Annotated in this window: 60 protein-coding genes (1 of these 60 cut by a window edge); 38 read left to right on the top strand and 22 right to left on the bottom strand. The window is 68.1% G+C overall.

Features of this window, described 5'->3' with window-relative positions; all coding sequences use genetic code 11:
* Positions 1–563, top strand: the 3' portion of a protein-coding gene (locus tag PMI14_RS01765) for a LysR family transcriptional regulator (protein ID WP_007848696.1). It extends 382 nt beyond the left edge of the window; only the last 563 of its 945 coding nucleotides appear in the window; the start codon falls outside the window, past its left edge; the stop codon is at positions 561–563.
* 10 nt (positions 564–573) lie between these two features.
* On the opposite strand, the gene PMI14_RS01760 is transcribed toward PMI14_RS01765, so the two are convergent.
* The 5 genes from PMI14_RS01760 to PMI14_RS01740 all read right to left on the bottom strand — a co-directional run bounded on the left by PMI14_RS01760 (position 574) and on the right by PMI14_RS01740 (position 3,751).
* Entirely contained in the window at positions 574–1,113 is a 540-nt protein-coding gene (locus PMI14_RS01760) for a M48 family metallopeptidase (protein WP_007848695.1), read from the bottom strand.
* Positions 1,114–1,239: 126 nt separating this feature from the next.
* Entirely contained in the window at positions 1,240–1,995 is a 756-nt protein-coding gene (locus PMI14_RS01755; RefSeq protein ID WP_007848692.1) for an anti-sigma factor domain-containing protein, read from the bottom strand.
* A complete protein-coding gene (locus PMI14_RS01750; RefSeq protein ID WP_007848691.1) occupies positions 1,992–2,579 on the bottom strand; it encodes a sigma-70 family RNA polymerase sigma factor in 588 nt (195 codons plus the stop codon). The genes PMI14_RS01755 and PMI14_RS01750 overlap by 4 nt, the downstream gene beginning before the upstream one ends.
* A gap of 129 nt (positions 2,580–2,708) precedes the next feature.
* On the bottom strand, positions 2,709–3,275 hold the full coding sequence (locus PMI14_RS01745) for a hypothetical protein (protein ID WP_007848688.1): 567 nt from the start codon (positions 3,273–3,275) through the stop codon (positions 2,709–2,711).
* Positions 3,276–3,358: 83 nt separating this feature from the next.
* Positions 3,359–3,751, bottom strand: coding sequence for a RidA family protein (locus PMI14_RS01740; RefSeq protein WP_007848685.1), 393 nt, complete (start codon positions 3,749–3,751; stop codon positions 3,359–3,361).
* Positions 3,752–3,866: 115 nt separating this feature from the next.
* Between PMI14_RS01740 and PMI14_RS01735 the strand changes: the two genes are divergently transcribed.
* Complete coding sequence (locus PMI14_RS01735; protein ID WP_007848682.1) at positions 3,867–4,784, top strand: LysR family transcriptional regulator; 918 nt, start codon at positions 3,867–3,869, stop codon at positions 4,782–4,784.
* A gap of 129 nt (positions 4,785–4,913) precedes the next feature.
* On the opposite strand, the gene PMI14_RS01730 is transcribed toward PMI14_RS01735, so the two are convergent.
* Both PMI14_RS01730 and PMI14_RS01720 read right to left on the bottom strand, forming a co-directional pair.
* Positions 4,914–7,037: a prolyl oligopeptidase family protein gene (locus tag PMI14_RS01730; RefSeq protein ID WP_007848678.1), complete on the bottom strand. Its 2,124-nt coding sequence runs from the start codon at positions 7,035–7,037 to the stop codon at positions 4,914–4,916.
* A 660-nt stretch (positions 7,038–7,697) separates the two neighbouring features.
* Positions 7,698–8,156, bottom strand: coding sequence for an Rrf2 family transcriptional regulator (locus PMI14_RS01720; protein WP_007848673.1), 459 nt, complete (start codon positions 8,154–8,156; stop codon positions 7,698–7,700).
* Positions 8,157–8,263: 107 nt separating this feature from the next.
* Here PMI14_RS01720 and PMI14_RS01715 point away from each other — a divergent pair, with 107 nt between their 5' ends.
* From PMI14_RS01715 to PMI14_RS01690, 7 genes are all read left to right on the top strand, one after another.
* Positions 8,264–9,157 (top strand): NAD(P)/FAD-dependent oxidoreductase, encoded by an 894-nt coding sequence (locus PMI14_RS01715; RefSeq protein ID WP_007848670.1) that lies wholly within the window; start codon positions 8,264–8,266, stop codon positions 9,155–9,157.
* A gap of 137 nt (positions 9,158–9,294) precedes the next feature.
* Positions 9,295–9,750, top strand: a complete 456-nt coding sequence (locus PMI14_RS01710; RefSeq protein WP_007848666.1) for a fasciclin domain-containing protein — start codon at positions 9,295–9,297, stop codon at positions 9,748–9,750.
* A gap of 121 nt (positions 9,751–9,871) precedes the next feature.
* Positions 9,872–10,810, top strand: a complete 939-nt coding sequence (locus PMI14_RS01705) for a fasciclin domain-containing protein (RefSeq protein ID WP_007848663.1) — start codon at positions 9,872–9,874, stop codon at positions 10,808–10,810.
* Between the two features lie 85 nt (positions 10,811–10,895).
* Positions 10,896–11,477 carry a lipocalin family protein gene (locus PMI14_RS01700; protein ID WP_007848661.1) on the top strand — a complete coding sequence of 194 codons (582 nt, stop codon included), beginning with the start codon at positions 10,896–10,898 and terminating at the stop codon, positions 11,475–11,477.
* A 49-nt stretch (positions 11,478–11,526) separates the two neighbouring features.
* Complete coding sequence (locus tag PMI14_RS33950) at positions 11,527–11,685, top strand: DUF2256 domain-containing protein (protein ID WP_007848658.1); 159 nt, start codon at positions 11,527–11,529, stop codon at positions 11,683–11,685.
* The gene (locus PMI14_RS01695) at positions 11,682–13,040 is read left to right on the top strand and encodes a DASH family cryptochrome (RefSeq protein WP_007848655.1); all 1,359 of its coding nucleotides are present in this window, start codon (positions 11,682–11,684) and stop codon (positions 13,038–13,040) included. The genes PMI14_RS33950 and PMI14_RS01695 overlap by 4 nt, the downstream gene beginning before the upstream one ends.
* Positions 13,037–14,590: a cryptochrome/photolyase family protein gene (locus PMI14_RS01690; protein WP_007848653.1), complete on the top strand. Its 1,554-nt coding sequence runs from the start codon at positions 13,037–13,039 to the stop codon at positions 14,588–14,590. Before PMI14_RS01695 ends, PMI14_RS01690 begins: the two co-directional genes overlap by 4 nt.
* An 11-nt stretch (positions 14,591–14,601) precedes the next feature.
* On the opposite strand, the gene PMI14_RS01685 is transcribed toward PMI14_RS01690, so the two are convergent.
* A complete protein-coding gene (locus PMI14_RS01685) occupies positions 14,602–15,504 on the bottom strand; it encodes a LysR family transcriptional regulator (RefSeq protein ID WP_035201984.1) in 903 nt (300 codons plus the stop codon).
* Positions 15,505–15,626: 122 nt separating this feature from the next.
* Between PMI14_RS01685 and PMI14_RS01680 the strand changes: the two genes are divergently transcribed.
* The 8 genes from PMI14_RS01680 (at position 15,627) to PMI14_RS01645 (ending at position 22,809) form a co-directional block, all read left to right on the top strand.
* On the top strand, positions 15,627–17,096 hold the full coding sequence (locus PMI14_RS01680) for an MFS transporter (protein WP_007848651.1): 1,470 nt from the start codon (positions 15,627–15,629) through the stop codon (positions 17,094–17,096).
* A 33-nt stretch (positions 17,097–17,129) separates the two neighbouring features.
* Positions 17,130–17,462: a hypothetical protein gene (locus PMI14_RS01675; protein WP_007848650.1), complete on the top strand. Its 333-nt coding sequence runs from the start codon at positions 17,130–17,132 to the stop codon at positions 17,460–17,462.
* Positions 17,463–17,536: 74 nt separating this feature from the next.
* Complete coding sequence (locus PMI14_RS01670; protein ID WP_157405876.1) at positions 17,537–17,893, top strand: copper-binding protein; 357 nt, start codon at positions 17,537–17,539, stop codon at positions 17,891–17,893.
* A complete protein-coding gene (locus tag PMI14_RS01665) occupies positions 17,893–18,372 on the top strand; it encodes a hypothetical protein (RefSeq protein WP_007848647.1) in 480 nt (159 codons plus the stop codon). Before PMI14_RS01670 ends, PMI14_RS01665 begins: the two co-directional genes overlap by 1 nt.
* A gap of 78 nt (positions 18,373–18,450) precedes the next feature.
* A complete protein-coding gene (locus PMI14_RS01660; RefSeq protein ID WP_007848645.1) occupies positions 18,451–19,545 on the top strand; it encodes a sensor domain-containing diguanylate cyclase in 1,095 nt (364 codons plus the stop codon).
* 188 nt (positions 19,546–19,733) lie between these two features.
* Entirely contained in the window at positions 19,734–20,297 is a 564-nt protein-coding gene (locus tag PMI14_RS01655; protein WP_007848642.1) for a hypothetical protein, read from the top strand.
* A gap of 113 nt (positions 20,298–20,410) precedes the next feature.
* The gene (locus PMI14_RS01650) at positions 20,411–22,114 is read left to right on the top strand and encodes a cell wall metabolism sensor histidine kinase WalK (RefSeq protein WP_007848639.1); all 1,704 of its coding nucleotides are present in this window, start codon (positions 20,411–20,413) and stop codon (positions 22,112–22,114) included.
* Between the two features lie 2 nt (positions 22,115–22,116).
* Positions 22,117–22,809 (top strand): response regulator transcription factor, encoded by a 693-nt coding sequence (locus PMI14_RS01645; RefSeq protein ID WP_035201983.1) that lies wholly within the window; start codon positions 22,117–22,119, stop codon positions 22,807–22,809.
* On the opposite strand, the gene PMI14_RS01640 is transcribed toward PMI14_RS01645, so the two are convergent.
* Positions 22,760–23,260, bottom strand: coding sequence for a hypothetical protein (locus PMI14_RS01640; RefSeq protein ID WP_007848634.1), 501 nt, complete (start codon positions 23,258–23,260; stop codon positions 22,760–22,762). The two genes, PMI14_RS01645 and PMI14_RS01640, sit on opposite strands and share 50 nt — an antisense overlap.
* 149 nt (positions 23,261–23,409) lie before the next feature.
* On the opposite strand from PMI14_RS01640, the gene PMI14_RS01635 reads away from it, so the two are divergent.
* On the top strand, positions 23,410–24,168 hold the full coding sequence (locus tag PMI14_RS01635) for a CPBP family intramembrane glutamic endopeptidase (protein WP_007848631.1): 759 nt from the start codon (positions 23,410–23,412) through the stop codon (positions 24,166–24,168).
* 13 nt (positions 24,169–24,181) lie between these two features.
* On the opposite strand, the gene PMI14_RS01630 is transcribed toward PMI14_RS01635, so the two are convergent.
* Positions 24,182–24,628, bottom strand: a complete 447-nt coding sequence (locus tag PMI14_RS01630) for a hypothetical protein (RefSeq protein ID WP_007848628.1) — start codon at positions 24,626–24,628, stop codon at positions 24,182–24,184.
* A 178-nt stretch (positions 24,629–24,806) separates the two neighbouring features.
* Here PMI14_RS01630 and PMI14_RS01625 point away from each other — a divergent pair, with 178 nt between their 5' ends.
* The 3 genes from PMI14_RS01625 to PMI14_RS01615 all read left to right on the top strand — a co-directional run bounded on the left by PMI14_RS01625 (position 24,807) and on the right by PMI14_RS01615 (position 28,281).
* Positions 24,807–25,568: a CPBP family intramembrane glutamic endopeptidase gene (locus PMI14_RS01625; RefSeq protein ID WP_007848625.1), complete on the top strand. Its 762-nt coding sequence runs from the start codon at positions 24,807–24,809 to the stop codon at positions 25,566–25,568.
* 157 nt (positions 25,569–25,725) lie between these two features.
* A complete protein-coding gene (gor, locus tag PMI14_RS01620; RefSeq protein WP_007848623.1) occupies positions 25,726–27,120 on the top strand; it encodes a glutathione-disulfide reductase in 1,395 nt (464 codons plus the stop codon).
* A 543-nt stretch (positions 27,121–27,663) separates the two neighbouring features.
* Positions 27,664–28,281, top strand: a complete 618-nt coding sequence (locus PMI14_RS01615; protein ID WP_007848621.1) for a hypothetical protein — start codon at positions 27,664–27,666, stop codon at positions 28,279–28,281.
* A 132-nt stretch (positions 28,282–28,413) separates the two neighbouring features.
* On the opposite strand, the gene PMI14_RS01610 is transcribed toward PMI14_RS01615, so the two are convergent.
* The gene (locus PMI14_RS01610; RefSeq protein WP_007848618.1) at positions 28,414–28,794 is read right to left on the bottom strand and encodes a tautomerase family protein; all 381 of its coding nucleotides are present in this window, start codon (positions 28,792–28,794) and stop codon (positions 28,414–28,416) included.
* 86 nt (positions 28,795–28,880) lie between these two features.
* Between PMI14_RS01610 and PMI14_RS01605 the strand changes: the two genes are divergently transcribed.
* The 3 genes from PMI14_RS01605 to PMI14_RS01595 all read left to right on the top strand — a co-directional run bounded on the left by PMI14_RS01605 (position 28,881) and on the right by PMI14_RS01595 (position 30,895).
* The gene (locus PMI14_RS01605; RefSeq protein WP_007848616.1) at positions 28,881–29,771 is read left to right on the top strand and encodes a LysR family transcriptional regulator; all 891 of its coding nucleotides are present in this window, start codon (positions 28,881–28,883) and stop codon (positions 29,769–29,771) included.
* Between the two features lie 125 nt (positions 29,772–29,896).
* Positions 29,897–30,397 (top strand): hypothetical protein, encoded by a 501-nt coding sequence (locus PMI14_RS01600; protein ID WP_007848615.1) that lies wholly within the window; start codon positions 29,897–29,899, stop codon positions 30,395–30,397.
* Between the two features lie 126 nt (positions 30,398–30,523).
* Entirely contained in the window at positions 30,524–30,895 is a 372-nt protein-coding gene (locus PMI14_RS01595; protein ID WP_007848613.1) for a hypothetical protein, read from the top strand.
* 14 nt (positions 30,896–30,909) lie between these two features.
* On the opposite strand, the gene PMI14_RS01590 is transcribed toward PMI14_RS01595, so the two are convergent.
* Positions 30,910–31,326: a hypothetical protein gene (locus PMI14_RS01590; RefSeq protein ID WP_007848612.1), complete on the bottom strand. Its 417-nt coding sequence runs from the start codon at positions 31,324–31,326 to the stop codon at positions 30,910–30,912.
* Between the two features lie 3 nt (positions 31,327–31,329).
* Entirely contained in the window at positions 31,330–32,268 is a 939-nt protein-coding gene (locus PMI14_RS01585) for a hypothetical protein (protein WP_035201980.1), read from the bottom strand.
* Positions 32,269–32,401: 133 nt separating this feature from the next.
* On the opposite strand from PMI14_RS01585, the gene PMI14_RS33310 reads away from it, so the two are divergent.
* From PMI14_RS33310 to PMI14_RS01565, 5 genes are all read left to right on the top strand, one after another.
* On the top strand, positions 32,402–32,608 hold the full coding sequence (locus PMI14_RS33310; protein ID WP_007848609.1) for a hypothetical protein: 207 nt from the start codon (positions 32,402–32,404) through the stop codon (positions 32,606–32,608).
* Between the two features lie 14 nt (positions 32,609–32,622).
* Complete coding sequence (locus PMI14_RS33305) at positions 32,623–32,853, top strand: hypothetical protein (RefSeq protein WP_007848607.1); 231 nt, start codon at positions 32,623–32,625, stop codon at positions 32,851–32,853.
* A gap of 35 nt (positions 32,854–32,888) precedes the next feature.
* Complete coding sequence (locus PMI14_RS01575) at positions 32,889–33,656, top strand: hypothetical protein (protein ID WP_007848601.1); 768 nt, start codon at positions 32,889–32,891, stop codon at positions 33,654–33,656.
* Between the two features lie 149 nt (positions 33,657–33,805).
* On the top strand, positions 33,806–36,043 hold the full coding sequence (locus tag PMI14_RS01570) for an ATP-binding protein (RefSeq protein WP_007848596.1): 2,238 nt from the start codon (positions 33,806–33,808) through the stop codon (positions 36,041–36,043).
* A complete protein-coding gene (locus PMI14_RS01565) occupies positions 36,040–38,319 on the top strand; it encodes a bifunctional diguanylate cyclase/phosphodiesterase (protein ID WP_007848595.1) in 2,280 nt (759 codons plus the stop codon). The genes PMI14_RS01570 and PMI14_RS01565 overlap by 4 nt, the downstream gene beginning before the upstream one ends.
* A gap of 114 nt (positions 38,320–38,433) precedes the next feature.
* Here the strand turns inward: PMI14_RS01565 and PMI14_RS01560 are convergent, their stop codons facing one another.
* Together PMI14_RS01560 and PMI14_RS35750 are read right to left on the bottom strand one after the other, a co-directional pair.
* Positions 38,434–38,721: a hypothetical protein gene (locus PMI14_RS01560; protein ID WP_145697908.1), complete on the bottom strand. Its 288-nt coding sequence runs from the start codon at positions 38,719–38,721 to the stop codon at positions 38,434–38,436.
* A gap of 43 nt (positions 38,722–38,764) precedes the next feature.
* Positions 38,765–38,893, bottom strand: a complete 129-nt coding sequence (locus PMI14_RS35750; RefSeq protein WP_007848592.1) for a hypothetical protein — start codon at positions 38,891–38,893, stop codon at positions 38,765–38,767.
* A 168-nt stretch (positions 38,894–39,061) separates the two neighbouring features.
* Between PMI14_RS35750 and PMI14_RS01555 the strand changes: the two genes are divergently transcribed.
* The gene (locus tag PMI14_RS01555; protein WP_007848591.1) at positions 39,062–40,480 is read left to right on the top strand and encodes a PLP-dependent aminotransferase family protein; all 1,419 of its coding nucleotides are present in this window, start codon (positions 39,062–39,064) and stop codon (positions 40,478–40,480) included.
* A gap of 54 nt (positions 40,481–40,534) precedes the next feature.
* Here PMI14_RS01555 and PMI14_RS01550 read toward each other — a convergent pair whose 3' ends face one another.
* Entirely contained in the window at positions 40,535–41,452 is a 918-nt protein-coding gene (locus tag PMI14_RS01550) for a LysR family transcriptional regulator (RefSeq protein WP_007848589.1), read from the bottom strand.
* A 256-nt stretch (positions 41,453–41,708) separates the two neighbouring features.
* Between PMI14_RS01550 and PMI14_RS01545 the strand changes: the two genes are divergently transcribed.
* From PMI14_RS01545 to PMI14_RS01525, 4 genes are all read left to right on the top strand, one after another.
* A complete protein-coding gene (locus PMI14_RS01545; RefSeq protein ID WP_007848587.1) occupies positions 41,709–42,836 on the top strand; it encodes an alkene reductase in 1,128 nt (375 codons plus the stop codon).
* 53 nt (positions 42,837–42,889) lie between these two features.
* Positions 42,890–43,909, top strand: a complete 1,020-nt coding sequence (locus PMI14_RS01540; RefSeq protein WP_007848585.1) for a zinc-binding alcohol dehydrogenase family protein — start codon at positions 42,890–42,892, stop codon at positions 43,907–43,909.
* The gene (locus PMI14_RS01535) at positions 43,909–44,223 is read left to right on the top strand and encodes a putative quinol monooxygenase (protein ID WP_035201988.1); all 315 of its coding nucleotides are present in this window, start codon (positions 43,909–43,911) and stop codon (positions 44,221–44,223) included. Before PMI14_RS01540 ends, PMI14_RS01535 begins: the two co-directional genes overlap by 1 nt.
* 261 nt (positions 44,224–44,484) lie before the next feature.
* Complete coding sequence (locus PMI14_RS01525; protein WP_369751420.1) at positions 44,485–45,048, top strand: DUF1801 domain-containing protein; 564 nt, start codon at positions 44,485–44,487, stop codon at positions 45,046–45,048.
* 130 nt (positions 45,049–45,178) lie between these two features.
* Here PMI14_RS01525 and PMI14_RS01520 read toward each other — a convergent pair whose 3' ends face one another.
* From PMI14_RS01520 to PMI14_RS01505, 4 genes are read right to left on the bottom strand one after another with little or no spacing between them, the layout of a single operon-like run.
* Complete coding sequence (locus PMI14_RS01520; RefSeq protein ID WP_007848579.1) at positions 45,179–45,829, bottom strand: DUF599 domain-containing protein; 651 nt, start codon at positions 45,827–45,829, stop codon at positions 45,179–45,181.
* Positions 45,830–45,844: 15 nt separating this feature from the next.
* Positions 45,845–46,291: a YeeE/YedE family protein gene (locus tag PMI14_RS01515; protein ID WP_007848576.1), complete on the bottom strand. Its 447-nt coding sequence runs from the start codon at positions 46,289–46,291 to the stop codon at positions 45,845–45,847.
* Between the two features lie 18 nt (positions 46,292–46,309).
* The gene (locus PMI14_RS01510) at positions 46,310–46,741 is read right to left on the bottom strand and encodes a YeeE/YedE family protein (protein ID WP_007848570.1); all 432 of its coding nucleotides are present in this window, start codon (positions 46,739–46,741) and stop codon (positions 46,310–46,312) included.
* Positions 46,731–47,072, bottom strand: coding sequence for a helix-turn-helix transcriptional regulator (locus PMI14_RS01505; RefSeq protein WP_007848567.1), 342 nt, complete (start codon positions 47,070–47,072; stop codon positions 46,731–46,733). The genes PMI14_RS01510 and PMI14_RS01505 overlap by 11 nt, the downstream gene beginning before the upstream one ends.
* Before the next feature lie 123 nt (positions 47,073–47,195).
* On the opposite strand from PMI14_RS01505, the gene PMI14_RS01500 reads away from it, so the two are divergent.
* Complete coding sequence (locus PMI14_RS01500) at positions 47,196–48,074, top strand: MBL fold metallo-hydrolase (RefSeq protein ID WP_007848565.1); 879 nt, start codon at positions 47,196–47,198, stop codon at positions 48,072–48,074.
* A gap of 181 nt (positions 48,075–48,255) precedes the next feature.
* Positions 48,256–49,077 (top strand): universal stress protein, encoded by an 822-nt coding sequence (locus PMI14_RS33945; RefSeq protein ID WP_007848563.1) that lies wholly within the window; start codon positions 48,256–48,258, stop codon positions 49,075–49,077.
* Positions 49,078–49,267: 190 nt separating this feature from the next.
* On the opposite strand, the gene PMI14_RS01490 is transcribed toward PMI14_RS33945, so the two are convergent.
* Positions 49,268–49,705, bottom strand: coding sequence for a universal stress protein (locus PMI14_RS01490; protein WP_007848561.1), 438 nt, complete (start codon positions 49,703–49,705; stop codon positions 49,268–49,270).
* Between the two features lie 279 nt (positions 49,706–49,984).
* Between PMI14_RS01490 and PMI14_RS01485 the strand changes: the two genes are divergently transcribed.
* On the top strand, positions 49,985–51,256 hold the full coding sequence (locus tag PMI14_RS01485) for an MgtC/SapB family protein (protein ID WP_007848557.1): 1,272 nt from the start codon (positions 49,985–49,987) through the stop codon (positions 51,254–51,256).
* Positions 51,257–51,410: 154 nt separating this feature from the next.
* On the opposite strand, the gene PMI14_RS01480 is transcribed toward PMI14_RS01485, so the two are convergent.
* Positions 51,411–51,614 carry a DUF2892 domain-containing protein gene (locus PMI14_RS01480; RefSeq protein WP_007848550.1) on the bottom strand — a complete coding sequence of 68 codons (204 nt, stop codon included), beginning with the start codon at positions 51,612–51,614 and terminating at the stop codon, positions 51,411–51,413.
* Positions 51,615–51,820: 206 nt separating this feature from the next.
* On the opposite strand from PMI14_RS01480, the gene PMI14_RS01475 reads away from it, so the two are divergent.
* Complete coding sequence (locus PMI14_RS01475) at positions 51,821–53,173, top strand: MBL fold metallo-hydrolase RNA specificity domain-containing protein (RefSeq protein ID WP_007848548.1); 1,353 nt, start codon at positions 51,821–51,823, stop codon at positions 53,171–53,173.
* The last annotated feature ends 156 nt before the right edge of the window (positions 53,174–53,329 follow it).

Below are 53,329 nucleotides of genomic sequence, written 5' to 3'. Positions count from 1 at the left end.
GTGTGCGGCTCGATTTCGTGCTCAGCGATGCCCGATCCGACCTGATCGCCGAGCGCATCGACGTGGCCTTTCGCGGCGGCGAGGTGGGCGACTCGGGCTACGTGGGCCGCCAGCTGTTCGGCGCCCGGGGCGACGGCCTGGTGGCCAGCCCCGCCTACCTGGCCGCGCGCGGTGTTCCCGCCACGCTGGCCGACCTGGCCGGGCACGATGCCGTCGTGGCCAGCCATGCCGGCAGCAGCGGCACGTGGCGCCTGGTGGGGCCCGATGGCAGCGTGCACGAGGTGCCGCAGGCCACCGGCCGCTTTGGCGCCAACACCGCCCAGGCCCTGCGCCGCGCCGCCGTGGCCGGCCTGGGCATTGCGCTGCTGCCTGCGGGCATGTCCCGGCTCGACGTGCAGGCCGGCCTGCTCGTGCCCGTGCTGCCCCAGTACCAGCGCAAGGGCCAGGGCCTGACCGTGCTGTACCCGAGCCGCCGGCACCTGCCGCTGGCGGTGTCGGCCTTCATCGCGCTGGTGGTGGACAAGCTCGGTGAGCTGGAGGGCACACCAGAAGGGCGGTGTTGAAGCAGGCGGCCTACCAGTTCGACGGCACGTACTTGTTGCCTGCCGCCCTGTAGCGCTCGATCGCGGCCTGCAGCTGGGCCTGCTGCTGGCAGCCGCTGGCGCCGCACTCGCTGCCCAGCGTGGCCAGGCGCGCCTGCGCCTTGTCGAGCTCGCCCTTCATCAAATACAGCTCGCCCGAATACTCCAGTGCATTGCGGTGGCGCGGGTCGATGCGCAGTGCCTCGTCGTAGTGCCGTTCGGCGGCGGCCAGGTCCGGCGCCTTGCTGTTGCGCAGCGTGTAGCCCATCAGGTTGTTCCAGTCGGCGCTGCCCGTGTCGTTGATGCGCCGGAGCTCGTCGAGCGCCGCCGGCCACTGCAGCGACCGGGTCAGGTAACGTGCCTGGGCCAGCTTGTCTGCCGCCGGGGCGGGTGCCGGGGCCGCGGCAGGCGTTGCGGAGCGTGCGGGGAACACCGGCGGGTGGTCGGCGGCATGCGCCGCCTGGGTCAGCAGCAGCGCCAACAGCGTGGCAGACAGGGTAGGCAACAGCCGTGCGCTCGGGGATGTGGTCATGGCGTTCTTCCTTCTTCAAGTAGCGGTCGGTGAAAGCGGTGAAACAAAAGGCACCGAAGCTACTTACGACGCAAGAGGGCAGACGGATCCCGGGGAGGCAGATCTTTTTGCGGTTCGCTGCCTGCCTCACCAGACCTTGACGCAATGCCCCGTGAGCACGAACGGCCCCGATGGCGCCCCCCCGGCCTGCACCGGCGCGGGCTCGAAGCTCACGGCCAGCTGCGAGACCGTGAAGAACAGCTTTTCCGACGTGTCGGGCAGAGCGATGCGGGCCGAGCCACTGGCCGGCACCACGCCGACCGCGAGGGGGGCACCGCCGTCCTTGGGCAGGGCCCACAGCTGGGCCACCTGCCCGGCGGGCACGGCCAGCGGCTGCAGCAGCTTCACCGTGAGCTGGCGCCCCTGGCGGCGCGAGCTGGCCACCAGCGTGGGCTTGCCGCCGCCATCGAGCAGCAGGCCCACATAGCTGGCGGGCAGCGCATCGGCCCGGGGCTCCAGACCCAGCATGCCCGGTGCCACGCGCACCAGCACCGCGCACAGCAGCAGGCCGGCCAGCGCGCCCGCGATGGTGCGCCCCGACAGCACGCCCAGCAGGGCCTGCACCGCACGCTGCCAGGCCGATGCTGCTGCCGACGAATGTGCTGGCTGGGGCGTGCCGAACAGGCGCTGCTCGATCTTCTGCCAGGTCGCCTCGGGCGGCTGCTGGGGCACAGTGGACAGGTCCAGCACCGCCAGGCGCTGGCGCCAGGCATCGACGGCCTGCACTGCGGCGGGCGATGATTGCAGCACGCGCTCGAAGCGGCGCCGCGCGCGGCCGGCCAGCGTGCCCAGCGCGTACTCGCGGGCCAGCCGGTCCAGGCGTTCGGGCAACAGGTAGTTCATGGCTGCGTCACCCCCGCGGCTTCGAGGCAGGCCCTGAGCTGCTCCAGCCCGCGCCGCACCCAGCCCTTGGCCGTGCCCAGCGGGGCATTGAGCGCCTGGGCAATCTCGGTGTGCACCATGCCCCGGTAGTAGGCCAGCGCCAGCGCCTGGCGCTGCGCGGCCGGCAGCGCACCCATGCAGCCGTCGATCTTCGCCTTCACCAGGCTGTCGTCCAGCAGCTGCTGGGGCCCGTGCGCGGCATCGGCCGCCAGGCCGTCCCGGGCGTCCTGGGCCTCGTCGCCCAGGTCGGTGGTCAGCGCCAGCTCGGCCTTGCGCGCGCGCAGCGCGTCGATGGCCTTGTTGCGCACGATGTTGATCATCCAGGTCATCGGCGCGCCCGCACCTGGCTTGTACGCGGCCGCGTTGTGCCAGATGTTCACGTAGGCTTCTTGCAGCACGTCGTCTGCCCAGTTCTCATTCCTCAATATACGCAGCGCCACCGCAAACAGACTCCCGCAGGTGGCCTGGTACAGGGATTTGAACGCGGCGCGGTCCTGTAGCGCGACGCGCGCCATCAGGGCGGGCAGGTGGGTGTCTGGGGCCATGGGTGGTGCGAGCGGTGGGTGTCCCGAATGCGGAGGGGGCCGCCCGCGCAGAATACCAGCGCGGCGCTAAGGGTTCGCCCTGGTGGCCCGGAGGGCCTGCTCTGAACCGCCAGGTCGGCCCTTGCCGGCCTACCAGGTCGACGGCACGAACCGGTTGCCCGCCGCCTTGTAGCGCTCGATGGCGGCATGCAGTTGTGCGTGCTGCTGGCAACCGCTGGCGCCACATTCTCCCGACAGCGTGGCCAGTCGCGCCTGCGCCTTGCCGAGCTGGCCTTTCACCAGGTACAGCTCGCCCGAATACTCCAGCGTGTTGCGGTGGCGCGGGTCGATGCGCAGCGCCTCGTCGTAGTGCCTGCCGGCCGCGGCCAGGTCCGGCGCCTTGCCGTGGCGCAGGGTGTAGCCCATCAGGTTGTGCCAATCGGCGCTGGCCGTGTCGTTGACACGCCGGAGTTCATCCAGCGCCGCGGACCACTGCAGCGACCGGGTGAAATAGCGTGCCTGGGCCAGCCTGTCCGCTGCCGGCGCCGGTGCCTGCGCAGCCGGCTGGCTCGCGGGGCGGGTGGGGGCGGGCGGTGGCGGTGGAGGTACTGGCGGCAGGTCTGCCGCATGGGCGGCAGTGGTGGCCGCCACCTGCACCAGCAGGGCAGCGGTGGTGGCAGACAGGGAAAGCAGCGTTCGTCCGGTCGAGGTGGTCATGGTGTCCCTTGGATTGGAGCCGCAGCCATGCAGCGGCGCGCCAGCATGCCCTGGTCCGCGGCTTTGTGCAATGGCCGCCCGCTTCAACCCGGGATGCGCGCGATGACCTTGATCTCGAAGTCGAACCCCGCCAGCCAGTTGACCCCGACCGCCGTCCAGTTGGGGTAAGGGGCGCTCGGAAAGATGTCGTTCTTCACGGCCATCATGGTCTCGAACTGGTTTTGCGGATCGGTGTGGAAGGTGGTCACGTCCACGATGTCGTCCAGGGTGCAGCCGCCGGCCTGGAGGGTGGCCTGCAGGTTGGCGAAGGCCAGGCGCACCTGGGCCTCGAAATCGGGCTCGGGCGAGCCGTCGCCGCGGCTGCCGACCTGACCGGACACGAACAGCAGATCGCCGGACTGGATGGCTGCCGAATACCGGTGGTTGGCATACAGATCGTGGCGATCGGCAGGAAAAATGGGTTTGCGCTGGCTCATTGGGGGCTCCATGGGTTGGTTGATGGAGCCACTGTAGTCCTGGCGATTGTTTGGATAAAGCCACCATCTCCTGCATCACTGTTTGTAAAATGCAGACAATCCAAGGAGAACTTGCATGGACAGGTTTGATGGCATGCGGGCCTTTGTGCGGGTGGTCGAGTCGGGCAGCTTCACCCGGGCGGCCGACAACCTGGGCTGGAGCCGCACCACGGTGACCCAGCTGGTGCAGCAGCTGGAGGCGCGGCTGCAGCTCAAGCTGCTGCACCGCACCACGCGCCGCGTCAACGTCACCACCGATGGCTCCGCGTACTACGAGCGGGTGGTGCGCCTGCTGGCCGAGCTCGACGACATCGAGGGCAACCTGCCCGGTGCCCCCACGGCACCGCGCGGCCTGCTGCGCGTGGACGTGCCCAGCCCCCTGGCCAACATCCTGCTGGTGCCGGCGCTGCCCGCGTTCCATGCGCGCTACCCCGACATCCAGCTCGACATGGGCGCCAGCGACCGCAAGGTCGACCTGATCGGCGAGAACGTCGACTGCGTGGTGCGCGGCGGCGAGATCCGCGACCAGGGCCTGGTAGCGCGCCAGGTCGGCGACCTGCAGCTGGGCGTGTATGCCGCGCCGGCCTACCTGGCACAGGCCGGCACGCCCCGGCACCCCGATGAACTGCGCGACCCGCGCCACCGCATCGTGCGCTACCGGTGGGACGGGGACCTGCCTTATGCCATGCGCAAGGGCCGCGAGACGGCCCAGGTCGGCGGGCGCTACATGCTTGCCATCGACGACGGCAACGCCTACCTTACCGCGGGGCTTTCGGGGCTGGGCGCGCTCTGGCTGCCCGATTACATGGCCCGGCAGCATGTGGCCAGCGGCGCGCTGGTGCCGCTGTTCACGGACTGGCGCATCGATGCCATGCCGCTCTATGCGGCCTACCCGCCCAACCGCTATGTGAGCAAGCAGCTGCGGGTGTTCATCGACTGGGTCGTGGAGCTGATGGCGGTGCATGCGCCGCGCCAGCAGCAGCCGTTGGCGTGACCGGCAGCCGCACCTTTTCAACGCCAGTCGTCATCCGGTTTTTCCAGGCGGCCGATCGGCCGTCCGTGCCTCGTCGCATGCCCGGATGGTCCCGTTGGCCTGGCCCATCAAAAAGATCTTGAACAGGTTCTAAGCCTTGGGAGCCAGTTGCTGGAACAGGAAGCTGTAGAGCAAGGCCTCTCTTCGCGCGTGGATGTTGGGGTCGGTCCGCCCCGAGTGGCCGCCGGCGATCTCTTCATACAGCCACACCCTGGCATGGCCCAGCGCCCGCAGATGTGCCACCATCTTCCGTGCGTGCGCAGGGTGCACCCGGTCATCGTTGCGATTGCCCAGAAAGAGGATCGGGGGGTAGGCAACCGCCTCACTCGCGGGCTTGGCATTCTGGTAGGGCGACCAGCGTGCCAGCGATTCGCGATCGGCCGGCTTGTCTGGATCGCCGTATTCCTCCATCCAGGATGCGCCGGCAAACAGCCTCGAGAAGCCCAGCATGTCCGTCAGCGGCACCCTCGACACCACGGCGCCGAACAGTTCGGGGCGCTGCACCATCACCGCCGTGACCAGCGCTCCGCCATTGCTGGCACCGTAGATGCCCAGCCGCGCGGGCTGCGCGATGCCGCGTTGCGCCAGATCCGTAGCCACCGCGATGAAATCGTCGAAAGCGCGTTGCCGCCCTGCGCCCTTTGCGGCCAGTGCCCAGGCCGGCCCGAACTCGCCCCCGCCGCGGATATGCGCCATCACATAGACACCGCCGTACTGCAACCAGTTGATGCCCGGCATGCGCTGGTAGTCCAGCTCCAGCGCGATGCCGAAGCCGCCATAGCCGTACAGCAGCACGGGCGCGTCGGCGGCCGGCTGTGCGGGCCCGATCACCGTGTAGGGGACCATCGTCCCATCGCTCGAGCGGGCCTGCAGTTGGCGCACCACCATGCCATCGGCCTTGAATGCCTCAGCCTGGGTTTTCAGGGGGGCGGGCCACGACTGCGGCGCGGAGACATCCACCAAGGCCAGGGCCTGCGGGGTGACCGGCGCCTGGGTGGTCAGCCAGACCCGGTTGTCTTTTGCCCCCTGGTCGGCACGCACGTGCAAAACCCCCGCTTCGGGCGCAGGCAGCGGCTCCAACGCAAAAGCCTTGCCGTCCCAGCGCGCAAAGGTCAGGCGGGGGCGCATGTCCTCACCCGAGGCGATCACGATGCCGTCGCGCACCGCATCCGTCCAGGCCAGGCGCTTGCGCGGCTCACCTGCAAACAGCAGGTGCAGCTCACGGGTCGCCTCTGTGGCCTGTGGCAACGCCACGGCGATCAGGCTGCCTTCGCTGAACGTGCGGCCGCTCGTGGTCCAGGGCGTGCGCAGCAGCACCAGCAGCCAATCGCGCTCGATCCAGGCATCGGCGTCATCGGGCACGTCGATCTTGGCCAGCGTGCCGTCCAGGTGCAGCAGGTGCCGCTCCGTCTGGTGGAACTGCTTGCTTCGCCGCACCAGCGCCACGGGGGGCAGGCCGTCGCGCCCGCCCGACCGGACGGAGACCGACACATCCGAAGCCTGGCCGCGCAGAAGCTCGGGCGCGGCGGCCACAGGCGTGCCACGCTTCCAGCGCCGCGCCGTCATCGCGTAGCCGCTGCTGGTGGTGGTGCCCGGTCCAAAATCGGCCGCAACCAGCACCTCGTCGGCGCCGAACCAGCCAGCCGTCATCTTCGCCGCCGGAAGGTTGAAGCCACCCGCGACGAAGGCGCGGTTTTCCAGGTCGAACTCTCGCATCTCGACCTTGTCCTCGCCGCCCGAAGACAGAAAGATCAGCGCGCGTTGCGTCGGTGCATGCACGGCCATGCCGGTGTAGACCAGGTTCCGCGATTCGTCGCGCGCCAGGTCATCGAAGTTGATCAGCACCCGCCAGGAAGGCCGCTCCTTCGAGAACTCTTCCAGCGAGGTGCGCCGCAAGATGCCGTGGGGCTGCCGCGCGCTGCGGTAAAAGTTGTAGAGGTGGTCACCGTGCCGGGTGGGATACTGGATATTCGCCGGATTCGAGAGGCTTGCCAGTACGTCTCTGCGGCGCCGTGCGAAATGCGACTGGCGCTCGATCAGCGCCATCGCCTCGCTGTTGCGTGCGTTGACCCACTCCAGCGCGCGCGCCGAATCGACATCCTCCAGCCATGCGTGCGGGTCCGTGGCAACGGCCTGCGCATGCACTGCTGCGCCCGATGCCAGCAACCCCCATCCCAACGGCCATGCGGCCAGATCCCTGCGCTTGATGTCCATCGCTCCTCCCTGTTGTGCCTGCATTGTGCATGCGTGCGTCCAGGGTCTTTCCCAGCGCCCGCTTGCCTGGCTCGGCCTCGCATTTCACGCCGACAGGCGGCGGTCGAGGAACGCCGGAAGTGACACCTAGCTGCGGCTATGCCGATGCATTGAAGACCACTGAGGTTCGCGCCGAACCATCCAGCTGTAGCTGGCTCCATCGACTTCAACGACCCTTTGGACGGGGCGACGGGTTTGCATCGGACTTGTTGCCAGCGCGTGGCAATCTCTCCGCTTACGCCTTTGCCCCCACTTGGGGCTGGGTGCGGAGCAGGCGGCCGTACACAGATGGAGCAAGCCACAGGGATGCGGGGCCCAGGATGACCAGCGATACCCCCAATGCGCCCAGGTACGAGCCCGTGAGGGCTCCCAGCAGCAGCACAATGGCCAGCTCAACCGCGATGCAAATGCATGCAGTCTGAAGCGCAGCAAGGGCTTTTTCTCGTCCGGTAGTGGTAGTCATCGTGCGGTCCTGAACAATGCAGCCCCGCAAATGGCGGGAAGGGCAGGGGTGTGCGGGAGAGGCGGGTGCCGGCAACCCTGTGCCTCAGTCTAGGCCCATGGCAGATGCCATTCAGGAGAGTCGGGCATTGCCCTGCGTGTCACTCCCCAAGCCCGCCCTCAATGCCCCGCAGCCCCGTGCGCCGTCCAGCCCTTGGCCACGCACTCCGCGTCGAACTGTTTGGCCAAATCCGCCAGCGCAATCGACCCCAGCCGCGCGATCAGCAGTGCCTCGGCCTGGCGCAGGGCGTCGTCCAGCGCGGCATTGACCACGCGCTCCACCGCGCACTCGGGGTTGTCGCTGCCATTGCCGATGGCAAACAGGTGCGGCCCGCCCACGGCGTGGTGGATGTCGAGCAGCGTCACCTCTTGCAGGTCGCAGGCAATGGTCCAGCCGCCGCCATGGCCTTTTTCCGAGCGCACATAGCCTGCCTCGCGCAGGCCCGCCATCGTGCGGCGCACCACCACGGGGTTGGTGCCCAGCATGGTGGCGATCTGCTCGGAGGTGAAGGGCGCATCGTGCCGGGCCATGTGCAGCAGCACGTGGAGCATGCGGGAAAGGCGGCTGTCACTGCGCATGAAGGTGGGGTCCTTTTGTGGTCTTGAATCATTGTAAGTTGCATGAAATGCTTTGCGGGGCTATCATGAAACTTCAAAAGTATCGTGATTCGTGAAAGGAACCCAACATGCACTACGACGCCATCGTGATCGGCGGCAGCTATGCCGGCCTGGCCGCCGCAACCCAACTGGCGCGAGCGCGCCGGCGCATCCTGGTGGTGGACGGCGGCCAGCGCCGCAACCGCTTTGCCGAGCACTCGCACGGCTTTCTCACGCAGGACGGCACGCCCGCTGCCGACATCGCGGCCCAGGGGCGCGCGCAGCTCATGGCCTACCCGACCGTGCAGTGGCGCGAGGGCCAGGTGACCACGGCCGAGCGGGCAGGGCAGGGCTTTCGCATCGAGGTGGATGGTGCGGTTGAGGCCATCGAGGCCCGCCGCTTGGTGCTGGCCACCGGCGTCATCGACCACCTGCCCGAGGTGCCCGGCCTGGCCGAGCGCTGGGGCCGCCATGTGTTCCACTGCCCGTACTGCCATGGCTACGAGCTCAACCAGGGCCGGCTGGGTGCCCTGGGCGTGTCCCCGCTGTCCATGCATGTCGCGCTGATGCTGCCCGACTGGGGCCAGGCCACGCTGTTCCTCAACGGCGCCTTCGAGCCCGATGCCGATCAACTGGCCCAGCTGCAGGCGCGCGGCGTCGCGCTGGAGCGCGGGCTGATCGACCGCATCGAGGGCGCCATGGACATCGTGATGCGCGATGGCCGCCTGGTCCCGCAGGACGGCCTGTTCACCCTGAGCCGCGTGGAGGTGGCCAGCCCCGTGGCCGCGCAGCTGGGCTGCGAGTTCGAGGACGGCCCGCTGGGCCGCACCATCAAGACCGACTTCATGAAGGCCACCACCGTGCCCGGCGTGTATGCCTGCGGCGATGCGGCGCGCCAGGGCGGCTCGCTGCCGCTGGCGGTGGGCGACGGCACGATGGCCGGCGCGGCCACGCACCAATCGCTGATCTTTGGAGGGCACTGAAAACGCGCTCATGTATCCGAAAGAAACCAATTGGTTTTAATAAAACTAAATAGTAGAAATAATTACCAAGCGGTCATACAATCCGGTCGCGCCCATCTTGGCGTGTGAGTTCCATCCCTGGATTGAGGAATGAAATCATGAAAAAGACCCTGGTTGCCCTGGCCCTTACCGCAGGCGCCACCTTCAGCGCAATGGCGCAAGACATCGTCGACACCGCCGTGAAGGCCGGCAACTTCAAGACCCTGGTCGCTGCCGTACAGGCGGCCGGCCTGGTGGACACGCTCAAGGGCCCGGGCCCGTTCACCGTGTTTGCGCCCACCGATGAAGCCTTTGCCAAGATCCCCAAGGCCACGCTCGACGGCCTGCTCAAGGACAAGGCCGCGCTCACCAAGGTGCTCACCTACCACGTGGTGCCCGGCAAGGTCATGGCCAAGGACGTCAAGGCCGGCAAGGTCAAGACCGTGCAAGGCCAGGAGATCACCGTGGCCACCAGTGCAGGCGTGATGGTCGACCAGTCCAAGGTCATCGCCACCGACGTCAACGCCAGCAACGGCGTCATCCATGCCATCGATACGGTGCTGATGCCCAAGTAAGCGGCCCGTCGTTTGCGCGCCTGCCCGTGCACAGGCACCGGGCGGCGCCCATGCAAAAGGGGGCCTGCAAGGCAGACCCCCTCTCTTTTCATCCACTGTCTGACAGCGAGGAGAGATTCCTATGAACACTGCATTCAACCGCCGTACCGTCCTTCTGGCCGCCGCCCTGGGGGCCAGCACCAGCGTGCTCCAGGCCTGCGGGGGCAGCGACGACGAACCACAGCGCAACATCGTCGAGCTGGCGCAGAACACCCCGGAACTGAGCATCCTGGTCGAGGCCGTGGTGGCCGCGGGGCTGGCGCCCACGTTGAGCACGGGCAGCCTCACCGTCTTTGCACCCACCAACGCCGCCTTCGCTGCACTGCTGGCCGAGCTGGGGCTGAGCAAGGAGGCGTTGCTGGCCAACAAGCCCCTGCTCACCGCCGTGCTCACCTACCATGTGCTCGGCAGCCGGGTGGTGCGTGCCGATGTGCCCCTGGGCAAGGCCATCACCCCGGTGTCGGGTGGCTTCTTCAAGATCGAGTCTGCCAACGGCCTCAAGATCACCGATGGCCGCAACCGCGTCACCAGCATCACCAGCACCGATATCCAGGCCAGCAATGGCGTGGTGCACCTGGTAGACCGCGTTCTGCTGCCGGCGGACAAGGACATCGTGGCCACTGCCATGGCCGTGCCCGATTTCAGCATCCTGGTCGAGGCGGTGGCCGCCGCCGGCCTGGTGGCCACCCTGAAAGGGCCTGGCCCGTTCACCGTGTTCGCGCCCACCAATGCCGCCTTTGCGGCGCTGCTGGCCGAGCTGGGCCTGACCAAGGAGGCGCTGCTGGCCAACACCGCCTTGCTGACCCGCGTGCTCACCTACCATGTGGTGCCGGCACGGGTGCTGAAGGCCGAGGTGCCCGTCAACACCGCCATCGCCACCGTGCAGGGCCAGAGCTTCACGGTCAACCCCAGCCTCGTGATCACCGACCAGAGCCTGCGCACCAGCCGCATCATCGGCACCGATGTGTTTGCCAGCAATGGCGTGGTGCATACGGTGGACCGGGTGCTTTTGCCCAAGTAGTCTGGCCACATCCTCCGCGCAGACCCCCGGAAGCCATGTGCAGCGGGCTTCCGGAGGCTGCACGGTTTTCTTGCGTTCATTGTCCATGCTCCTCAACCGATCCCCCTGGCTTCGCCGCGCCGCACTGGCCTTGCTCGCTTCCACGGCACTGGCCCTGGCCGCCTGTTCATCCACCGCCCCGCCGGCAGGCATCACCCCCCTCACTCCGTTTGACCTGGCGCGCTACGAGGGCCGCTGGTACGAGGTGGCGCGGCTCGACCATTCCTTCGAGCGCGGCATGACGGACGTGAGCGCCACGTACCAGCGCCAGCCGGACGGCAGCGTGCGTGTGCTCAACCGGGGTTTTGACACCACCAAGGGCAGCCAGGGCGGCGAATGGCGCCAGGCCGTGGGCAAGGCGCTGTTCACGGGCGATGCGCAGACCGCCTCGCTCAAGGTGTCGTTCTTCGGGCCGTTCTATGGCGGCTACCACGTCGCTGCGCTCGATGCCGACTACGGCTGGGCCCTGGTGGTGGGGCCTGATCGCAGCTACTGCTGGATCCTGTCGCGCAGCAAGCAACTGGCCCCGGGTGTGCGCGAGCAGCTCGTCGCCCGCGCCAGTGCGCTGGGCATCGATACCCAGGCGCTGATCTGGGTAAGCCAGCAACGCATCGACCCGCAGCCATGAGTGCCACACTGTGGCCGGCCTGATGGCCCCGTGTCACCGATCGCCCCCCATGCGCATGCGCAAGAAGCACGACCTGCCGCAGAAAGTCTGCCTGCACTGCGGCCTGCCCTTCACCTGGCGCAAGAAATGGGAGAAGGTGTGGGACGAGGTGAAGTACTGCTCTGACCGCTGCCGCAACGGGCGCCAGCGATCCGGCGGTACGCCATGAGCACCAGCCCCACCGTGCTCCTCTGGTTGCGCCGCGACCTTCGCCTGCACGACCCGGGCGCGCTGGCCGCTGCCCTGGGCGGCGGCGCCACCCACCTGGTGCCCGTGCATTGCCAGCCCGTGGCCGACGAAACCACGCCCTGGGGCTTTGCGCGCCGGGGCCCGCACCGCCGTGCCTTCGAGGGGGCTGCACTGCGCGACCTGGCGGCTGGCATGGCCGGGCTGGGCAACCCGCTGCGGCAGTGCCAGGGCCTGCCCGCCGCCGTGCTGCCCGTGCTGGCCCGCGCCGTGGGCGCCACCACCGTGGTGTGTGAAGAAATTGCCGCCCCCCAAGAGCAGGCCGAGGTGGCCGCCCTGCGCGCAGCCGGCCTGCAGGTGCAGACCGTGTGGCACAGCAGCCTGCTGCAGCCGTGTGATCTGCCGTGGCCTGTGGGGGCCCTGCCCGGCGTGTTCACCACCTTTCGGCAGGCGGTGGAGCAGGCTGGCATCCAGCCGCCGCAGCCGCTGCCGGCGCCTGCGGCCTTGCTGCCGCCGCCCGCAGCGCTGACCGATGCAGCGTGGCAAGAGGTGTTGCACACGACCGGTGCCGTGGGTGCGGCGCAAGGGCAGGGCGGGCATGGTGACGGAGTGGAGGCGGGTGAGGGCGCCGGCTGCGACGTGCGCTCCTCCTTCCCCTACGGCACCCCCGCCTGCGATGGGGGCGAAACCGCCGCACTGGCCCATGTGCAGCAGTACCTGGCCAGCGGGCAACCCCACAGCTACAAGGCCACCCGCAACGGGCTCACGGGGTTGGGCTACTCCAGCAAGTTTTCGCCCTGGCTGGCCACGGGCGCGCTCTCGGCCCGGCATGCCATGGCCGCGCTGCGCCGGTTCGAGGCCGCGCACGGTGCCAACGAGGGCACCTATTGGCTGTGGTTCGAACTGCTGTGGCGCGACTATTTCCGACTGCTGCACCTGCAGCACGGGCGCACCCTGTACCGCGCGCGCGGCCTCTCGGCCCAGCCGCTGGCGCCCCACAACGCGGCCGGTTTCGCGCGCTGGTGCGCCGGGCAGACCGGCGAGCCGCTGGTGGACGCCGCCTTGCGCGAGCTGGCCGCCACCGGATACCTGAGCAACCGCCTGCGCCAGGTGGCGGCCAGCTACCTCATCCACGACCTGCAGGGCGACTGGCGCGCGGGCGCCGCCTGGTTCGAATCGCAACTGCTGGACTACGACCCCTACAGCAACCAGGGCAACTGGCTCTACATCGCCGGGCGCGGCACCGATCCGCGCGGCGGGCGCCGCTTCAACCCCGCCAAGCAGGCGCAAGAGCACGATGCCGACGGCAGCTACCGCCGCCTGTGGGGCACGGCATGAGCAGCCGCGAGCCCGCACCAGCCCACACCCTGCGCCTGGTGCTGGGCGACCAGCTCAACCCGCAGCACAGCTGGTTTGCCACGCGCGATGCCGGCGTGGTCTATGTGCTGATGGAGGTGCGGCAAGAGACCGATTACGTGCTGCACCACGCGCAAAAGATCCTCGCCATCTTTGCGGCCATGCGCGACCTGGCTCGCCACCTGCGCAGCGCCGGCCACCGCGTGCGCTACGTGGCCATCGACGACGCCAGCAACCGCCAGTCCCTGCCCGGCAACCTGGCCGCCCTCATGGCGCACTATGGCGCACAGCGGCTTGAGTACCAGCACCCCGACGAGTGGCGGCTCGACGAGCAACTGCGCCACTGGTGCGCAGAGCAGCCCTTTGCCACCCAGGCCGTGGGCAGCGAGCATTTCTACACCAGCCGCAGCGAGGTGGCCGAGGTGTTTGCGGGCCGCAGGCAGTGGCTCATGGAGCACTTCTACCGCCGCATGCGCCACCGGCATGGCGTGCTGATCGACGAGGCCGGCGAGCCCGAAGGCGGCCAGTGGAACTACGACCACGACAACCGCAAGCCCTGGCCCGGCACGCCCGCCACCCCGCCCGACGCGCGGCCCGTGCACGACCACAGCGCCCTGTGGGCCACCATCACGGCCGCCGGTGTGCAGAGCTTTGGCAACCCGCAGGCCGCGCAACTGCGCTGGCCGCTGAACCGGGCCGAGGCCCTGGCCGGGCTCGACCACTTCATCGCCACCACGCTGCCGCACTTTGGCGAGTACGAAGACGCCATGAGCACGTGCAGCCCGCACCTGTTCCACTCGCTGCTGTCGTTCGCCCTCAACACCAAGATGCTGCACCCGCGCGAGGTGGTGCAGCGCGCCCAGGGCGCATGGCAGGCCGGCACTGCGCCGCTGGCGGCGGTGGAAGGCTTCATCCGCCAGATCCTGGGCTGGCGCGAGTACGTGCGCGGCATCTACTGGGCCCACATGCCCGGCTACGACGGGCGCAACGCCCTGGGCCACAGCACCCCGCTGCCGCAGTGGTTCTGGAGCGGCGACACCCGCATGCGCTGCCTGCAGCATGCCGTGGGGCAGTCGCTCGATGGTGCCTACGCCCACCACATCCAGCGGCTCATGGTCATCGGCAACTTTGCCCTGCTGGCCGGGCTGGACCCTGCCGCCGTGCACCGCTGGTACCTGGGCGTGTACGTCGACGCCTTCGAGTGGGTGGAGTTGCCCAATACGGTGGGCATGAGCCAGTTTGCCGACGGCGGCTTGCTGGCCACCAAGCCCTATGTGAGCAGCGCCACCTACATCGACCGCATGGGCGATTACTGCAAGGGCTGCCACTACGACAAGAAGCTGAAAGTGGGTGAGCGCGCCTGCCCCTACAACGCCTTGTACTGGGACTTCTTTGCCCGCCACGAAGCCACCTTGGGCAGCAACTTGCGCCTGGGCATGGTGTACCGCCAGCTGCGCAAAATGCAGGGCCCGCAGCTGCAGGCACTGCGTGGGCATGCCAGCCACCTGCGCAGCACGCTGGACAGCCTGTAGCGCGCAGCGATTCAGGTCGGCGCAGCGCCCCCGCAGACCTCCAGCACCAGTGCCCGCAGCCAGCGGTGCGCCGGGTCCGCATGCAGGCGCGGGTGCCACAGCAGCGACACGGTGATCTCGGGCACCGGCACGGGCAGGGCAAAAGTGTGCAGGCCCGCGCGCAGGCCGGCGGTGTGCCGCTCGGGCACGGTGGCGATCAGATCGGTGGCGCGGGCCAGCGCCAGCGCCGTGGCAAAGCCGCTCACGATGGTGGCGATGTCGCGCACCAGGCCCAGCGGGCCCATCACCTGCTCCACCGGCCCCTGGTCCAGTCCGCGGCGCGACACGGCGATGTGCCGGCCCGCGGCATAGCGCCTGGCCGTGATGCGGCCGCCCGCCAGCGGGTGGCCCATGCGCACCACGCCCACGAAGCGGTCGCGCAGCAGCGCCTGCACGCGCACCTCGGGCCCCATGGCGGGGCCGAGCACGCCGGTCTCCAGGTCCACCTCGCCATCGCGCAGCGGTGTGCTGTCCTTGTCGGGCTTTTGCACGAAGCGCAGGCGCACGCCGGGCGCCTCGGCCGCCACGCGGGCGATCAGCGCCGGGCCGAAGGTCTCGGCAAAGCCATCGCTGGTGCGCAGCGTGAAGACGTGCGTGAGCTGCGCGAGGTCCGGCGCCTGGGCCGGGCGCAGCACCGCCTCGGTGTCGTGCACCAGCTGGCCCACGCGCTCGCGCAGCTCCAGCGCCCGGGGCGTGGGCACCAGGCCGCGGCCGGCGCGCACCAGCAGCGGGTCGCCCACCGTCTCGCGCAGCCGCGCCAGCGCCCGGCTCATGGCCGAGGGGCTCAGGTGCAGGCGCTTGGCGGCGCGCGCCACATTGCCTTCGGTCAGCAGCACATCGAGGGTGACGAGCAGGTTCAGGTCGGGGCGGGACATACGCTCGCCATTATGGGTCGGCATGGCGTCTGGTGCACTGATGCAATGCAAATGCTGCGCCTTCCGCCATGGCTGGCAAATGCCTACGCTCACTGCATCGATCAGTTGTCTGCCGCTGCACCATGACCACCACCACTGCGAACCCGTCTTCATCTTCCGCCACGCCACGCGGCGTGCTGGCCAGCCTGTCGCTGGCCATGCTGCTGTCCTCGCTGGGCACCAGCATCGCCAATGTGGGCCTGCCCACGCTGGCGCAGGCCTTTGGCGCCACATTCCAGCAGGTGCAGTGGGTGGTGCTGGCCTACCTGCTGGCCATCACCACCGCGGTGGTCGGCGTGGGGCGCCTGGGCGACCTGTGGGGCCGCCAGCGGCTGCTGCTAGCGGGCATTGCGCTGTTCACCGCGGCCTCGGCGCTGTGCGCCCTGGCGCCGTCGCTGGCCTGGCTGGTGGCGGCGCGCGCCGTGCAGGGCCTGGGTGCTGCCGTCATGATGGCGCTGGCCATGGCCCTGGTGGCCGATGCCGTGCCGCCAGGGCGCACCGGCAGCGCCATGGGCCTCCTGGGCACGATGTCGGCCGTGGGCACGGCGCTGGGCCCCACGCTGGGCGGGGCGCTGATCGCGGGCTGGGGTTGGCCGGCGCTGTTTGCCATCAACCTGCCGCTGGGCGGGGCGGCATGGTGGGCGGCGCGCCGCTACCTGCCTGCAGACAGTGCCCGTGCAGGCGTGCAGCGCCCGCGCTTCGACGTGGTGGGCATGCTGCTGCTGGCCGTCACGCTGGCCGCCTACGCGCTGGCCATGACGCTGGGCCGGGGCCAGTGGGGCGCGCTGAACGCGGCGCTGCTGGCCGGTGCAGGGCTGGGCCTGGCGCTGTTCATTGGCGCGCAGCGCCGGGCAGGGCGGCATGGCGCCGCACCGCTGGTGCCCCTGGGGCTGTTCCTCCAAAGCCCGGCCCTGGGTGCCGGCTTTGCCATGGGCGCGCTGGTCACCACCGTGGTCATGGCCACGCTGGTGGTGGGCCCGTTCTACCTGGCGGGGGCGCTCGGGCTGGGCACTGCCCAGGTGGGGCTGGCCATGTCGAGCGGGCCGCTGGTCTCTGCGCTGGCGGGGGTGCCGGCCGGCCGGCTGGTGGACCGCCTGGGCACACAGCGCACCACGCGGGCTGGGCTCATCGCCATGGCCGTGGGCTCGGCTGCGCTGGCGCTGCTGCCGGCAGGCTTTGGCGTGGCCGGCTATGTGCTGCCGCTGGCCCTTGTCACCGCCGGCTACGCGCTGTTCCAGGCCGCCAACAACACGGCCGTGATGGCCGCCACGGTGCAGCAGCCGCAGCAGCGCGGCGTGGTGTCCGGCCTGCTCAACCTGTCGCGCAACCTGGGGCTGGTCACCGGTGCATCGGCCATGGGTGCCGTGTTCGCCTGGGGCGCAGGCGGGCAGGGCGGTGCCATGGTGCAGCCCGGCGCGGTGGCGGCGGGCATGCAGGCCACCTTTGGCGTGGCGGCGGCGTTGGTGGTGGCGGCGCTGGGGATTGCGCTGGCGGCGCGGCCGTCTTTCCGCCCGGGGACTGGCAGAACGGCGGAACCTCCTGCCGGGCAATGAGTCTGGTAGCGTGTCACCCTTTCATCGCATTGCATGAACCTCATCCAGCGCATTCCCGCCGTGATTGTTGCGGCCGCGGCCAGTGGCTGCACCATGGCGGCAGACACTTTGTCGGGCTGCATGGCGGTCGGGCCGGGCCGGTTTGATCTGCGCACGGCCCCGGACCAGATCTATTTTGTCGAGGTCAGCCGCGAGGTCATGGAGCAGATCAAGGCGCTGCAGGGCGATGCACCGTTGTGGGTGGCACCCGTTCGGGTCAAGGCGTCGGTGCGCAAGCACGACCAGGCCGGCCCCGCCGGCAAGTACGGGGCCATCGCCAAGGTCACCGAGCTGGCGGTATCGGGCGACAGCAGCCTGTGCAAATGAATGGACCTTGCCCGCATGGGCAGTGGACATTGCCCGCTTGGTATCCGGCGGCGGTGTGCGGTATGCTTTTTCGCATGACCGCCACACCCCTCCTGCCCACGCTCCGCTCCCTGGCCGCCGCTGCGGCGCTGCTGTGCTGCCTGCCGGTGGCTGCCCTGGCCCAGGCGACGGCCCCCGCAGCAGCAGCCGAGCCTGCCACCATCTACACCCACGGCGAGTTCCGCGCCGTCTCGCAGGAGCAGGGCAGCCGCGACACCTTTGCGCACATCAAGGTGGCGCCGGGCGTGAAGATTCCGTTTTCCACCATCACCTACCGGGTGCGCGATGCGGCACTGCTCAAGGGCCTGCAGCCCGGTGCGCGCGTGGAGTTTCGCGCCGAGCGGGTGGAGGGCGAGAACGTGCTGGTGGCCATCCGGCCGCGCCAGCAGTGATGGACCCAGACATCACCGCCCTGGTCGAGCAGGCCATCGATGCCCTGGGCAACCCCGAACTGTCCGCTGCTGAGATAGAGGCCGCCGTGCTGGCCCTTGCGGGCGGCGATGCCACGCTGGCACGCCGGCTCATCGACGTGGTGCCCGAAGGCTTTGGCCTGGTGCTGGTCTCGCACGTCGAGCCCGCCGCCACCCTGCAGCTGCCCACCGAATTCTCGGTGCAGGATGCGGCTGGCGAGTGGGTGGACTTTCCCCTCACCCGCGAGCCGGTCTTTGTCGCGGCCCTGCTGGCCGCACAGCGCATGTTCCATGCCGGCCCGCGCCTGAAATTCCAGACCGTCACCGACCGCAGCGGCCTGCTGCAGGCCGTGAACAACGCGCTCAACGGCGGCCAATCGCTCGAAGGCGCCACGCTGGGCGGGCCGCGTTTCGGGGGCATACCGGCAGCGACGTACGCGGCATCGGCCGACGGCCCGTGACAGGGTCTTCCCTACAAGGCGCCCGCAGCGGGTGGCGATGATGTACCTTTCGTCCACCACTTCCAGGTACCCCACGCCATGGACCTCGTGCTCTCCCCCCCGCCGGACGACGCCAGCATCCACACCGCGCTGTCCGACCCCCGGCGCCTGGACGCCGTGCAGCGCACGGGCCTGCTCGACAGCCCGCCCGAAGAGACCTTCGACCGCCTCACCAGCCTGGCATCGCGGCTGACCGGCGCGCCCGTGGTCTTCGTCTCGCTGCTCGACCGGGCGCGCGACTTCCACATGAGCACCACCGCCCTGGGGCCTGGCGTGGCCACGCCCGGCGGCAGCCGCGACCAGATGGGGCGCACCTTCTGCCACTACGTGGCTGCCTCCAGGCAGCCCCTGGTGATTGAAGACGCCACCCTGCTGCCCGTGTTCCGCGACCTGCCCGGCGTCAAGGCCAAGGGTGTGCGCGCCTATGCCGGCGTGCCGCTGCTCACGGAAGAGGGCGACGCCCTGGGCACCTTCTGCGCGCTCGACTTCGCGCCGCGGCACTGGACCGGGCAGGACATCGATGTGCTCACCGAGCTGGGCCAGTCCGCCCTGCGCGAGATCCGCCTGCGCGTCGCCCTGCAGCATGCCGCCAACGTCAACCAGCAACTGGTCGGGCAGATCCAGCGCGTGGCCGAGCTCAACATGAAGCTCGAGGAGCTCGCCACCACCGACCCCCTCACGGGCCTGCGCAACCGCCGCGCCTTCGACGCCCACATGGCGCAGGAGCTGGCCATCGTGCAGCGCCGCGGCACGCCGCTGAGCCTGCTCATGCTCGACGTGGACCACTTCAAGCGCGTCAACGACACCCTGGGCCACGATGGCGGCGACCGCGTGCTGCAGGCCATCGCCGGCCACCTCAAGGCCTGCGCCCGCACGGTGGACGTGGTGGCCCGCGTGGGCGGCGAGGAGTTCGCCGTCATCCTGCCCAGCACCGGCGAGGCCGGCGCCCACGAGGTCGGCGAGCGCATGCGCAAAGCCGTGGAAGACGGTCCCTGGCCCGAGATGCCCGTGACCATCAGCGTCGGCACCGCTACGCTGGTGGAGGGCGAGGACCCCGAGCGCATCTATGGCCGCGCCGATGCCGCGCTGTATGCGGCCAAGCAGGCGGGGCGCAACCGGGTGCAGCAGGGCTGAGGCCAGTCGTCACCGGGAGGCGGGTGGCGGACGACGGCTGCCCTGGCCGTTCATCACGCGTTCATCTTCTGCTCACGGCCTTTTCATGCGGCATTCAGGCCGCATCCATACCGCTTTGGTGAACTGTAGGTCCCCCAGGCAGCCATCCGGCCGCCGGGGGAAACCAACCATTTCAACCAGAGAAAACCATGAAAACATCCATCTGCATCGCCGTCGCCAGCCTCCTGGTGGGCGCCGCCGTTGTGCCTGCCGCCGCCAAGGGCCCGGTCGTCAACCACGCCATTTCCGAAAGCGAAGTGCTGGCGGCCCAGCAGGCCTGGTGCAAGGCGCTTGTCGACATCAGCACCACCCACACCACCAGCGGCCCGGTGGCAGCCAAGGCGCTGGCCGAGAAGGTGATCGACGCCGCCTACGGCTACCAGATGGGCGCCGTGCTGTTCAAGCCGACCCTGACCACCACGCCGCAGACCTTCCGCACCACCCGCGAGGGCGCGCTGGCCTACTTCGTGGGCGGCAACCCGGCCTACCCCAAGGACACGGGTTTCGCCCTCAAGGGCTGGACCAAGTGCGAAATCACCAATGCCGCCGTGTTCATCGCCGGTGATTCGGCCAACACCATGGGCAACGTGATGTTCACCGACAAGGCCGGCAAGGTGACCACGGTGGACAAGACCTGGGCCTTCGTCAAGGACGATGCGGGCAAGCTGCGCATCGTGGTGCACCACTCGTCGCTGCCGTTCACCGGCAACTGATCGATGGATGGCTGGGCCGGGTACGTCACCCCCGTGCCCAGCCTGCCGGGCACACCGCCGGCGCGCCTGCCAGGCTTCATAATCCGAGCCTCCCGACCAGGCCTTTCGCCCCCATGTACCGCGCACGACTCTCCCTGGCCTTTGCTGCCCTGGTGGCCCTGGTCTGCATCCAGGCCGCCTTTGTGTACTGGGGCGCCAACCGCGTCAACGACTATGCCCAGCACAGCCGGCTGGCCAGCGACATCCAGGCCGAGCTGCTGGACCTGTCGGCCAACAAGCAGCGCCTGCGCGTGTGGGCCATGCAGCGCCTGATGGACACCGATGCCCAGCCCGAACAGCGCGAGCGCCTGGTGGCCAGCATGGTCGCCAGCGCCGCCAACCTCGACGACCTGGTGCGGCGCGACCTGGCGCTGTGGACCGAGCTCGTGCGCCGCGAAGGCGTGAGCATGCCCGCCGAGGTGCCCCAGCTCGTGGGTGTGACCGAGCTGCTGCGCGACAACATCCAGGCGGTGGAGGCGCGGCTGGCGCAGCTGGTGCCGCTGGAGCAGGGCGCCGACTTTCCGGCCCTGTGGGGCGAGCTCACCCAGGTGTTCGACATGGCGCGCGGGCGCGACCTGCGCGAGCTGATCAATGGTGCCATCGCGCACCAGCGCGCGGCCGTGCCGGTAGCCCGCGCCGCCACCGAGCGCGGGCTCGACGTGCTGCGTGCGCAGGCCATCGGCATGGCCCTCATCACGCTGGCCGTTGCCGTGGTGCTGGCGCTGCACCTCAAGCGGCGTCTGCAGCGCCCGCTGGACCGGCTGCTCGAAGGCACGCAGGCCCTGCAGGCCGGGGCCCTGGACCACCGCGTGGCCACCGGCTCCAACGACGAATTCGACCGCGTGGCCCAGCACTTCAACGCCATGGCGGCCGAGCTGCAGCAGCACCGTGCGCGCGCCGATGCCGCGCGCCGCGGGTTGGAAGACGCGGTGCAGGCCCGCACCCAGGAGCTGAGCGCTGCGCACGACACCCTGCAGCGCCTGGACCAGCGCCGCCGCCAGCTGTTTGCCGACCTGGGTCACGAGCTGCGCACCCCCGCCACCTCCATCCGCGGCGAAGCCGAGATTGCGCTGCGCGGTGGCGACAAGCCGGCCGATGAATACCGCCAGACCCTGGCGCGCATCGTGGGTGGGGTGGACCAGCTCACCCGCGTCATCCACGACCTGCTGCTCATCGCCAAGGCCGAGGCCGACCAGTTGGTGATGCACCCGGCCCCGGTGGACCTGCGCGCCCTGCTGGGCGATGCCGCAGAGCAGGCCGCTGCCCTGGGCGCACCGCAGGGTGTGCAGGTGCAATGGCTGCTGGACGGCACCGAAGGGGATGGCGATGGCAGCGGCGCACTGCCTACCGGCCAGGTCACCGTGCTGGCCGACGCCGACCGCCTGCGCCAGGCGCTGGTGATCGTGCTGGACAACGCGGTGCGCTATTCGGCGCGCGGCACCACCGTGCGCATCGGCCTGCAAGGCGTGGCCGGGGCGGATGGGGTGGGTGAGGTCGCGGTGGTGGTGCGCGATGAAGGCATCGGCATCGACGCGGACGAACTGCCCCGCGTGTTCGAGCGCTTCGTGCGCGGGCGCCGGGCGCGCGCCCACCGGGCCGACGGCACGGGCATCGGCCTGTCCATCGCCCAGGGCATCGTGCAGGTGCACCAGGGCCGTATCGTCATCGCCAGCGTGCCCCAGCAGGGCACGGTGGTGCGCATCGAACTGCCGCGGGTGATGGCACCGCCGCCGCAGGGTGCCCCGCAGGTGGGAGCACAGCAGGGAGCGCTGGCATGAACATGAACAAGCACATCCTGGTGGTGGAAGACGACGCGCGCGTGGCCGACTTCCTGGTGCGCGGCCTCAAGGCCGAGGGCTACCGCGTGGAGCTGGCCCGCACCGGGCCCGAAGGCCTGGCCCTGGCGCGCAGCGCCGAGCCCGGCGTGCTGCTGCTCCTGGACCTGATGCTGCCCGGCCTGAGCGGGCTGGAGCTGTGCCAGACCCTGCGCGCCGAAGGCCGCCACATGCCCATGCTGATGCTCAGCGCGCTGAGCAACACCGAAGACAAGGTCAACGGCCTGCGCCTGGGGGCGGACGACTACCTCACCAAGCCCTTTGCCTTCGAGGAACTGCTGGCCCGCATTGAGGCCCTGCTGCGCCGGGGCCGCGAGCAGCGCCCGCGCGCCAGCACCCTGCAGGTGGCCGACCTGGTGCTCGACCTGGAGCGCATGCAGGCCAGCCGCGCCGGCCAGCCCATCGCGCTCACCGCCCGCGAGCTGGCCTTTCTGGAACTGCTGATCAGCGCCCCGGGCCGCGTGTACAGCCGCGAGCGCATCCTCTCCAACGTCTGGGGCACCAACGAAGATCCGCTGACCAACGTGGTCGACGTGTACGTGCGCCGCCTGCGCAGCAAGATCGACGAGGGCCACGCGCTGGCGCTCATCAAGACCGTGCGCGGCTTTGGCTACCGGCTGGACGCCACGGCGGATTGAACCCGGCCTTTGGCAGCCGGTCCAGGTGCGCAACGAGCCAGACCGTCAGCCAGGGCGATGCGAAGATCGCCACCAGGTCGGCCCGCACGGTGAGCTTCATCGGGCTGCGCAGTGAGGCGGTGAACAGACCATAGACCAGGCCCACCGCACAGACCCCGAGGGCCGCAACGCACGCCGTGGCGGGCCTGCGCGCCGGGGCCACCGCCGCGCAGAGAAACACCGCCATCAGACCAGGCATCGACGCCCCGCCGATGTCCAGCAACACGCGTGCGACCAGCCGCAGGCTGCATTTCACACTGGGAGGGGCGCTGCCGCCCCATTCCAGCGGCGGTGAACAAGTCGCCGCGGAAACATAGGGGAATGTCGACCACAACCAGAAGGCAAGAAGGATGGCGCCCACGAACACGAAGGGCAGGGCACACCAGCGAAGCCAGGTTTTCAGATGGTTCATACAGTGGAGGGACAGCAAATGGCCCCCAGTGTTGGCCCGCACAGTGAGGCCAGTATGAAGTGCTGCCCCGCGCTATGCTCTGCACAGCACATGCCGCTGGCGGCCACTGCGATACCGCCCTTGCCCACCGGGCCCTTTTTCTGCCTTGCATGACACCAGACCACCCAACCGCACCCCAGGGAGCCGACTTCCCCTTCTACAACGGCCAGCCCGTGGCGCTGGGTGCGCGGCAGTGGTGCTTCGTCCTGCTGGCCTTGGCGGCAGCCTATGGTGCGCTGTACATCCCCGCCATGGTGGCGTGGCGCATGTCCGGCGGTTGGGCTGCCGCGATCCCGGCCATCGTGTTCCCGGCGCTGCCGCTGCTGGCGCTGCGCGCGGTGGCGGGGCCGCAGTGGCAGGTGCTGTTTCGGCGCATGGGTTGGCGCGACGTGCGGCTGGCCATCGGCCTGGTGCTGCTCAGCATCACCGTCACGGTGGTGGTGGCCCTCGTCGTCTCGCGCCTGTTCGGCGCCGTGCCCAACCCCGTGATCAAGGCGCTGGCCGGCATGGGCACGGCAGAGAAGCTGGTCTTCATGGCCAGCACCATCCCGCACCTCATCGGCGAAGAGATCCTCACCGTGCTGCCGTTCCTGGCCTTCCTCACCTGGCTGGCCGGCCCGGTGGGCTGGCCACGGCGCCGGGCCATCGTGGGTGCCTGGGTGTTGGCATCGGTGCTGTTCGGTGCCTTGCACCTGCCCACTTACGGGTGGAACGTGGCGCAGAGTCTGGTCATCATCAGCACATCGCGCATGGTGCTGTGGCTGGCCTACCTGCGCACGAGGAACCTGTCTGTGGCTGCGCTGGCGCACATCCTCAACGACTGGTTGCTGCTGAGCTTCGTGCTGCTGCTGGGGGCGATCATCGGCTGAGCCATTGACGAGATCATGCCTGCCGCCTTTGTACGCAGCGCGAGACGCCCCACACCGCAAACCATGAAGACACCCCGAAAGCCACCTTGACGGCAAACACCAGGCTGGCGGGGCGCGCCCCATGGTCGCCGCCGACCAGAAACAGCAGTGCCAGAGCGCAGACCGCGATGGCTGCCGCACTGGCCGTGGCCGCCTTGCGCGCCGGGGCCACCACGGCACACAGTAGCACGGTGAGGGCACCCATGGCCGAGGCCCCGCCCATGTCCTTGAGAAGGTACACGGCCAGTGGCCAACTGCATTTCTTGTTGCCGCTGAGGCCGCCGTGCCACACCAGGTCAGGCGGGCAATGGGCCACGGCAATGGCCCCGAACGCCAGCCACAGCCAGATGCCAAGGCAGGCCGCGCCTATGAACACGAAGGGCAGGGAGAACCAGCGTAGCTGGTTGAGCAAGTAGGTCATTTTTTCAGGGTCGGCATGCGCACGACAAGGTGCCCACCAGTGTTGCCCGGCATGGTGAGGCCAGTGTGAAGTGCTGGCCACCGGTGCAGCGCCTGAAACACAAACCCAGCAGCCGGGGTTTACCGGCGCTGCGATATGCCTTCCAATGCGGCCCATGCCGCCCCTTGCACCTACCCGCATGACCCTTGCGCAGCCCCCCGCAGCCACGCCTGGCGGCGCCGACTTTCCCTTCTACAACGGCCGGCCGCTCGCCCTGGGTGCGGGCCGCTGGTGCGTGCTGCTGCTGGGCGCCGCGCTGGGCTTTGCCGCGCTCTACCTGCGCATGCCTGCAGCCTGGGGGGCTTGGGGCGCGGTGGTGCCGGCCGTCCTGTTCCCCCTGGTGCCCTTGCTGGCGCTGCGGTTGGTGGCCGGGCCGCACTGGCAGGTGCTGTTCCGGCGCGTGGGCTGGCGCGACCTGGGCCTGGCCCTGGGCGTGGCGCTGCTCAATATCGCGGTGACCGTGTTGGTGGCCCTGCTGGTCAGCCGCCTGTTCGGCGAGGAGGCTTCCAACCCCGCGTTCGGTGCGCTCGGGCGCATGGACACGGGCGAGCGCGTGGCCTTTTTTGCGCGCACCATACCCCAGCTCGTCGGCGAGGAAATCATCACCGTATTGCCCTTCCTCGCCGTGCTCGCCGGGTTGTCGGGCCCGCTGGGCCTCAGCCGGGGCCAGGCCATCGTGGGGGCCTGGCTGGTGTCGGCGCTGATCTTCGGCGCCTTGCACCTGCCCACCTATGGCTGGAATGTGGCGCAGTGCCTGCTGGTGATTGGCTCGGCGCGGCTGGTGCTGTCGCTGGCCTACCTGCGCACCAAGAACCTCGCCGTGTCCGCCATGGCGCACATCGCCAATGACTGGCTGCTTTTTGCAGGGGGCCTGGTGCTGGGCACTGCCGTCGGGGCCTGAGCCGCCAGCTTGGTACGCGGCACGCGGCCGAACTTGGCCCTGCAACGCTCTCTTGTTCAGCGTTGCTTTACCATCCCCGTGCGCATGCAGATTGCCTGCCAGCGCCATGCATGTGCGTGCACAGGGCCGCAGAACACAGTGACAAGGAAAAGATGCCATGGGCACGTATGACTATGATTTGTTCGTGATCGGCGGCGGCTCCGGTGGCGTCAGGGCCGGCCGTGTGGCCGCATCGCTGGGCAAGCGCGTGGCCGTTGCCGAGGAGCACCGGTTTGGCGGCACCTGCGTCATCCGTGGCTGTGTGCCCAAGAAGCTGTTCGTTTACGCCTCGCAGTTCCACGAGCATTTCGAGGACGCTGCGGGCTATGGCTGGCAGGTGGGCACGCCCACGTTCGACTGGAAGGCGCTGATCGCCGCCAAGGACAAGGAGATCGCCCGGCTCGAAGGCCTGTACCGCCGCGGCCTGGACACCAACGGTGCCGAGATCATCGACAGCCGCGCCGAGCTGGTGGACGCGCACACCGTGCGCATCGTGGCCACCGGCAAGACGGTGACCGCAGAGCGCATCGTCATCGCCACGGGCGGCACGCCCAACCCGCATGCGGCGCTGCCGGGGCACGAACTGTGCATCAGCTCCAACGAGGCCTTCGACCTTGCCGCGCTGCCGCGCTCCATCCTGATCGCTGGCGGCGGCTACATCGCCGTCGAGTTCGCCAACATCTTCCACGGCCTGGGTGTGGAGGTCACGCTGATCTACCGCGGCAAGGAAATCCTCTCGCGCTTCGACCACGACATGCGCCAGGGCCTGCACAAGGCCATGGTGGACAAGGGCATCCGCATCCTGCTCACCGATGTCATCGAGAACGTGGCCCAGGTGGAGGGCGAGGGCGGCGGCCTCATCGCCACCACGAAGAACGGCGAGACCATCGCTGTCGATACCGTCATGCTGGCGCTCGGCCGCGACCCCAACACCCGCGGCCTGGGGCTGGAGGCGGCCGGCGTGGCCCTGGACGAGCGCGGTGCCATCGTCGTGGACGCCTACTCGCGCACCAACGTGCCCAGCATCTGGGCACTGGGCGACGTGACCAACCGCGTGCAGCTCACGCCCGTGGCCATCCACGAGGCCATGTGTTTCATCGCCACCGAGTACCGGGGCCAACCCACCGCGCCTGACCACGATTTAATCGCCACCGCCGTGTTCTCGCAGCCCGAGATCGGCACCGTGGGCCTGTCGGAAGAAGAGGCCGCCCAACGCCATGCCGAGATCGAGGTCTACCGCGCCGAGTTCCGCCCCATGAAGGCCACACTCTCGGGCCGCGCCGAGAAGATGGTCATGAAGCTCGTGGTCGATGCCGCCAGCCGCAAGGTGCTGGGCGCCCACATCCTGGGCCACGATGCGGGCGAGATGGTGCAGATTTTGGGCATCTCGCTCAAGGCCGGCGCCACCAAGGACGACTTCGACCGCACCATGGCCGTGCACCCCACGGCGGCCGAAGAACTGGTGACCATGTACCAGCCGAGCTATCGTGTCAAAGATGGGCAGCGCGTCTGATCCCGCAGCAGGGCAGGGCATAACACGGCCAGCCTGGGGGCAGACGCCAGTCGTCTGCTCGGCGCGGCTCCAAACCCCGCCGCACCCATCTGCGCCATCGCCCGGAACGCCGGCCGCGCAAACAGGTAGCCCCGCATCAGCCGAATGCCGGTATCGCGCAGGACGTCCCGCTTCGCAGGGGTATCGAGCCGCTTCCAGGGTGGTGCGTATGCACAGCTTGGGCTTGTAGATGGAGTTGGGGAAGAAGTTAATGGACTCCTGCACTGCCAGAGCCAGTTCACTCGCCCCCTTGATGGCCTTGACCCGGCAGACCTGGTCGAAGTAGCGGTTGGCCTCGGTCACCTGCGACAGCACGCTGAACGTGCCTTCGACCGCAGGCCCGTGCAGCGCGATAGCCGCACCTGCCCAAACCTATTCCGGAGAGGACACCTTCGTGAGGTACGCCGGTGCATGTGCCATTGAATCGTCGCTGCAGTCACGTTTCACCGCTATGCTCGCACGCCTCGGCATGTTTCGAACGGCTTACTTTTCAAGGAATGATCGATGTTCGCAAGGATTCTGGCACTGGCTGCAATGGCGGTATTTCTATCTGGGTGCGCAACCACTACGCAGATCTCAGGTGCCGACCGGACGGCCCTGAAGTCCGTGGTGGTAAGCAGAGATGTGGCGGTACCGGAAAAGATGACGTACATGGGGCCCGGCGGCGCAACGCACATGGTGTTTGGCGTTGTGGGCGCCTTGGCAACGCAGTCCAGCAGAGAAGCCACGCGCGACGCGTTCCAGAAGGAGGTCTCCTCTGGGGCCACCATCGACCAGATCGCTTACGAAGAGACGCTCGCCCAGTTGCGCCAGTCCGGAAAATTCCCGCTGAGGGATACCCGGGACGCAGGGAGCGCGACGTTGCACATTTTGGTGGAAGGTTATGGCTTCAGCATCCCCAACGGATTCAGCTCCAACCTGGTGCCCACATTGCGCATGCGTTTGGAACTGAAGGACAGCGGGGGGCGCGTGCTCTGGACTGCAAGAGACTATCTGTCGGTTCTGGGCGGCCCGGTTGAGCCAGTGGCTGCAGATGTGATCAGAACCAACGCTGCTGCCAGAGAAGCCTCTTGGCGAGCGGGCGCCAAGGCATTGGCGGCCAAGCTGGTGGCAACCTACTGACGCACTGCTGGCCAACTTCCGGTGGGGGCTGCGGTCGTGGGCACTGTCAGATAGCGCCAGTTGTGCATCATGGCGACCGACCGCTGAAATTGGCGATGCATCGAGCCCACGCTCTTCAAGCCCGCAGTCACCTTATGCGTACTGCGCCAGGCCATGGCCAAACGACCAGTTCTCCTTGGCCACCTCCACCAGGCTGATGAACACATCGTCCGGCCGTAGGCCCGGGCTCTCGCCCAGCAACTGCGTGATGCGCTGGTACAGCGCCTTCTTCTGCTCCAGCGTGCGGGTGTTGTTGGCCGTGATCTGGATGAACACCAGGTCATCGCTGCGCGCTACCCCCATGTAGGTGGGGTTGTAGCTGAAGTTGGCGGCGTCGTGCTCGGTGATGACCATGAACTTGTCATCCTCGGGCACATTGAAGGTCTCGCGCATGGCCTGGTACAGGCTGTCGCAAAGGGCTTGGCGATAGGCCTCGGGTTTGCCGGCGCGCATGGCGATGTGGAGCAGGGGCATGGTTGTCATCTCTGTAAAGTAGTGATGGCGCCATGCTAATCATCACCGTTTGTTATTGCAATTTATACCAGTGATAATGATTGCATATGGCAAAGGACACGCAGCAACCGCAACCGCAACAACAGCACCGCCCCCTCGACCTCGACGCCATCGAAGCCTTTGTGCGCATTGTCGAGCTGGGCAGCTTTACCCGCGCGGCCGACGCCATGCAGACCACCCAGGCCGCGGTGAGTCTCAAACTCAAGCGCCTGGAAGACCGCCTGGGCTGCCGCCTCATTGAACGCACCCCGCGCCATGTGGAGCTGTCGGCGCATGGCGCCGCGTTTCTCGACCCCGCACGTGAACTGCTGGCCGTGCACCAGCGCACCCTGGCCACCTTTGCCGAACAGGCCGAGCGCGAGCGCGAGCGCATCGCCATCGGCATCAGCGACCACGTGGCCGGGCCCGACCTGCCCGCCCTCATCGCGCGCATGAACGCACACGACCCGGGCCTGGTGATCGAGATCCGCATCGGCTCCTCAGGCGACCTGCTGCAGGCCTATGACCGGCGCGAACTCGATGTGGCCATCCTGCGCTTCAGCGCGGGCCGCAGCGACGGCCAGGTGCTGTCCGAAGAGCCCCTTGGCTGGTTTGCGGCCCCCACTTGGCAGCACCGCGCAGGCGAGCCTTTGCCCATCGTCACCTTGGCAGAGCCGTGTGGCGTGCGCGTGGTGGCCAGCCAACTGCTCGATCAGGCTGGCGTGCCCTGGCGCGAGGCATTCGTGGGGGGCGGGGTGGCGGCTGTGTCTGCGGCCGTGATCGCCGGGCTGGGTGTGGCGGCACTGGCGCCGCGCATGCTGCCGCTGGGGGCTGTGGATGTGGGCGCGCGGCTGGGGCTGCCGGCGTTGCCGCGGCTGCCGGTGGTGCTGCACTCGCGGGTGCAGGGTGGGCGGGGGAGGGAGGCTGTGGGGGTGTTGGGGGCGGCGTTTGGGGGGTAGTGCCGTGCGGCCAGACATACAGCGCTCGGTTGAGTTCCTTCGCATCGGCCTTAACCTCCGCAATGGGCTGACGCACATCTGGATGACCCAGTGAATTTTCAACTAAGTCAGAGTTAGGACACATCATGAATTACGGCGCTCTTCATGCCCAGCTTGGGCGCTTCGTGCTGAAGTTTCAAACGGTAGAGGCCGCCATGGTCGAATTGACCGTTCAAATTGTGGACGCAGACTCAGAGTACGTGGCGACTCTGGTCGCGGAGTTGGAATTCAATGCGAAGGCGCGCGCACTTGATGTCATCTACACACGCCATGCCCAGATTTTCGGCTTGTCTGATCAAACGCCGCACGCAGAGTTTCATAAGCTGATGGCTAGAATTCAGAAGCTCGCCGCGCGACGCAACGATCTTGTGCATTCGTTTTACAACCTTCTGATTACGGTTGATGGTAAAGAAGCACTGGCTCGCACCCCCACTAGATTGAAGCCAAGCGATGGTGTTCGGGTACAAAACGGTGAAGACATACTGCCAGAAAAACTTGAGGCGGAGATTTCGGAAATGGGATCGATCCTGCAGGAACTGGAAAATTATCGGAGGGGTGCAATCGATATCATGTGTCCCGACCACTGAGCATCAAACTACCAATCGATAGGGCCCGCAATTGAAGAGGGCCGCTTTCCCACTAATACTGAGGTGCAGCTACGCATAAAGTCGGGTTTATTGTTTACTGCCGCAAACAGCTACAAGCAACAGGTCATGAAACCCCGCATCATGTACATCGAATCCAAGGCCGGCTGCCTCACCGGCCCTGCGCGCATTGGCAGGGTGCGTTTCTCCAAAACAGGCGCCACCCTGTACTACGCCGGGCAGTCCTTCCAGAGCCAAAAGGGCAGTGGCTTCAAGTCGAACTATTTCGACGAGGCAACGGGTGACCCGTACTGGATCTCCGGCCCGCGAAAGGATGGGCGCGATGCGCTGTATGCGACCCACATCGCGCCCGCTGTGGATGCCGACGTGCATGGTGAGTACTGGACCAAGGTCCGTGGCCTCGCAGTGCCTCCGCCGATGAAGAGTGGCGGGCTGGTTGTTTCCCTGCCGGACTCTCGGGCGGGTGCTGGCGTGGGGTGAGGCTGGTTCTTCAATCAATCCGACTCGGTTCGCGGGCGCTGCCAGAGCACACTGAGCTCTCCATCCACAAACCCCAGCGCCACGGCATCGCCCCGCTGCAGCAATGGCCCCAGCTTGGGCGACGCGAGGCAGGTGCGCAACAGTGCGTCCATGCGGGCCAGGCAGGCCTCCCAGCCGGGGCCGGAGAAGGCCTCGGGAATGTCCAGTTGCCGTTGGCGGGGCGACCAGGCCTCGTCGCAGGCCCAGTCCGGGTCGTCCTCGTCGAACCCGGCGGTGCCCACCAGCTCGACCGCGAATTTCACACCGTGCGCGGCGGCGGGCTCCAAAAGGTTGAAGGCGTAGGCCTTCACCTCGGGTGGCATGGCCCCGTCTGACATGGCATGGCGCAGCCAGGTGTGGAACTGCTCTTCAAAAGGCATGTGCTTGTTCATCCATCAATCCAGTAGAGAGACCGCCAATAGCCGCGACGCACGCTCCGGATCGTCCGCATCCGTGACCATCAGCAGCCGCTTGTCCCCGTCCAGCGCAATCCCTTCGACCTTGGGCGCGCCTTCCAGCGCAACCATGCGCTGCAGCACCCCGTCCGCACCGACCCAGCCGATGGCCGATGCCACGCATTCGCCATCGGCATAGCTGTCGTCCGTGTTCTCGGCCACGGCGCTGAAGACCCATCCGCCGTCACCATCGCCGCCGGGCGGCGCCGCGCCGTCGGTGAAGCCCAGCGGCACGCCATCCACCGTGCCCAGGTCGAACAGGGTGGAGTGCAGCGGCGCTGGTGGCTGCGCACAGGTGCCGGCCAGCCAGGCCTGCAGCGGGGCCAGCGGGTAGGTGATGCAGGCATTGCGCGCATCGCCCTTGTTGCCGCGCTGCAGCAGGTGCAGTACGCCGTTGGCGACAAAGGCGCCTTCGAGGTTCAGGTCGGCAAACTCCGCGCGCAGGGGCGCGTAGAGGGCGGACAGGTCCGCCACCTGTGCAGCGCCATCGGGGCGTCCGGTGGCATCGAGCGCGATGACAAGGCCCCGTTGCCGATTGGGCTTGGACCCGGACCCCAGGGCCAGCAGCGCCCCGCTCGGGTGGGTGGGCGATGCGGGCAGCAAGGCCAGCGCTTCCAGGTCGGGCTTGCGCTTTTTGCGGGCCTTTGGCTCGGCTGGCAGGTCGCCTGGCAGGATGCGGTGCAACTGCACCAGGGGAGCTTGCGGCAGCGCGGCTGTGCCGGCAGGCAGCAGGCCCAGGTGGTGTTCGTCGTCGGCCACCAGGTACAGCCATGTGCCTGCCCGCACCAGGCCGCTGGCCGCGCTCAGGTGCGGCTGGCCACGCGGGTGGCTCGCGGGGTCGAGCAGCAGGTCCTGCAGGTGGGTGGGTGTGAGGAGCATGGCGGTGTGAGCATAGACCATAGAAATGGGCATGGGGTGATGGGGGGCCAGCGCTGTTTCTTCCATGCCGCTTGCCTGCCGGAAGTGGGCTAGGATTCAGCGTCTGACATCATCAAACCAAGGAGGAGGGTGCATGAAATTTCCAACAAGCATGGCGTTCCTGGCAGTGGCGGCTGTGCTGGCCCTGTCGGCATGCAGTTCGACCGACGTCGTGCGCGCGCCGGTCGAGGCCACCATCGGCCAGCAACTGATCGACCTGAAGAGCGCCTTCAACAACGGCGCATTGAGCAGCCGAGAGTACGACAGCCAGCGCCGCCGGCTGATCGACAGCGTGAAGTGACTGAGAACAGCGCCATGAACAAGCACAACCACCATCGGATTGCCACCATCACCATCGTCTGCGCATGCTTGGCATCGCTGGCCGGCTGCGTGAGCAGCAGCACCTCGCGCGTGACCGTGCAGGAGGGCGTCAAGTTCTCCAAGGGCCGCGAGCTCGATGACCTGGTGAAGGCCTACGACGCCCAGGCCGTGACGCGCAGCGAGTACGAGGAGCTGCGCCAGGTGATCATGAAGCGCCCCAACTGAGCCGCCATGGCGAAGGCGAGGGTAAGGGCGATGCCATGAAACCCTCGGCACCGCCAGGCCGGGCCCTTCGCGACCTGGCGCGGCTCGCGCGCACCAGCGGGGCGCCAGGGTTTCTGCCTGAGCTGTGGCTGCTCGGGCCCATTGAGTACCAGTTGCACAAGACTCTGCGCAAGCTGGGGCTGCGCACGGGCAGGGACATCGCCAAGGTCAATATCTACGGGGTTGAGCATCCGGCCGCCTGGAGCGGCGAGGTGTTCGATGGCTGCACTGATGTGGAGATCGCTGCCGACTGGAACGCCATTGCCATGCTGCCTGCCCCCGAGCGGGCGATGGCGACCCATGCCGCCTTGGTGGCGGGGCTGCAGACCGTGCTGGATGCCTGCGGGGTGGAGCGCCATACCTACCTGCCGGCCTTACGGGCTTTGGCAGCCGATGGTTTTTGCCATGCAGTGAAGCTGGCCACGGTGAAGCAAGGCAGCGGCACATTAGCGCTGTGGCTGGAGTGGGATGGGGCGCTCGACCTGGCTCGGCTGGTGGTGCGCGGCAAGGCGGCCGCGCGCAAGGCTGCCACCGAGCAGTTGCTGGGCTGCGCCTGGCCTGACTTCGATGGCATCCGCCCGCAGGACGTGGCGGTGGACGAGCGCGGTGGCATCACCATCGAGGTGTTTGCGGGTTTCATGCAGCCGGACCGGCTGTTGAAGGGCCGCCCTTACTTCGACATCCCTGGTGCGGTGAGGACGGCGGTTCCGGGGCGGGAGCGGATTTCGCTCAGCTTCACCCTGCCGCAGGCGGGGCCTGTATAGCCCATGGCCTGATCTGGTGGTAGCCAACCACACGCCAGCGTGCGCCGCCGACTGCCCTGAGGGGCCATCACCAATCTCTGCTGCGCAAAAGTAACAATTCGTTATACGATATCTCCAAACCGCCCGTCTCCACCGATCCAATTCCCGCCATGGGCACCGCCAGCGGGCCCCCCCGCACCCCTGAGGACGCCGCGCCCACCCTGCGGTTGCGGGTGCTGCTGCGCTTCGAGCCGGCGCAGGTCGAGCACGCGTTTGGCGAGCACTACCTCTCGTTCTACCACCGCTATGCCCAGGGCGCGCTGCTGCTGGGCCTGTTGCTGGTGCTGGGCGATTTCCTGGTCGACTGGATCGCCTACCCCACGGTGGCGGTCAATGCGCTGCGGCTGCAGGTGGCCGTGCCCATTTTGCTGGGGGGCCTGGCCTACACCTTCCTGCCGCAGGCGCGTCGGCACTGGCAGCCCGTGCTGGCCGGTTTCATCGTCGCGCTGTCGCTGTGCCTGTTCTGGATATTGCTGCGCATCGATGCGGCCGGCGGCGAGGGGCTGAACTCCTGGGTCGGCATCTTGAACTTCACCTTCCTGGAGTTCTACTGCTTCATCGTGCTGGGCCTGCAGTTCCGCTGGGCGCTGATGGCGGGCCTGGCCATCCTGGCGGCCTTTTGCGCCACGCTGTGGTGGCACCCCGGCCAGTCGCCGACCGAGGCGGCCTACTGGTCCTACCACGTGGTCACGCTGTTCCTGCTGGCGGTGGGGGTGGGCTGGTGGCGCGAGTTCATCGTGCGCAAGGACTATGCGGCCCAGTGGGCGCTGGAGCGAGCGCGCCTGGCGGCCGAGCAGCTGGCGCTGGTCAAAAGCGAGTTCCTGGCCACCATCAGCCACGAGATCCGCACGCCGCTCAATGGCGTGCTGGGCATGAACGAGTTGCTGCTCGGCAGCGGGCTGAGCCGCGAGCAGCGCGAGTGGGCCGGTGCGGTGCAGGCCTCGGGCCGGCACCTGCTGGCGCTGATCGACGATGTGCTGGACGTCTCGAAGATCGAGGCCGGGCAGCTGCAGCTGGAGCAGGCCGGTGTCGACCTGCGGCGCGAGATCGGTGCGGCGCAGGCCATGTTCGTGCAGCCCGCGCTGGCCAAGGGCCTCAACCTGCAGGCGCAGGTGAAGTGGCAGATGCCCGAGTGCCAATTGGTGGGCGACGCGCTGCGCCTGCGACAGATCGTGGCCAACCTCATCGGCAACGCGATCAAGTTCACGGAACAGGGCAGCGTGAATGTGCAGGTGTGGGTGGCGCCCGCGCAGGCGGCCGGGCGCGCCCAGGTGGACATTGTGGTGCAGGACACGGGCATCGGCATACCGGCCGAGGCGCAGGAGCGCATCTTCGAGCGCTTTGCCCAGGCAGACGGATCGACCACGCGCCGCTTTGGCGGCACCGGCCTGGGGCTGGCGATCTGCCGCGACCTGGCCCGGGCCATGGGGGGCGACGTTGCGGTGCAAAGCCAGCCGGGCGCCGGCTCGCGCTTCACGGTGCAGCTGGAGCTGCCAGTTGCCGGCGCATTGCCCGCGCGTACCGACAACGGTGGGGAAGGCGCTGCAGGGGCGGCTGCAGACGCCGTGCCGCGCCTGCAAGGCACCGTGCTGCTGGTGGAGGACCACCCGGTCAACCGCGCCGTGGCGGCGGGCATGCTGCGCAAGCTGGGCCTGGCCTGGCGCGAGGCGCACGACGGCGCGCAGGCCATCGAGCACGTGCGCGCACACGATTTCGACGCCGTGCTCATGGACTGCCAGATGCCGGTGGTGGACGGCTATGCCGCCAGCCGCGCGATACGCGGCCTGCCCGATGGGCGCGGCGCCAGCCTGCCCATCATCGCGCTCACGGCCAATGCCGGCGCCGACGATGCCGCCCGCTGCCGCGCCAGCGGGATGGACGGCTTCATCGCCAAGCCCTACGGCATTGGCACCCTGGCCGCGGCGCTGGCGCCCTGGCTGCAGGTGGTGCCGCAGGCGCTGCCCGAGGCGCCCGTGGTGCCTGCCGACGACCGCGCAGCCATCGACGCGCGCGCGGTCGAGACCCTGCTGTACCTGGACGAGCAGGGCGGCACGGGGCTGCTGCGCGAGGTGGTGACGGGTTTCCTCGACGCCGCGGCGCAGGGGCTGGCCGCCATGGAGCAGGCGCTGGCCGATGGCCAACTGCCCCATGCCGCGCGCATTGCCCATGGCCTCAAGTCCTCGGCCGCCCATGCCGGCGCGCTGGAGATGGCCGAAGGCATGCGCAGCGTCGAGCGCCATGCGCTCGCCGATGACGCCCATGGGGTGCGCCAGGGGCTGGCGCGCATGCACGATGCCCGCCGCCGCACCGTGGCCGCCCTGCATGCCGTGCTGGAGGCGCACCCATGAGCAAGGAGGCGCCGGCCCTGCCGGAAGAAGGGCTGCCGCCCAAACCGGGGCTGGTGGCGCTTGTCCGCGTGCTGATCGCCGACGACGATCCCGGCATGCGCGCCATGCTGCGGGCCGCCGTGCGCAAGCTCGGCTTCGAGCCCGTGCTGGCCGAGGATGGGGCTTCTGCGCTGCTCGCGTTCCGCCAATCGCCGTGCTCGCTGGTGCTGCTCGACGTGGAGATGCCAGGCCTCAACGGCTACGAGCTGTGCGGCATCCTGCGCCACGAGGCCGGTCCGTTCGTGCCCATCGTGCTGGTCACGGGCAACGACGACGTGGCATCGGTCGAGAACGCCTATGCCGCCGGCGCCACGGACTTCATCTCCAAGCCCGTGAACTGGCCCATCCTGGGCCACCGGCTGCGGCACCTGCTCAGGAACTTCGGCATCCAGCGCGACCTGCAGCTGGCGCAGGCGCGCAATGCGGCCATCCTCGATGCGCTGCCCGACCTGCTGTTCGAACTCGATGCCCAGGGCCGCTTCATCCAGTGCAATGCGCCCGCCAACGAGGAGCTGGCCACGCACTACCGCGCGCTGTTGGGCCGCACGGTCAGCGAGGTCCTCTCGCCCAAGCTGCGCGAGCTGGCCATGGCCGCTGCCGCCGAGGCGCGCACCCTGGGGCATGCCCGCCCACGTACCTACCGCCTGCACCTGCCCGCCGGAGAGCGCTGGTTTGAGCTGTCGGTGGCGCGCAAGGCGGCCGATGACAGCCTGGAGGGGCAGGGGGGGCCCACCTTCATTGCCCTGTCGCGCGACGTCACCGCGCGCAAGGACGCCGAGCGCCGCATCTCCGACCTGGCCGACTCGCTGCGCCAGGCCAATGCCGACCTGCGCCGGGCCAACGACCAGCTGCAGCGCCAGGCCTTCGAGGACCCGCTGAGCGGCCTGCCGAACCGCGCCCTGTTCAACCAGCGCCTGGGCCAGGCGCTGCAGCGCATTGCCGCACAGGGCGGGGCCACGGGCATGGAGGCAGGGGCGGAGGCGGAGGCGGGGGCGGGGGGGCCCTGCGAGCTGGGCGTGATGTTCATCGACCTCGACGGCTTCAAGCCCATCAACGACAGCTTCGGCCATGCCGCGGGCGATGCCGTGCTCAAGGAGGTGGCGCGGCGCCTGGAGTCTGTGGTGCGGGGCGCCGACCTGCTGGCCCGGCTGGGTGGGGACGAGTTCGTGGCGCTGATCGAATCGCCCACGGCGGGCGAGGAGGCCATGCGCGTGGGCAGCCGCATCATCGAGGTGCTGCGCCGCCCATATGCCGTGGGCCGCCACCGGGTCTCGCTGTCGTGCTCCATCGGCGTGGTGCTGCACCCCCGGCAGGAGCCCTCGGGCGACCGCCTGCTGGCCTGCGCCGACGCGGCCATGTACGAGGCCAAGCGCGCCGGCGGCAGCTGCTGTGTGCTGTACGAGAAATCCATGTCCGACGACGGCCCCGAAGAGGTGCTGATGCGCCAGGCGCTGCGCGAGTCGCTGGAGCGCGGCGACCTGGTGCTGCACTACCAGCCCAAGGTGGACTGCACCGAGGGCCGGGTGCACGGCCTGGAGGCCCTGCTGCGCTGGGAGCACGAAAAATTCGGCCAGGTCAGCCCGGAGATCTTCATCCCGCTGGCCGAGCGCTACGGCCTCATCGGCGCCATCGGCAACTGGGTCATCGACACGGCCTGCGCCCAACTGGCGCAATGGCAGGCACTGGGGCTGCGCTGCCGCATCTCCGTCAACCTGTCACCCCACCAGCTGCGCCAGCCCGACCTGGTGGAGCGCATCGGCCAGGCCCTGGCGGCGCACGGGCTGCGCCCCGCGCAGCTGTCGTGCGAGATCACCGAATCGACCATGATGGAGCACTCCGCGCAGGAGCGCGCCATGCTCGAGCGCATTGCGGCCATGGGGGTGCGGCTGTCCATCGACGACTTCGGCACCGGCTACTCGTCGCTGGCGCAGCTGCGCCACATCCCTGCACGGCAGCTCAAGATCGACCGCAGCTTCGTCACCGACCTGGCCAGCAGCGAGCAGGCGCGCCATGTGGTGCAGGCCGTGATACAGCTGGCCCACGGCCTGGGCATGGAGGTTGTCGCCGAAGGGGTGGAAACGCAGGCGCAGATGAACGTGCTGGGCGCGCAGGGCTGCGACCTGGTGCAGGGCTTTCACATCGCGCGGCCCATGCCGGCGGCGGACGTGCCCGGCTGGATGCGCGACCGCGAGCACACGCCCAGCCTGTGGAGCCCGCTGGCGGGCCCGGCCGGCTGAACGCCTGTCCATTTGGCCTGGCTCATGCAGCCAGGACAGCCGCACATTGCGGCCCAGGTCCGACGGGGCCGAGAGCCGCAGGCTGCGCGTGGAACGCACGCCAGCGCTGTGCTGCTATGGCCGAAACCGGTGCTTGAGTGCGGCCATGGTGGCGTAGCTGCCTCGGACCCAGCCGAGGACTTCCTCGCCCTGGCGTGTGAATTCGATGGTCTCCCCGCCCGGGCGGGTGGTGATGGGCACGTCGTAGTAGCTTTCGAGAAAATCCAGCGCCTGCAACAGGCGCTCCCGGCCGAGGCCGGTGATCTGCTCCGCCTCGGGCCAGCGCACGCCCGAATGCAGGCTGCCGATGGCATTGGCAGCGTCGAGCAGCGGCACCAGGTCCGCAAGCGGCGGGGCGGGCATCATCGCGGGCCGTTCGGCGCGTGCTTGCGGTCCCCCGGTGGCGTCATTTCTCGTTGTCCCTGTCCTGCTTGTCCTTCTTCGCCTGGTCGTGGTGCCACTTGATGGCGAAGAACATGCCGGTGCCGAACACCAGCACCTTGAACGTGATGAAGACGATGGGGACCCAATCCATTGGCGTATTTCCTGGTTTCCTGGCTGTCGTTGGTCGAACAGCCCTTGCTTGTATGGACAATTGCAAGGAAAGATCCCGATAAAAGTTGGAAATTTCCATGCATGTTGTTATTGTATGGATTTATGACGGATTTGTCTTGAGAAAAACAATACAAAGGAGCCATACAAAATGGAGAGCGCCCGCAAGCTCAAGAACCCCAACCGGGCATGGATCCGCCCCTTGACCGCGCAAGGAGGGGGCGCCCGCTACCAGCAGATCGTGCAGCAGATCGTCACCGCGGTGGACGACCTGGTGCTGCGCCCGGGCGACCGCCTGCCGCCGCAGCGGGAGCTGGCCACGGCACTGGGCGTGGACCTCACGACCGTGACCCGCGCCTACTCGGAGGTGCGGGCGCTGGGCCTGCTGGAGGCGCAGGGTGCGGGGGGCTCCTACATCAGGCGCAAGGCATCGGGCCCGGACACGACGACGGTCGACCTGGGCATGAACATCCCGCCGCTGCTGGACGGCCCCTTCTTTGCCCAGCTGATGCGTGCCGGGATCGCGCAGGCGCAGGAACGCATGGGCAGCGGCGACCTGATGGGCTACCACGTGGGGGCCGGCGCGCCGGCGGACCGGCAGGCGGCCGCAGCATGGCTGCAGCCCATGCTGGGGGCGGTGGACCCGGGGCGCATCGTCATCTGCCCAGGGGGCCAATCGGCCTTGTGTGCGCTGTTGCTCACCTGCTCGCACCCCGGCGACGGTGTGCTCACCGAAGGGTTGACCTACCCGGGTCTGCTGGCCGCGGCGCAGGCGGTGGATCGGGCTATCGTTGCGGTGGCGGCCGATGCCGAGGGCATGTCGCCTGATGCGCTGGAGGACGGCTGTGCCCGTGGCGGTGCGCGCGTCCTGTACCTCAACCCCACCATCCACAACCCGACCACGCGCACACTGTCGGCCGAGCGCCGCGCCGCATTGCATGCGGTGGCAAGCCGGCATGGGCTGGTCATCATCGAGGACGACCCGTACTGGCTCATCGCCGGCGATGCCCCGGCCCCGGTGGCGGCACACTCGGGCGGACGGCACAGCGCTCCCGTCTACTACATCTCCACCCTGTCCAAGTGCCTGGCGCCCGGCCTGCGGACGGCCTTCATCGCCCTGCCGCAGGGGGCGGCGATCACCCCGGTGCTGGATGCCCTGCGCTCCATCAGCCTCATGCCGGTGTCGTGGATGACAGCGGTGGCGACCCATGCCATCGAGAGCGGCATGGCGCACGACATGCTCAAGCGGGTGCGCCACGAGCTGGCGCAGCGGCAGCGCCTGGCGGGCCGCTTGCTGCCCCAGGGTGTGCAGTGCCACCCGCATGGCCTGCACCTGTGGCTGCAGCTGCCGCCACTGGCCGATTCGTACCGGCTGATCCAGACCGCGCAGCAGCGTGGCGTGGGCGTTGCCGATGCCGATGCCTTCCGGGCGGACGAGGCTGTGCACAGAGCCCTGCGCATCTCCCTCGGCGGGGCCATGGGCCAGGAGCAACTGCGCGGGGCGCTCGAAAAGCTCTCGGCCCTCCTGCAGGAGGAGCATCGCCCGGCCAGGGCAACGGGCATCGTGTAGGAAAACCGCGTCAATCCATACAAATGATGGTTTGTATGGAAATTGATGAACTGCTCAACGGCCCGGGGCTACATCCAGCGCCGCCGTGCGCTCCGCCACGAAATCCCGCAGCGCCCGTACCAGCGGCGTGAGCTGGCGGCGGCTGGGCACTACCAGGAACAGGGGCGTGGGCTCGGTCGACCAGCCCGGGCACAGGGCCTGCAGCCGGCCTGCGGCCAGATCGGCCGCGACGTCCAGCCCGGCCTTGTAGGCGATGCCTTTGCCCAGCAGGGCCCAGCGGCGCACGGCGTCGCCGTCGTTCGATACGTTGACGCTGCGCACGCGCACGGTTACCTCGGCGCCGCCGTCGCCCGGAGTGAAGCGCCAGCGGTCATGCACCTCGTCACCCAGCATGAAGCACAGGCAGTCGTGCCCCGTGAGCTCGTGCGGTGTGGCCGGCGCACCGTGCCGTGCGAGGTATGCGGGCGATGCGCACAGCACGCGGCGCACGCCGGGCGCCAGGGGCAGGGCGACCAGGCCCGAGTCGGGCGGCTTGCCATAGCGAAAGGCCGCATCCACCGGGTCGCTGTAGACATTGGCCACGCGGTCCGACAGCTGCAGGCGGATGTCCACTTGCGGGTGCTGCTCCTGGAACTCGTGCAGCCAGGGCAGCAGCACATTGCGCCCCAGGTCCGACGGGGCCGACAGCTGCAGCACGCCGCGCAGCGCCTGCCCGCCCGCGGCCAGTTGCTGGCCGGCCTGCTGCAGCGCGGCCAGCGCCGGGCGGCATTGCTCGAGGAACAGCTCGCCCTGCTGCGTGAGCCGCAGGCTGCGCGTGGAGCGCACGAAGAGCGGCACGCCCAGCTCGGCCTCCAGGCGCTTCAGGGCCGCGCTGGTGGCGGCGGGCGTGAGGTCCAGCGCGCGGGCCGTGGCCGACAGGCTGCCGTTGTCGGCCGTGCGCACAAAGATGTCCAGGTCTTGCAGAGCTTTCATGGCTCCCCCCTGAGTCGCTTCGCGCCTTCCCCCCAGGGGGACGCCCCCAGCGCGGCGGGGCGGCCCTTGCGCGGGGGCACTGGGGTTTGGCGCGTCGGTTTCATAGGGATTGGGAATTGGAGTACGGGTGAATGCGTGATCTTCAATATTTTATTGAAAGTGGCTTCAATGCATGGGTGGTTTTTCAATCAACACGAAATGAAGACCATAGCGGCATGCAAACGGCAAACCGCCGATCCCACCTGGAGCCACCCGCATGACCACCACTTCTTCGTCCCCCCTGTTCCGCCCCCTGCAGCTGGGCCCGCTGGCCCTGCCCAGCCGCATCGTGATGGCGCCCATGACGCGCGCCCGCAGCAGCCAGCCGGGCGACGTGCCCAACGCGCTGATGGCGCAGTACTATGCCCAGCGCGCCAGCGCCGGCCTGATCGTGAGCGAGGCCACGCAGATCTCGCGCCAGGGCCAGGGCTACAGCTTCACGCCCGGCATCTACAGCGATGCGCAGGTGGACGGCTGGCGCCGCGTGACCGATGCCGTGCATGCCGAAGGCGGGCGCATGGTGCTGCAGCTGTGGCATGTGGGCCGCATGTCGCACGCCAGCTTCCATGCCGACGGGCTGCCCGTGGCGCCCTCGGCCATTGCGCCGCAGGCCCAGGTGTGGGTGGCGGGCGATGACGGCGTGGGCCGCATGGTCGACAGCCCCGTGCCGCGCGCGCTGAGCGTGCAGGACATCCAGGGCGTGGTCGGCGATTTCCGCCGCGCCGCGGCCAACGCCATGCGCGCTGGTTTCGATGGCGTGGAGATCCACGGCGCCAATGGCTACCTGGTGGACCAGTTCCTGCGCACCACCTCGAACCAGCGCACCGATGCCTACACCGGCGCCACGCTGGAAGGGCGCACGCGCTTTGCGCTGGAGGTGGCCGCCGCCGTGGCCAGCGAAGCCGGCGCTGAGCGCACGGGCATGCGGCTGGCGCCCTTCATCACCCAGCGTGGCATGGACTGCCCCGAGATCATTCCCACCATCCTGCATCTGGCGCGCCAGCTCGACGCCACGGGCCTGGCCTACCTGCACCTGGTGGAGGCCGACTGGGCCGATGCGCCGCAGATCCCCGACACCTTCCGCACCGCGCTGCGCCAGGCCTACCAGGGCCGCGTGATCGTGGCCGGCGGGTACGACGCCGCGCGCGCCAGCCAGGTGCTCAGCGATGGCTTTGCCGACCTGGTGGCCTTTGGCCGCCCCTTCATCGCCAACCCCGATCTGCCGCGCCGGCTCGCGGATGGCCTGCCGCTGGCTGCCTTCGATGCCAAGGCGCTGTTCGGCGGTGCTGCGCAAGGCTACAGCGACTACGCACCGTACGAGGCGGCCGCCGAGGCCATGGCCTGAACCCCCCTTGAAGTCGATTTTGTTGTTTACTCTTCCTTGAAAGGACCCTCTCCATGAAAGCCGTTGGATACCAGAAGCCCCAGCCCATCGCCAATGCCGAGTCGCTGCTCGACATCACCCTGCCCGAACCCGTGGCCACGGGCCATGACCTGCTGGTGGAGGTCAAGGCCATCTCCGTGAACCCGGTGGACACCAAGGTGCGCAGCAGCGGCGCCCCGGCCGAAGGCCAGCCCTGGAAGGTGCTCGGCTGGGACGCCAGCGGCATCGTGAAGGCGGTAGGCCCGGATGTGACGCTCTTTAAGCCAGGTGACCGCGTGTGGTACGCCGGCTCCATCGCCCGCCCCGGCACCAATGCCGAGCTGCATCTGGTGGACGAGCGCATCGTGGGCCATGCGCCCAAGACGCTGGACTTCGCCCAGGCCGCCGCGCTGCCGCTCACCGCCATCACCGCGTGGGAGATGCTGTTCGACCGCCTGGGGGTGCAGCCCGGCAAGAAGCCCGAAGGCAAGTCGCTGCTGATCATTGGCGCATCGGGTGGTGTCGGCTCCATCCTCACGCAACTGGCCTCGCGCCTGACCAGCCTCACGGTGATCGGCACCGCATCGCGCCCCGAAACCCAGGCCTGGGTGAAGGAGCTGGGCGCCCACCACGTCATCGACCACAGCCAGCCGCTGGCACAGGAGCTCAAGGCCATCGGCTTCCCCACGGTGGACTACATCGTCAGCCTGACGCAGACCGACGCCCACCTGGCGCAGATCGTCGAGGCCATTGCCCCGCAAGGAAAGTTCGGCCTCATCGACGACCCCAAGGCGCTGGACGTGATGCCCTTCAAGCGCAAGTCCGTCTCCATCCACTGGGAGCTGATGTTCACCCGCTCGCTGTTCGGCACCGCCGACATGGTCGGCCAGCACCACCTGCTCAACGAGGTGGCCACCCTGGTCGACGCCGGCCTGGTGCGCACCACCCTGGCCGAGCGCTTTGGCAGCATCAATGCCGACAACCTGAAGAAGGCGCATGCGCTGCTCGAATCGGGCAAGGCGCGTGGCAAGGTGGTGCTGGAAGGGTGGGCGTGATGGCGGCGCAACCACAGCCAACCCCACCCCTCGTCAGCCTGGCTGTTCTGCACGCCAAGGCGAATCAGCACGACCCACTGCGCGCAGCCCTGAAGGCCATGGTGCCGCTGACCCGCCAGGAGCCCGGCTGCCTCGACTACACCCTGTTCGAGCAGGCCGATGCACCGGGTACTTTCTACATGCGCGAATCGTTCACCGACCGGGCGGCACTGGACGCACACATCGCCACGCCGTATTTCCAGGCGTTTGCGAAACGCTTCGATGAGCTGCTGGAGCGCCCGCTGCAGCTGATCTTTCTGGCCGAGGTGGCCTGAGCGCTGCGGTTGACCTGGGTTGGATTGCGCCGTACGGGGAGGGGCCTGGCGCAACCTCACAAAGGGCTGGTACCCTTCGCACTCTTTTTATAGGCAGGCAATCACCCATAGGGGTGGCTGACCTGCCATTCACAGGGAGTGAATACCATGGCCACCAGCAAGCCAGAGACGAAGCCGCCTGCGCGCAAGGCAACTGCAAAGGCAGCCGCAGCGGCGAAGTCTTCGCCTTCCACAACGACCAAAGCGCCCACCAAGGCGCCCGTGAAGAAGGCCCCATCCCCCACGAAGAGCAAGACGGCGGCCTTGGCCAAGCCGGCACCCGCAGCCACCCGCAGCGTGGCTGCCCCGGCCAGGACGCCGGCTGCCGTGGCCAAGAAGGCCGCCGTGCCTGCCAAAAAGCGGCCCGCCGCCGCCCCGGCGGCCAAGCCCGTGCTGCTGTCCGGCGACAACCCCCAGATCGCCAAGGCCGACGGCGACGCGCCCGTGCAGGCCTACATCGCCGCCATCCCCGACGACTGGCGCCGCGGCCTGTGCGCCCGGCTCGACGCACTGGTCGAGGCCAACGTGCCCCAGGTCACCAAGGCCGTGCGCTGGAACTCACCCTTCTACGGCATCGCGGGGCAGGGCTGGTTCCTGGGCTACCACGTGTTCGCCAAGTTCATCAAGGTGAGCTTCTTCAAGGGCGCATCGCTGAACCCCGCGCCCGAAGGCGGCTCGGGCGAGGATGCGCGCTGGATCAACGTGCACGAAGGCGGGCTGGACGAGGCGCAGATGGTGGCGTGGATCCGGCAGGCTGCGGCGCTGCCTGGGTGGGGCAAGAACTGATGTCGGTGCAGCCTGGGCGCTGCAGTGGCGCGAAGGGTCCCTGCGTCGGTGCGCCATGGCGCGCATGGCATGGCTTGTCGCCGGAGTCCGCCCTAGGGTTAGCGAGCTTTTTGCCCTCGTGGTACGCCCCTCATTCCCCGGCCGAAAACCGGTCGAAGCGCAGCAGTGCCGCCACCACCAGCAGCGCCCCCGCCACGCCTGCCAGCGGATGCAGCACAAAGGCCACTACCGGTACCAGCAGCATCAGCTGCCGCAGGCCCCAGCTGTAGAGCAGGCCGGCCTTGCGCACGTAGGCGGCGCCAGCGGCGGCCCAGCGCTGGCGCTGGGGCGCGCCCACGGGCATGCCGCCGATGAAGCCCGCATGGTTGTAGTAGCGCACGGCCATCACCGATGCGACGAGCGAGGCGAACAACAGGCACAGCAGCACCAGCTCCATCGCCAGCCGGGGCGTGACATGCGGCCAGGCGGCCGTGCCCGTGACAGCCACGCCCAGCGTGGAATGCAGCGTGGGGGCGGTGAGCGACAGCGCGCCCATGAGGCCCAGCACCGCAGAGGACGCTGTCATGGTGGCCGACATCAGCGAGTTGCGCAGCGTCTGCACGGCCAGGATTTCGGAGCCTGGCTGCGCCGAGATGGCGGCAAACCAGTCTTCGCGCAACGAGGCGTGGGCCGTGCGTGCCAGCCGCCCGGGGGTGCGCCGCTGCGCCACGGCCAGCCAGGCCTCGTACGCTGCAATGGTGCCCAGGGTGGCGATGGCGGCAAGCCAGGGGCTGGTGATCATAGCGTTCACGCCCGCTCAAGCCGCCTGGGGTGCGTTGCGCGCCCGTTTGCGCCCCTCCAGCCATTCGAAGACGCCCATGCCCGCCAGCATGGCCAGCACGAACACCATGGCTTTGGGCTCGCCTGCGCCCAGCGACACGATGGCCGGCCCGGGGCAAAAGCCCGCGATGCCCCAGCCCACACCGAACACCAGGCTGCCCAGCACCAGGCGCCGGTCGATGTGGCGCGCAGTGGGCAGTTGCATGGGGCCGCCCAGCACACTGGTGCTGCGCTTGCGGGCCAAAGCGAAGGCGAATACGCCGACCACGATGGCGCCACCCATCACGAAGGCGAGCGAGGGGTCCCACAGGCCGGCCAGGTCGAGAAAGCCGAGTACCTTGCCCGGGTCGGTCATGCCCGAGATGATGAGGCCCAGTCCAAAGACCAGGCCGATGCCGAATTCGGAAATGCGTTGGAGCTTCATGGTTCGGTCCTTCTGTGATCAGGCCAGTGCGTGGCGGATGAGGTAGACGGTGGCAAAGCCTGCCGCCATGAAGGCCAGCGTGGCCACCAGTGAGCGCGGCGACAGGCGCGAGATGCCGCACACGCCGTGGCCGCTGGTGCAGCCCGAGCCATAGCGCGTGCCCACGCCCACCAGCAGCCCGGCCAGCACCACCATGCCCCAGCTGGCGTCGATGCGCACCTCCGTCATGCCCACTGCCAGCCGGTAGAGCAGGGGCGCGGCCAGCAGGCCCAGCACAAAGGCCACGCGCCACGCAGCATCCTTGCTGCGTGGGTGCAGCAGCCCGCCCAGGATGCCGCTGATGCCCAGGATGCGGCCATGCAGCAGCACGAAGGCGGCAGCCGCCAGGCCCAGAACCAGGCCGCCCGCGAGGGCCGCCCAGGGGGTGAAATGGTTCCAGTCAATCTGCATGGGGTGCCTCCTTGGGTGCGCAGAATTGTTCGAACAGGGTCTGCATGACGGCCAGCGCCTGGGGGCTGGCGATCTGGTAATGGATGTGCTTGCCGTCGCGGCGGGTGGTCACCAGACCTTCGTCGCGCAGCACACCCAGTTGCTGCGACAGCGTGGGCTGGGCGATGCCCACCAACGCCTCCAGCTCGCCCACGCGCTTTTCTCCCTCGGTGAGCTGGCATAGCAGCAGCAGCCGGTCGGGGTTGGACAGTGCCTTCATCAGCCGGCAAGCGCTGTCGGCCGAGCGGCGCAGGCTTTCCAGGTCCATGGGGGGGATGGTTTGGGCCTGCATGGGGGCTCCATTGGTTGCGGGTTGCGGGTCGTTGGATCAATGTCCTGGCCGATAGTTTATTGACAAACAAAATATCCGTCAATAAACTATAAATATCTTAATTGATGGCGCAAGGATACCCCCATGCAACCGCAAGACCCCGCGCAACCCCAGGTTCAGGCCTTCTTCGATCCCGCCACCTGGACCGTGACCTACGTGGTCTTCGACCACCCGGGCGGGCATTGCGCCATCGTCGACCCGGTGCTCGACTACGACCCCAAGGCCGGCCGCACCCGCACCGCATCGGCCGGCAAGGTGGTCGACTTCGTGCGCGCGCAGCGCCTCACGGTGCAGTGGATTCTGGAAACCCATGCCCATGCCGACCACCTCACGGCCGCGCACCACCTGCGCGAGGTGCTGGGCGGGCAGATCGCCATTGGCGCCGCCATCACCCAGGTGCAGGAGGTGTTCAAGGGCATCTTCCACCTGGAGCCGGGCTTTCATGCCGACGGTGCGCAGTTCGACCACCTGTTCGCCGATGGGAAGGCGTTCCGCATCGGCAGCCTGCAGGCGCAGGCCCTGGCGGTGCCGGGCCACACCCCGGCCTGCATGGCCTACCAGGTGGGCGATGCCGTGTTCGTGGGCGACACCCTGTTCATGCCCGACGTGGGCACGGCGCGCTGCGACTTCCCGGGCGGCAATGCGCACATGCTGTACCAGTCCATCCGCCGGCTGCTGGCCCTGCCGCCCGAGACGCGCCTGTTCATGTGCCACGACTACCCGCCCGCCGGCCGCGAGCCCGCCTGGCAGACCACGGTGGCCGCGCAGCGCGCGCACAACATCCACGTGCACGACGGCGTGGGCGAGGATGAATTCGCCGCCATGCGCATGCGCCGCGACGCCACGCTGGAGATGCCGGTGCTGATCCTGCCCTCGGTGCAGGTCAACATCCGCGCTGGCGACCTGCCGCCCAAGGACGACAACGGCGTGGCTTACCTGCGCATACCGCTCAATGCCTTGTAGATTGAGATGCCGATGCTGCAGCCGGCTTTGATGGGATGGCCTTCAGTATCGTGCCCTCGGAAAAGGGCGGCCGCCAGCCTTGTTTGGAATGCGGGGCATGACCCGGAGTTGATGAAGATCAAGGGTGATTGAGCGAGGCCGTATACCGTGGCTGTACCTGGTCAATTCCTGAAGGGTACCCATGCAAAACATGAAGTCAATTCTGCTGCACGTTGATAGCTCCGCAAAGGCCGGCGAGCGCATCGGAGTGGCGAGACATCTGGCCGAAAAGTTCGATGCATCTGTGATCGCACAGCCATGCATGCTTTCCGCCGTGATGCTGTATCCATACGCTCTCGGGGGCGCTACTGCAGTCCTCAAGCATGCACATGAATCCGACGATGACTGCTTGCGTAAAGCGCGCAGGCTATTCGATGAGTTTGGTCAAAATTCAGCCAGAATGCGCTGGGCGAAACCTTTGCCCGAAGGACCATGGGGTTTTGCCAGGAGGGCACTCTATGCCGACCTTTTGGTCATGGGGCAGCGTGAAGAAGATGATCCTGCGGCTGGCCTGCTGCCCTCGGATTTTCTGCCAAGTGTCCTGGTTGAGTCGGGACGGCCTGCATTGATCTTGCCTCGGGTGGGACGCGTCGACTCTGTGGGAGATTCCGTGGTGGTTGCCTGGAAGGAAACGCCGCAAGCCTCTCGCGCACTTGCCGCCTCCCTGCCTTGGTTACAGCACGCCAAGCACGTGCTGGTCGTTAGCGGCAGCGCATCGGAGCCAACCAGGAATCCGTTCTTGGCCGGCTATCTTCAAGCCCATGGCATCAAAGCGAATTACCGTGACATCCAAGGTGGCGATGGCGAAGTTGGTGAAAGCATTCTCTCTTCGTGTGCTGACGTGGGTGCAGACCTTCTCGTCATGGGGTGTTATGGACATAGTCGATCTCGCGAATGGATCATGGGGGGCGCGACCAGATCCGTATTGAACGCGATGACATTGCCCGTATTGATGGCCCACTGATACCTTGTCGGCACCACAGTTGGGTCGCCGGCCTTCCAAGCGATGGAGTGCCCCAAGAAGCGAATTTGCTTGGACCGTGTCAGCCTGCCGGCTCACAGCTCTTTCATTGATGGTTGAAGGGCCGCATGCGCAATGGCCTGCTTGTCAGCGGGCGTCTGCCGCATGAGGAGAATCGCCTGGTGCGGACGCTCTATTCGTCGCCGCGAACGACGAGGACAGGGACCGGGGCCGTCCGCATGATCTGCTCGGCACCGCTTCCCAGCAGAACCCTTCCCAGGCCCTTGCGGCCGTGGGTCCCCAAAACAATCAGGTCTGCCCTCCATTCACGGGCCTGGATGGCTACTGTCTCGCCGAGCCGGACCCCGGGAATCTCGGCCAAGATGGAGTCTGCGTCTATCCCGGCAGAACCGGCGATGGCCATCGCATCCGCCAGTAGCTTGTGCGCGTGGGCCCGCGCAATCGGAATCAGGTCGATGCTGTAGTCATAGCCGGATATCAATGCGAGGTCATCGATTGCGTGCATGAGTCGCACTACAGCACCGCATTCCCGCGCCAATCCAAGTGCGGTGACGAGTGCCTTATTGGAGGTCTGGCTTCCATCGACGGGAACGAGTATGCGCTTGAACATGGGGTCTTCCTTGGGGTGAGAGCCCCATCATGGATGGACCACTGCGCGCATCCATTGACCTCGGTCATCCTTGGCGGATACAGCTGGTTGTTTTTCCATCGGGGTGCTCGGTGTCGCTGGGGCAGGGGAGCCGCGCGGCGGCGATGCGCTGTTTCTTGATCCGTATCAAGTCCCTCCGGCGCGTGGCTCGCGAAGATGATTGATATCCTGCACGCGCGGCCCCTGGCCTTGAAGGATGTGTGCTGTTGCGCGTTTCATGGCAATCAAGAAAGGTGTCCGATGGATTCCAGTGCCAGCAGCCAGGCAGCGGTGCTCCCGGCCCTTGGTCTGGCCGTGGCGCTGGGTGTCGGCCTGCTCATCGGCACCGAGCGCGAACGGCGCAAGGGGCAAGGCGACGACCGCGACGTGGCGGGTGTGCGCAGCTTTGCCGTTGCGGCGGTCTGCGGGGCGTTGGCGCAAAGCCTGCCGGTGCCGGGCCTGGTGGTGGTGGGCGCGCTGCTTGTCGCCGTGTTGGTGGCGATTGCCTACTTCAAAAGCCGTACCAAAGACCCGGGTGTGACCACGGAGATGGCCCTGTTCGCGACCTATCTTATCGGTGTGCAAGCTGCCATCGCGCCGGCGCTGGGCGCCGCCTGTGGGGCGGGTCTGGCTGCGCTGCTGGCGGCGCGCAGCCACCTGCACCGGTTCGCGACCGAGCTGCTCAGCGAGCAGGAGTTGCATGACGGATTGCTCCTGGTTGCCCTGGCGCTGATCCTCTTGCCGCTGGTTCCAACTCGTCCGATGGACATCCTGGGCGGCATCAATCCCCGCCCGCTGGCCGCAATGGTGCTGCTGATCCTGGCGATGCAGGCTGGCGGCCAGGTCGCGCTGCGCAGGCTGGGGCCGCGCGGCGGGCCGCTGCTGGCAGGCCTCGTGTCGGGCTTTGTCTCCAGCACGGCGTGCATTGCGTCGCTGGGCAGCCGGGCCCGTACCCAGCCACAGCAGTTGTCGGTCCTGGCAGGGAGCGGCGCGGTCTCGGCGTCCGCCACCTGGCTGCAGGCGTTGATGCTGTCGGCGGCGCTCTCGCCCGGTGCCGCGTGGGCGCTGCTGCCCAGCGCGTTTGCCGGGGCGGTGGGGGCGGCTGCCTTCGGCGCAGCGCTTGTCCGCCATGCCGCGGTGACCCCTCCCGAGGCGCTGCCGGACCGCAAGGGCTCGGCCTTGCGCCCCCGCGAGGCCATTCTGGTCGCGCTGGTACTTGCCGGGGTGACCTTGCTGGTGGGAAACGCCCAGCGCCATCTGGGCGACACGGCCGGCAGCATCGGCGTGGCGCTGGCGGCGCTGCTCGATCCCCACGCCTCCATCGCCGCGCTGGCCGCGCTGCATGCCGCCGGCCGTGTGTCAGCCGATCACTGGATCGCAGGCGTGCTGGTGGCCATCGCTGCCAACACGTTGACGCGTTGCGTGGTGGCCGCCGTAGCGGGTGGCAAATGGTTCGCCGCACGCATCGCGGGGGCCCTGGCGTGCAGCCTGGCCCTCGCATCGCTCACGGCGTGGTGGACCGTGTTGGGGTGATTCAATGTTCAACCTGCCAGTCCCTCGATGGCGCCTGGTCAATCGAAGGTGATCCACGCCACGAACATCCGTACCACCAGCCATAGTGCGGCCGCCGCGCACACCAGGCCCAGTGCGCCAATGATCCATAGACGGGGAGTCATGGTGTGGCCCATCATGGCTTTTGGCGCTTGAAGGTGCTGAAGTCGATCAGGGAGTAGATCGGGCAGGTTCCCATGACGCCTGTGACAAGCAGCACGAAACCGATGTAACCCCAGGGGCCAATGGCTCCCATGGCCGCCAGGCTGATCAGCAGCACACCCGCAGCCAGCCTCGTGGCCCGGTCCCAAACCCCGACATTGCTTTGAAGAAATGGCATGGCAACTCCTTGATGGACATGGCCCATGGTGCGCGTCCTGGCCCCGTTCCCATTGAGGCAGATCAATCACGGGAGCAATCCAGGGCCCGTCTTCCATTGACCCAGGTCAATGGTGTCGAGGGCCAACGGGCCTAAGGTGTGGGCACGGCAGGGCTTGGGCGTGCGTCGTCCAAAGCCGCGGACCACCACGCAGAGCGGAGACGAGCATGCGCATCGACTTTCTGGGCGGAACCGGAACCGTCACCGGTTCGAAATACCTGCTGACCCACCATGGGCGCCGGCTGTTGGTCGACTGCGGTCTTTTCCAGGGGCTCAAGCAACTGAGGCTTCACAACTGGGATCCGTTGCCGGTGGACGCTGCCAGCATCGATGCCGTTTTGCTCACCCATGCGCACCTGGACCACAGTGGCTATGTGCCGCGGTTGGTGAAATCAGGATTTCGCGGAAAGGTGTATTGCACAGCGGCCACGCGCGAGCTTTGCCGATTGCTGCTGCCCGATTCGGGTTGGCTGCAGGAAGAGGACGCAGAGTATGCCAATCGCCATGGTCACTCCAGGCACAAGCCTTCGCTGCCGCTGTATACCCAGGAGGACGCCCGTGCTGCACTCGAGGCGTTTGAGGAGATCCCCTTCGGTAACGAATGCTCGCCCTGGAACGGCTGGTCCTGGCGGCTGCAGCGTGCGGGTCACATCCTCGGGGCCGCCAGCGCGCGCATCGCCTGGGAAGGAGGGAGTCTGCTGTTTTCGGGCGATGTGGGGCGAAGCGATGACCTCCTCATGCGGCCGCCGCAAACCGTCGAAAAGGCAGACTACGTGGTGGTCGAGTCCACCTACGGCAACCGCCAGCATCCCGATGAGGATGGGCTCGTCGAGCTCGCCTGCGTCATCAACCGCACGGCAGCCCGGGGTGGCATCGTTGTCGCACCCGCATTTGCCGTGGGTCGGGCGCAGACCTTGATCCATGCCATCCAGTTGCTCAAGGCAGCGCGGCGCATTCCGGACCTTCCGGTCTACCTCAACAGCCCGATGGCAGCGGACGTCACCGGCCTGTACAAGAACCACTCGGACGAACATCGGTTGGGGGCAATCGAGTGCGAGGCGATGAGCGTGCAGACGACCATCGTCAACACGGTAGAGGAGTCACGCCGGCTCAACAGCCTGAGCTATCCCTCCATCATCGTTTCCGCCAGCGGCATGGCCACCGGCGGCAGGGTGCTGCACCACCTGAAAGCCTATGCACCAGACCGAAAGAACTCGATCCTTTTTGCGGGTTTCCAGGCCGCGGGGACCCGGGGCCAGGCCCTGGTAGACGGCGCAGACGCCATCAAGATCCATGGTGCGTACGTGAAGGTACGGGCGGAGGTTGCCAACCTGCAACAGTTTTCTGCGCACGCGGACCGCCGCCAACTGCTCGACTGGCTTGGTGTGCAGCATTCACCGCGCCGCGTCTTTGTGACCCACGGAGAGCCTGTGGCTGCTGATGCGATGCGCTTGGCCATCGAGGAGACCTACGGCTGGAATTGCACCGTACCCGAGTACCGGCAGTCGTTCGAGCTTTGACTGGTCAAGATCGGATGCAGCCCCACGGGCATGCCAATATTTCAGATCCTCTGGGTGCTGGATGGGCGGCGCGGCAGGCCACGGTCTTCGTCCGTTTCAGCGAGCGGGCAAGGGGAGGCCCGACCAGAGCTCATGGAGGTCCGGAAACTTCCATTG

The organism is Acidovorax sp. CF316 (assembly GCF_000276605.1).
Classification (GTDB): domain Bacteria; phylum Pseudomonadota; class Gammaproteobacteria; order Burkholderiales; family Burkholderiaceae_C; genus Acidovorax.
Note: the sequence above shows the minus strand (reverse complement) of the source record. Positions and strands in the feature narration are given on the sequence as shown.

Excerpts from the sequence above, each read along its gene's own strand:
- PMI14_RS01505 (WP_007848567.1), bottom strand. The coding sequence starts at position 47,072 with ATGCAGGCCCAAACCATCCCCCCCATGGACCTGGAAAGCCTGCGCCGC.
- PMI14_RS01685 (WP_035201984.1), bottom strand. The coding sequence starts at position 15,504 with ATGTCCCGCCCCGACCTGAACCTGCTCGTCACCCTCGATGTGCTGCTG.
- PMI14_RS01740 (WP_007848685.1), bottom strand. The coding sequence starts at position 3,751 with ATGAGCCAGCGCAAACCCATTTTTCCTGCCGATCGCCACGATCTGTAT.
- PMI14_RS01665 (WP_007848647.1), top strand. The coding sequence starts at position 17,893 with ATGGACCCAGACATCACCGCCCTGGTCGAGCAGGCCATCGATGCCCTG.
- PMI14_RS01615 (WP_007848621.1), top strand. The coding sequence starts at position 27,664 with ATGTTCGCAAGGATTCTGGCACTGGCTGCAATGGCGGTATTTCTATCT.
- PMI14_RS01690 (WP_007848653.1), top strand. The coding sequence starts at position 13,037 with ATGAGCAGCCGCGAGCCCGCACCAGCCCACACCCTGCGCCTGGTGCTG.
- PMI14_RS01750 (WP_007848691.1), bottom strand. The coding sequence starts at position 2,579 with ATGGCCCCAGACACCCACCTGCCCGCCCTGATGGCGCGCGTCGCGCTA.
- PMI14_RS01485 (WP_007848557.1), top strand. The coding sequence starts at position 49,985 with ATGGATTCCAGTGCCAGCAGCCAGGCAGCGGTGCTCCCGGCCCTTGGT.
- PMI14_RS33945 (WP_007848563.1), top strand. The coding sequence starts at position 48,256 with ATGCAAAACATGAAGTCAATTCTGCTGCACGTTGATAGCTCCGCAAAG.
- PMI14_RS01575 (WP_007848601.1), top strand. The coding sequence starts at position 32,889 with ATGAAACCCTCGGCACCGCCAGGCCGGGCCCTTCGCGACCTGGCGCGG.
- PMI14_RS01595 (WP_007848613.1), top strand. The coding sequence starts at position 30,524 with ATGAAACCCCGCATCATGTACATCGAATCCAAGGCCGGCTGCCTCACC.
- gor (WP_007848623.1), top strand. The coding sequence starts at position 25,726 with ATGGGCACGTATGACTATGATTTGTTCGTGATCGGCGGCGGCTCCGGT.
- PMI14_RS01720 (WP_007848673.1), bottom strand. The coding sequence starts at position 8,156 with ATGCGCAGTGACAGCCGCCTTTCCCGCATGCTCCACGTGCTGCTGCAC.
- PMI14_RS01510 (WP_007848570.1), bottom strand. The coding sequence starts at position 46,741 with ATGCAGATTGACTGGAACCATTTCACCCCCTGGGCGGCCCTCGCGGGC.
- PMI14_RS01535 (WP_035201988.1), top strand. The coding sequence starts at position 43,909 with ATGGCGGCGCAACCACAGCCAACCCCACCCCTCGTCAGCCTGGCTGTT.
- PMI14_RS01680 (WP_007848651.1), top strand. The coding sequence starts at position 15,627 with ATGACCACCACCACTGCGAACCCGTCTTCATCTTCCGCCACGCCACGC.
- PMI14_RS01545 (WP_007848587.1), top strand. The coding sequence starts at position 41,709 with ATGACCACCACTTCTTCGTCCCCCCTGTTCCGCCCCCTGCAGCTGGGC.
- PMI14_RS01515 (WP_007848576.1), bottom strand. The coding sequence starts at position 46,291 with ATGAAGCTCCAACGCATTTCCGAATTCGGCATCGGCCTGGTCTTTGGA.
- PMI14_RS01500 (WP_007848565.1), top strand. The coding sequence starts at position 47,196 with ATGCAACCGCAAGACCCCGCGCAACCCCAGGTTCAGGCCTTCTTCGAT.
- PMI14_RS01600 (WP_007848615.1), top strand. The coding sequence starts at position 29,897 with ATGAATTACGGCGCTCTTCATGCCCAGCTTGGGCGCTTCGTGCTGAAG.
- PMI14_RS33950 (WP_007848658.1), top strand. The coding sequence starts at position 11,527 with ATGCGCATGCGCAAGAAGCACGACCTGCCGCAGAAAGTCTGCCTGCAC.
- PMI14_RS33310 (WP_007848609.1), top strand. The coding sequence starts at position 32,402 with ATGAAATTTCCAACAAGCATGGCGTTCCTGGCAGTGGCGGCTGTGCTG.
- PMI14_RS01565 (WP_007848595.1), top strand. The coding sequence starts at position 36,040 with ATGAGCAAGGAGGCGCCGGCCCTGCCGGAAGAAGGGCTGCCGCCCAAA.
- PMI14_RS01710 (WP_007848666.1), top strand. The coding sequence starts at position 9,295 with ATGAAAAAGACCCTGGTTGCCCTGGCCCTTACCGCAGGCGCCACCTTC.
- PMI14_RS01735 (WP_007848682.1), top strand. The coding sequence starts at position 3,867 with ATGGACAGGTTTGATGGCATGCGGGCCTTTGTGCGGGTGGTCGAGTCG.
- PMI14_RS01715 (WP_007848670.1), top strand. The coding sequence starts at position 8,264 with ATGCACTACGACGCCATCGTGATCGGCGGCAGCTATGCCGGCCTGGCC.
- PMI14_RS01640 (WP_007848634.1), bottom strand. The coding sequence starts at position 23,260 with ATGAACCATCTGAAAACCTGGCTTCGCTGGTGTGCCCTGCCCTTCGTG.
- PMI14_RS01650 (WP_007848639.1), top strand. The coding sequence starts at position 20,411 with ATGTACCGCGCACGACTCTCCCTGGCCTTTGCTGCCCTGGTGGCCCTG.
- PMI14_RS01520 (WP_007848579.1), bottom strand. The coding sequence starts at position 45,829 with ATGATCACCAGCCCCTGGCTTGCCGCCATCGCCACCCTGGGCACCATT.
- PMI14_RS01570 (WP_007848596.1), top strand. The coding sequence starts at position 33,806 with ATGGGCACCGCCAGCGGGCCCCCCCGCACCCCTGAGGACGCCGCGCCC.
- PMI14_RS35750 (WP_007848592.1), bottom strand. The coding sequence starts at position 38,893 with ATGGATTGGGTCCCCATCGTCTTCATCACGTTCAAGGTGCTGGTGTTC.
- PMI14_RS01760 (WP_007848695.1), bottom strand. The coding sequence starts at position 1,113 with ATGACCACATCCCCGAGCGCACGGCTGTTGCCTACCCTGTCTGCCACG.
- PMI14_RS01755 (WP_007848692.1), bottom strand. The coding sequence starts at position 1,995 with ATGAACTACCTGTTGCCCGAACGCCTGGACCGGCTGGCCCGCGAGTAC.
- PMI14_RS01560 (WP_145697908.1), bottom strand. The coding sequence starts at position 38,721 with ATGCCCGCCCCGCCGCTTGCGGACCTGGTGCCGCTGCTCGACGCTGCC.
- PMI14_RS01605 (WP_007848616.1), top strand. The coding sequence starts at position 28,881 with ATGGCAAAGGACACGCAGCAACCGCAACCGCAACAACAGCACCGCCCC.
- PMI14_RS01555 (WP_007848591.1), top strand. The coding sequence starts at position 39,062 with ATGGAGAGCGCCCGCAAGCTCAAGAACCCCAACCGGGCATGGATCCGC.
- PMI14_RS01700 (WP_007848661.1), top strand. The coding sequence starts at position 10,896 with ATGCTCCTCAACCGATCCCCCTGGCTTCGCCGCGCCGCACTGGCCTTG.
- PMI14_RS01540 (WP_007848585.1), top strand. The coding sequence starts at position 42,890 with ATGAAAGCCGTTGGATACCAGAAGCCCCAGCCCATCGCCAATGCCGAG.
- PMI14_RS01590 (WP_007848612.1), bottom strand. The coding sequence starts at position 31,326 with ATGAACAAGCACATGCCTTTTGAAGAGCAGTTCCACACCTGGCTGCGC.
- PMI14_RS01550 (WP_007848589.1), bottom strand. The coding sequence starts at position 41,452 with ATGAAAGCTCTGCAAGACCTGGACATCTTTGTGCGCACGGCCGACAAC.
- PMI14_RS01610 (WP_007848618.1), bottom strand. The coding sequence starts at position 28,794 with ATGCCCCTGCTCCACATCGCCATGCGCGCCGGCAAACCCGAGGCCTAT.
- PMI14_RS01730 (WP_007848678.1), bottom strand. The coding sequence starts at position 7,037 with ATGGACATCAAGCGCAGGGATCTGGCCGCATGGCCGTTGGGATGGGGG.
- PMI14_RS01625 (WP_007848625.1), top strand. The coding sequence starts at position 24,807 with ATGACCCTTGCGCAGCCCCCCGCAGCCACGCCTGGCGGCGCCGACTTT.
- PMI14_RS01705 (WP_007848663.1), top strand. The coding sequence starts at position 9,872 with ATGAACACTGCATTCAACCGCCGTACCGTCCTTCTGGCCGCCGCCCTG.
- PMI14_RS01635 (WP_007848631.1), top strand. The coding sequence starts at position 23,410 with ATGACACCAGACCACCCAACCGCACCCCAGGGAGCCGACTTCCCCTTC.
- PMI14_RS01745 (WP_007848688.1), bottom strand. The coding sequence starts at position 3,275 with ATGACCACCTCGACCGGACGAACGCTGCTTTCCCTGTCTGCCACCACC.
- PMI14_RS01490 (WP_007848561.1), bottom strand. The coding sequence starts at position 49,705 with ATGTTCAAGCGCATACTCGTTCCCGTCGATGGAAGCCAGACCTCCAAT.
- PMI14_RS01630 (WP_007848628.1), bottom strand. The coding sequence starts at position 24,628 with ATGACCTACTTGCTCAACCAGCTACGCTGGTTCTCCCTGCCCTTCGTG.
- PMI14_RS01675 (WP_007848650.1), top strand. The coding sequence starts at position 17,130 with ATGAACCTCATCCAGCGCATTCCCGCCGTGATTGTTGCGGCCGCGGCC.
- PMI14_RS01480 (WP_007848550.1), bottom strand. The coding sequence starts at position 51,614 with ATGCCATTTCTTCAAAGCAATGTCGGGGTTTGGGACCGGGCCACGAGG.
- PMI14_RS01670 (WP_157405876.1), top strand. The coding sequence starts at position 17,537 with ATGACCGCCACACCCCTCCTGCCCACGCTCCGCTCCCTGGCCGCCGCT.
- PMI14_RS33305 (WP_007848607.1), top strand. The coding sequence starts at position 32,623 with ATGAACAAGCACAACCACCATCGGATTGCCACCATCACCATCGTCTGC.
- PMI14_RS01475 (WP_007848548.1), top strand. The coding sequence starts at position 51,821 with ATGCGCATCGACTTTCTGGGCGGAACCGGAACCGTCACCGGTTCGAAA.
- PMI14_RS01695 (WP_007848655.1), top strand. The coding sequence starts at position 11,682 with ATGAGCACCAGCCCCACCGTGCTCCTCTGGTTGCGCCGCGACCTTCGC.
- PMI14_RS01585 (WP_035201980.1), bottom strand. The coding sequence starts at position 32,268 with ATGCTCCTCACACCCACCCACCTGCAGGACCTGCTGCTCGACCCCGCG.
- PMI14_RS01660 (WP_007848645.1), top strand. The coding sequence starts at position 18,451 with ATGGACCTCGTGCTCTCCCCCCCGCCGGACGACGCCAGCATCCACACC.
- PMI14_RS01645 (WP_035201983.1), top strand. The coding sequence starts at position 22,117 with ATGAACAAGCACATCCTGGTGGTGGAAGACGACGCGCGCGTGGCCGAC.
- PMI14_RS01655 (WP_007848642.1), top strand. The coding sequence starts at position 19,734 with ATGAAAACATCCATCTGCATCGCCGTCGCCAGCCTCCTGGTGGGCGCC.